The 54,976-nt window shown below is 69.5% G+C and carries 54 protein-coding genes, 1 tRNA gene and 1 pseudogene (2 of these 56 running past the window's edge); 28 read left to right on the top strand and 28 right to left on the bottom strand.

All coding sequences use genetic code 11. The features are described from left to right. The 3 genes from BM286_RS07650 to BM286_RS07640 all read left to right on the top strand — a co-directional run. On the top strand, positions 1 to 819 hold the 3' portion of the coding sequence (locus BM286_RS07650) for a phosphatase PAP2 family protein (protein ID WP_092920972.1). Its footprint begins 18 nt before the window's first position; the window shows 819 of its 837 coding nt (coding positions 19–837); the start codon falls outside the window, past its left edge; the stop codon is at positions 817 to 819. 96 nt (positions 820 to 915) lie between these two features. After that, a complete protein-coding gene (locus BM286_RS07645) occupies positions 916 to 1,401 on the top strand; it encodes a FlaD/FlaE family flagellar protein (protein WP_092920971.1) in 486 nt (161 codons plus the stop codon). Next, the gene (locus tag BM286_RS07640; RefSeq protein WP_092920970.1) at positions 1,398 to 2,450 is read left to right on the top strand and encodes a hypothetical protein; all 1,053 of its coding nucleotides are present in this window, start codon (positions 1,398 to 1,400) and stop codon (positions 2,448 to 2,450) included. The genes BM286_RS07645 and BM286_RS07640 overlap by 4 nt, the downstream gene beginning before the upstream one ends. Positions 2,451 to 2,885: 435 nt before the next feature. Here BM286_RS07640 and BM286_RS07635 read toward each other — a convergent pair whose 3' ends face one another. After that, on the bottom strand, positions 2,886 to 3,389 hold the full coding sequence (locus tag BM286_RS07635) for a hypothetical protein (RefSeq protein WP_092920969.1): 504 nt from the start codon (positions 3,387 to 3,389) through the stop codon (positions 2,886 to 2,888). Positions 3,390 to 3,489: 100 nt separating this feature from the next. Between BM286_RS07635 and BM286_RS07630 the strand changes: the two genes are divergently transcribed. Both BM286_RS07630 and BM286_RS07625 read left to right on the top strand, forming a co-directional pair. Then, entirely contained in the window at positions 3,490 to 4,128 is a 639-nt protein-coding gene (locus BM286_RS07630; RefSeq protein WP_092920968.1) for a hypothetical protein, read from the top strand. A gap of 90 nt (positions 4,129 to 4,218) precedes the next feature. Beyond that, positions 4,219 to 4,641: an arsenate-mycothiol transferase ArsC gene (locus BM286_RS07625; RefSeq protein WP_092920967.1), complete on the top strand. Its 423-nt coding sequence runs from the start codon at positions 4,219 to 4,221 to the stop codon at positions 4,639 to 4,641. A 150-nt stretch (positions 4,642 to 4,791) separates the two neighbouring features. Here the strand turns inward: BM286_RS07625 and BM286_RS15565 are convergent. Continuing rightward, positions 4,792 to 4,942, bottom strand: a tRNA-Gln gene (locus tag BM286_RS15565). Positions 4,943 to 5,006: 64 nt separating this feature from the next. Continuing rightward, positions 5,007 to 5,597 carry an AsnC family transcriptional regulator gene (locus BM286_RS07620; protein WP_092920966.1) on the bottom strand — a complete coding sequence of 197 codons (591 nt, stop codon included), beginning with the start codon at positions 5,595 to 5,597 and terminating at the stop codon, positions 5,007 to 5,009. A 130-nt stretch (positions 5,598 to 5,727) separates the two neighbouring features. On the opposite strand from BM286_RS07620, the gene BM286_RS07615 reads away from it, so the two are divergent. Next, entirely contained in the window at positions 5,728 to 5,922 is a 195-nt protein-coding gene (locus BM286_RS07615) for a heavy-metal-associated domain-containing protein (RefSeq protein WP_092920965.1), read from the top strand. A 70-nt stretch (positions 5,923 to 5,992) separates the two neighbouring features. Here the strand turns inward: BM286_RS07615 and BM286_RS07610 are convergent, their stop codons facing one another. The 6 genes from BM286_RS07610 to BM286_RS07590 all read right to left on the bottom strand — a co-directional run bounded on the left by BM286_RS07610 (position 5,993) and on the right by BM286_RS07590 (position 12,773). Next, the gene (locus BM286_RS07610; protein WP_092920964.1) at positions 5,993 to 7,312 is read right to left on the bottom strand and encodes a DUF5305 domain-containing protein; all 1,320 of its coding nucleotides are present in this window, start codon (positions 7,310 to 7,312) and stop codon (positions 5,993 to 5,995) included. Between the two features lie 2 nt (positions 7,313 to 7,314). Further along, complete coding sequence (locus BM286_RS07605; RefSeq protein WP_092920963.1) at positions 7,315 to 8,478, bottom strand: signal peptidase I; 1,164 nt, start codon at positions 8,476 to 8,478, stop codon at positions 7,315 to 7,317. Positions 8,479 to 8,626: 148 nt separating this feature from the next. Beyond that, complete coding sequence (locus BM286_RS07600) at positions 8,627 to 9,523, bottom strand: hypothetical protein (protein WP_092920962.1); 897 nt, start codon at positions 9,521 to 9,523, stop codon at positions 8,627 to 8,629. A 115-nt stretch (positions 9,524 to 9,638) separates the two neighbouring features. Next, a complete protein-coding gene (locus BM286_RS07595) occupies positions 9,639 to 11,174 on the bottom strand; it encodes a CARDB domain-containing protein (RefSeq protein WP_092920961.1) in 1,536 nt (511 codons plus the stop codon). Between the two features lie 176 nt (positions 11,175 to 11,350). After that, on the bottom strand, positions 11,351 to 11,953 hold the full coding sequence (locus BM286_RS15165; protein ID WP_143103859.1) for a hypothetical protein: 603 nt from the start codon (positions 11,951 to 11,953) through the stop codon (positions 11,351 to 11,353). Positions 11,954 to 12,023: 70 nt separating this feature from the next. Then, positions 12,024 to 12,773: a hypothetical protein gene (locus BM286_RS07590; RefSeq protein ID WP_143103858.1), complete on the bottom strand. Its 750-nt coding sequence runs from the start codon at positions 12,771 to 12,773 to the stop codon at positions 12,024 to 12,026. A gap of 466 nt (positions 12,774 to 13,239) precedes the next feature. Here BM286_RS07590 and BM286_RS07585 point away from each other — a divergent pair, with 466 nt between their 5' ends. Then, positions 13,240 to 13,821 carry a DUF7344 domain-containing protein gene (locus BM286_RS07585; protein WP_092920959.1) on the top strand — a complete coding sequence of 194 codons (582 nt, stop codon included), beginning with the start codon at positions 13,240 to 13,242 and terminating at the stop codon, positions 13,819 to 13,821. Positions 13,822 to 13,923: 102 nt separating this feature from the next. Further along, positions 13,924 to 14,634 carry a hypothetical protein gene (locus BM286_RS15745; protein WP_174548997.1) on the top strand — a complete coding sequence of 237 codons (711 nt, stop codon included), beginning with the start codon at positions 13,924 to 13,926 and terminating at the stop codon, positions 14,632 to 14,634. A gap of 231 nt (positions 14,635 to 14,865) precedes the next feature. Here BM286_RS15745 and BM286_RS07575 read toward each other — a convergent pair whose 3' ends face one another. Together BM286_RS07575 and BM286_RS07570 are read right to left on the bottom strand one after the other, a co-directional pair. Further along, the gene (locus BM286_RS07575; RefSeq protein WP_092921353.1) at positions 14,866 to 15,144 is read right to left on the bottom strand and encodes a hypothetical protein; all 279 of its coding nucleotides are present in this window, start codon (positions 15,142 to 15,144) and stop codon (positions 14,866 to 14,868) included. 83 nt (positions 15,145 to 15,227) lie between these two features. After that, a complete protein-coding gene (locus BM286_RS07570; protein WP_092920958.1) occupies positions 15,228 to 16,940 on the bottom strand; it encodes an L-lactate permease in 1,713 nt (570 codons plus the stop codon). Between the two features lie 253 nt (positions 16,941 to 17,193). Here BM286_RS07570 and BM286_RS15560 point away from each other — a divergent pair, with 253 nt between their 5' ends. Then, positions 17,194 to 17,343, top strand: a complete 150-nt coding sequence (locus BM286_RS15560) for a DUF7550 family protein (protein ID WP_167603354.1) — start codon at positions 17,194 to 17,196, stop codon at positions 17,341 to 17,343. 52 nt (positions 17,344 to 17,395) lie between these two features. Here BM286_RS15560 and BM286_RS07565 read toward each other — a convergent pair whose 3' ends face one another. The 3 genes from BM286_RS07565 to BM286_RS07555 form a co-directional block, all read right to left on the bottom strand. Further along, entirely contained in the window at positions 17,396 to 18,583 is a 1,188-nt protein-coding gene (locus tag BM286_RS07565; protein WP_092920957.1) for an ABC transporter ATP-binding protein, read from the bottom strand. Positions 18,584 to 18,741: 158 nt separating this feature from the next. Then, positions 18,742 to 21,012: a phosphoribosylformylglycinamidine synthase subunit PurL gene (gene purL / locus BM286_RS07560; RefSeq protein WP_092920956.1), complete on the bottom strand. Its 2,271-nt coding sequence runs from the start codon at positions 21,010 to 21,012 to the stop codon at positions 18,742 to 18,744. A gap of 510 nt (positions 21,013 to 21,522) precedes the next feature. Further along, complete coding sequence (locus BM286_RS07555; protein ID WP_092920955.1) at positions 21,523 to 21,900, bottom strand: hypothetical protein; 378 nt, start codon at positions 21,898 to 21,900, stop codon at positions 21,523 to 21,525. A 120-nt stretch (positions 21,901 to 22,020) separates the two neighbouring features. On the opposite strand from BM286_RS07555, the gene BM286_RS07550 reads away from it, so the two are divergent. The 8 genes from BM286_RS07550 (at position 22,021) to BM286_RS07515 (ending at position 29,393) form a co-directional block, all read left to right on the top strand. Then, positions 22,021 to 23,139: a PAS domain-containing sensor histidine kinase gene (locus BM286_RS07550; protein ID WP_092920954.1), complete on the top strand. Its 1,119-nt coding sequence runs from the start codon at positions 22,021 to 22,023 to the stop codon at positions 23,137 to 23,139. 81 nt (positions 23,140 to 23,220) lie between these two features. Next, positions 23,221 to 24,270 carry an MBL fold metallo-hydrolase gene (locus tag BM286_RS07545; RefSeq protein ID WP_092920953.1) on the top strand — a complete coding sequence of 350 codons (1,050 nt, stop codon included), beginning with the start codon at positions 23,221 to 23,223 and terminating at the stop codon, positions 24,268 to 24,270. Positions 24,271 to 24,346: 76 nt separating this feature from the next. Continuing rightward, positions 24,347 to 25,297 carry a DUF4129 domain-containing protein gene (locus BM286_RS07540; protein WP_092920952.1) on the top strand — a complete coding sequence of 317 codons (951 nt, stop codon included), beginning with the start codon at positions 24,347 to 24,349 and terminating at the stop codon, positions 25,295 to 25,297. A 52-nt stretch (positions 25,298 to 25,349) separates the two neighbouring features. Then, a complete protein-coding gene (locus tag BM286_RS07535; RefSeq protein ID WP_092920951.1) occupies positions 25,350 to 25,904 on the top strand; it encodes a DUF7269 family protein in 555 nt (184 codons plus the stop codon). Continuing rightward, positions 25,901 to 27,361 carry a DUF58 domain-containing protein gene (locus BM286_RS07530; RefSeq protein WP_092920950.1) on the top strand — a complete coding sequence of 487 codons (1,461 nt, stop codon included), beginning with the start codon at positions 25,901 to 25,903 and terminating at the stop codon, positions 27,359 to 27,361. Before BM286_RS07535 ends, BM286_RS07530 begins: the two co-directional genes overlap by 4 nt. After that, positions 27,301 to 27,921 carry a DUF7519 family protein gene (locus BM286_RS07525; protein WP_092920949.1) on the top strand — a complete coding sequence of 207 codons (621 nt, stop codon included), beginning with the start codon at positions 27,301 to 27,303 and terminating at the stop codon, positions 27,919 to 27,921. The genes BM286_RS07530 and BM286_RS07525 overlap by 61 nt, the downstream gene beginning before the upstream one ends. 86 nt (positions 27,922 to 28,007) lie before the next feature. Next, a complete protein-coding gene (locus BM286_RS07520; protein WP_092920948.1) occupies positions 28,008 to 28,703 on the top strand; it encodes a phosphoribosyltransferase in 696 nt (231 codons plus the stop codon). A gap of 12 nt (positions 28,704 to 28,715) precedes the next feature. Continuing rightward, positions 28,716 to 29,393, top strand: coding sequence for an HD domain-containing protein (locus BM286_RS07515; protein ID WP_092920947.1), 678 nt, complete (start codon positions 28,716 to 28,718; stop codon positions 29,391 to 29,393). Positions 29,394 to 29,395: 2 nt separating this feature from the next. Here BM286_RS07515 and BM286_RS07510 read toward each other — a convergent pair whose 3' ends face one another. Next, on the bottom strand, positions 29,396 to 30,205 hold the full coding sequence (locus tag BM286_RS07510; RefSeq protein ID WP_092920946.1) for a nucleoside phosphorylase: 810 nt from the start codon (positions 30,203 to 30,205) through the stop codon (positions 29,396 to 29,398). A gap of 113 nt (positions 30,206 to 30,318) precedes the next feature. Continuing rightward, complete coding sequence (locus BM286_RS07505) at positions 30,319 to 31,053, bottom strand: helix-turn-helix domain-containing protein (protein WP_092920945.1); 735 nt, start codon at positions 31,051 to 31,053, stop codon at positions 30,319 to 30,321. 87 nt (positions 31,054 to 31,140) lie between these two features. Here BM286_RS07505 and BM286_RS07500 point away from each other — a divergent pair, with 87 nt between their 5' ends. The 3 genes from BM286_RS07500 to BM286_RS07490 all read left to right on the top strand — a co-directional run bounded on the left by BM286_RS07500 (position 31,141) and on the right by BM286_RS07490 (position 35,091). Then, on the top strand, positions 31,141 to 32,253 hold the full coding sequence (locus BM286_RS07500) for an MBL fold metallo-hydrolase (RefSeq protein WP_092920944.1): 1,113 nt from the start codon (positions 31,141 to 31,143) through the stop codon (positions 32,251 to 32,253). 2 nt (positions 32,254 to 32,255) lie between these two features. Then, positions 32,256 to 33,545 (top strand): MFS transporter, encoded by a 1,290-nt coding sequence (locus BM286_RS07495; protein ID WP_092920943.1) that lies wholly within the window; start codon positions 32,256 to 32,258, stop codon positions 33,543 to 33,545. A gap of 151 nt (positions 33,546 to 33,696) precedes the next feature. Then, positions 33,697 to 35,091: an FAD-dependent oxidoreductase gene (locus BM286_RS07490; protein WP_092920942.1), complete on the top strand. Its 1,395-nt coding sequence runs from the start codon at positions 33,697 to 33,699 to the stop codon at positions 35,089 to 35,091. A 57-nt stretch (positions 35,092 to 35,148) separates the two neighbouring features. On the opposite strand, the gene BM286_RS07485 is transcribed toward BM286_RS07490, so the two are convergent. Continuing rightward, positions 35,149 to 36,573 (bottom strand): HD domain-containing protein, encoded by a 1,425-nt coding sequence (locus BM286_RS07485; protein ID WP_092920941.1) that lies wholly within the window; start codon positions 36,571 to 36,573, stop codon positions 35,149 to 35,151. A gap of 124 nt (positions 36,574 to 36,697) precedes the next feature. Between BM286_RS07485 and BM286_RS15555 the strand changes: the two genes are divergently transcribed. The 3 genes from BM286_RS15555 to mtnP all read left to right on the top strand — a co-directional run bounded on the left by BM286_RS15555 (position 36,698) and on the right by mtnP (position 38,800). Further along, entirely contained in the window at positions 36,698 to 36,859 is a 162-nt protein-coding gene (locus tag BM286_RS15555; protein ID WP_167603352.1) for a hypothetical protein, read from the top strand. Beyond that, positions 36,856 to 37,854: a YeiH family protein gene (locus tag BM286_RS07480; protein ID WP_092920940.1), complete on the top strand. Its 999-nt coding sequence runs from the start codon at positions 36,856 to 36,858 to the stop codon at positions 37,852 to 37,854. The genes BM286_RS15555 and BM286_RS07480 overlap by 4 nt, the downstream gene beginning before the upstream one ends. Before the next feature lie 64 nt (positions 37,855 to 37,918). Further along, positions 37,919 to 38,800, top strand: coding sequence for an S-methyl-5'-thioadenosine phosphorylase (gene mtnP / locus BM286_RS07475; RefSeq protein ID WP_092920939.1), 882 nt, complete (start codon positions 37,919 to 37,921; stop codon positions 38,798 to 38,800). A 402-nt stretch (positions 38,801 to 39,202) separates the two neighbouring features. On the opposite strand, the gene BM286_RS07470 is transcribed toward mtnP, so the two are convergent. Genes BM286_RS07470 through BM286_RS07460 form a run of 3 tightly spaced genes read right to left on the bottom strand, consistent with a single transcriptional unit; the run spans position 39,203 to position 44,310 of the window. Further along, a complete protein-coding gene (locus tag BM286_RS07470; protein WP_092920938.1) occupies positions 39,203 to 40,225 on the bottom strand; it encodes a segregation and condensation protein A in 1,023 nt (340 codons plus the stop codon). Then, entirely contained in the window at positions 40,218 to 43,802 is a 3,585-nt protein-coding gene (smc, locus tag BM286_RS07465) for a chromosome segregation protein SMC (RefSeq protein ID WP_092920937.1), read from the bottom strand. Before smc ends, BM286_RS07470 begins: the two co-directional genes overlap by 8 nt. A gap of 16 nt (positions 43,803 to 43,818) precedes the next feature. After that, positions 43,819 to 44,310 (bottom strand): DUF7518 family protein, encoded by a 492-nt coding sequence (locus BM286_RS07460; RefSeq protein ID WP_092920936.1) that lies wholly within the window; start codon positions 44,308 to 44,310, stop codon positions 43,819 to 43,821. A gap of 158 nt (positions 44,311 to 44,468) precedes the next feature. Here BM286_RS07460 and BM286_RS07455 point away from each other — a divergent pair, with 158 nt between their 5' ends. From BM286_RS07455 to ftsZ, 3 genes are all read left to right on the top strand, one after another. Continuing rightward, positions 44,469 to 45,101, top strand: coding sequence for a double zinc ribbon domain-containing protein (locus tag BM286_RS07455; RefSeq protein WP_092920935.1), 633 nt, complete (start codon positions 44,469 to 44,471; stop codon positions 45,099 to 45,101). 215 nt (positions 45,102 to 45,316) lie between these two features. Further along, entirely contained in the window at positions 45,317 to 45,496 is a 180-nt protein-coding gene (locus BM286_RS07450; RefSeq protein WP_004595187.1) for a ribbon-helix-helix domain-containing protein, read from the top strand. 4 nt (positions 45,497 to 45,500) lie between these two features. Then, complete coding sequence (gene ftsZ / locus BM286_RS07445; protein ID WP_092920934.1) at positions 45,501 to 46,748, top strand: cell division protein FtsZ; 1,248 nt, start codon at positions 45,501 to 45,503, stop codon at positions 46,746 to 46,748. Between the two features lie 64 nt (positions 46,749 to 46,812). Here ftsZ and ncsA read toward each other — a convergent pair whose 3' ends face one another. Then, entirely contained in the window at positions 46,813 to 47,823 is a 1,011-nt protein-coding gene (gene ncsA / locus BM286_RS07440; RefSeq protein ID WP_092920933.1) for a tRNA 2-thiolation protein NcsA, read from the bottom strand. A 624-nt stretch (positions 47,824 to 48,447) separates the two neighbouring features. Between ncsA and BM286_RS07435 the strand changes: the two genes are divergently transcribed. Beyond that, positions 48,448 to 48,966: a DUF4442 domain-containing protein gene (locus tag BM286_RS07435; protein ID WP_092920932.1), complete on the top strand. Its 519-nt coding sequence runs from the start codon at positions 48,448 to 48,450 to the stop codon at positions 48,964 to 48,966. A gap of 27 nt (positions 48,967 to 48,993) precedes the next feature. On the opposite strand, the gene BM286_RS07430 is transcribed toward BM286_RS07435, so the two are convergent. From BM286_RS07430 to BM286_RS07420, 3 genes are all read right to left on the bottom strand, one after another. Beyond that, a complete protein-coding gene (locus BM286_RS07430) occupies positions 48,994 to 49,947 on the bottom strand; it encodes an alpha/beta fold hydrolase (protein ID WP_092920931.1) in 954 nt (317 codons plus the stop codon). A 148-nt stretch (positions 49,948 to 50,095) separates the two neighbouring features. Continuing rightward, complete coding sequence (gene meaB, locus BM286_RS07425; RefSeq protein WP_092920930.1) at positions 50,096 to 51,274, bottom strand: methylmalonyl Co-A mutase-associated GTPase MeaB; 1,179 nt, start codon at positions 51,272 to 51,274, stop codon at positions 50,096 to 50,098. Further along, the gene (locus BM286_RS07420; protein WP_004595202.1) at positions 51,275 to 51,694 is read right to left on the bottom strand and encodes a cobalamin B12-binding domain-containing protein; all 420 of its coding nucleotides are present in this window, start codon (positions 51,692 to 51,694) and stop codon (positions 51,275 to 51,277) included. It lies immediately after the preceding gene. A 130-nt stretch (positions 51,695 to 51,824) separates the two neighbouring features. On the opposite strand from BM286_RS07420, the gene BM286_RS07415 reads away from it, so the two are divergent. Beyond that, a complete protein-coding gene (locus tag BM286_RS07415) occupies positions 51,825 to 52,748 on the top strand; it encodes a VOC family protein (protein WP_092920929.1) in 924 nt (307 codons plus the stop codon). A 68-nt stretch (positions 52,749 to 52,816) separates the two neighbouring features. On the opposite strand, the pseudogene BM286_RS07410 reads toward BM286_RS07415, so the two are convergent. The 4 genes and pseudogenes from BM286_RS07410 to pstA form a co-directional block, all read right to left on the bottom strand. Then, positions 52,817 to 53,101: pseudogene (locus BM286_RS07410) on the bottom strand (sodium:calcium antiporter); the annotation flags it as partial. 130 nt (positions 53,102 to 53,231) lie between these two features. Further along, positions 53,232 to 53,933: a phosphate signaling complex protein PhoU gene (phoU, locus tag BM286_RS07405; RefSeq protein ID WP_092920928.1), complete on the bottom strand. Its 702-nt coding sequence runs from the start codon at positions 53,931 to 53,933 to the stop codon at positions 53,232 to 53,234. After that, the gene (pstB, locus tag BM286_RS07400; protein ID WP_092920927.1) at positions 53,934 to 54,770 is read right to left on the bottom strand and encodes a phosphate ABC transporter ATP-binding protein PstB; all 837 of its coding nucleotides are present in this window, start codon (positions 54,768 to 54,770) and stop codon (positions 53,934 to 53,936) included. Positions 54,771 to 54,773: 3 nt separating this feature from the next. After that, a protein-coding gene (gene pstA / locus BM286_RS07395) for a phosphate ABC transporter permease PstA (RefSeq protein WP_092920926.1) crosses the window boundary here: on the bottom strand, positions 54,774 to 54,976 show its end. Its footprint extends 1,420 nt past the window's final position; only the last 203 of its 1,623 coding nucleotides appear in the window; the start codon falls outside the window, past its right edge — the gene reads right to left on this strand; its stop codon occupies positions 54,774 to 54,776.

The raw sequence follows: 54,976 nt of genomic DNA, 5'->3' as shown, positions 1-54,976 counted from the left end.
ACCGGGTTCCTCGGCCTCTTCGGCGTCGTCGCCGGCGCCACGCTCGTCGCGTTCGCGATCCTCCTGCCCGTCTGCGTCGGGCGAGAACGCGTTCGGGGCGTCCTCGCGGACCGAGACCTGGTCCGCGAGCGCGCGGTCGGGATCGCGCCGTACGTCGGCGCGCTCGCGCTCGTCCTCGCGGTGAACAAGGGGTTTATCAGGCGCATCGAGGCGTTCTCGTTCGAGTACGGGATCCGAGCGACGACCGCGATATACGCGGTCGAGGGCGACCTCGTGGCCGCGATACAGGACGGGATCCCCCGGTGGACCGTGTACTACTTCGGGCCGGTGTACGTCGTCGGCTACGTCGTGCTGCTCGCGTTCCCGATCGCGGCGTACGCGTTCGCCGAGCGCCTGCGGCCGCTGAAACGACTCGTCGCGGCGTACGCGGTGAACTACGCGGTCGCGATCGGTTGTTACGCCGGGATCGTCGCGTACGGCCCGCGAAACTACCCGACCGTGCCGGGAGCGAACCCGAACGCGGCACCCGTCGAACCGCTGCTCCTCGACTGGTTCGGGGGCGTGACGCAGCTCACCTCGCAGGTGAACGCCGCGACGAACGTCTTCCCTTCGCTCCATACCGCCCTGTCGGTAACGGTGTTCCTCGCGGCGGTCTCGACCCACGAGGAGTTCCCGCGGTGGACCTACGTCGCGGGAGCGTTGACCGGCAGCATCGTCGTCGCGACCGTCTTCCTCGGTATTCACTGGGTGACCGACGTCGTCGCCGGCGGCGTCCTCGCGGCGGGAAGCGTCGCGGTCGCGAACCGGATCGTCGGTTGATCGGGGGCGTAGTTTCTCATCGCTGATAACTGCGAGCCAACTATCATATAACCCCGTCGCGACGGTTCGGGCACGGACGCGAACGACGGACGGAACATGAGTCTGAATCCACGACGATACGACGTACGGGAGCTGCGCCGGATCGCGGACGCGCCGCGAGACGGTGCGGACGGAGCGCCTCGGGAGCGGGCGCTCCGGCGGCCGAACCGGAACCGGGCCGAGCAGGCGGCGCGCTCGGCCGCGTTCACGGAGCTGCTCCAGCGTCAGCGTGGGAAGCGGTTGAACGGCGGCGAGAGCGCGGATCGGCCGTACCTGACGGCGATCCCGGCGTCGCCCGCGGCGGAACGCGAGGTCGGCGAGTGGCTCGGCTACCTCGTCGACGTCGGCGGCCACCTGCGGAGCCGGGACGCGCTGTCCTACTACGGCGAGCTCGACTGGGTCGGCGACGACGCGGTCGCGGCGCTGACGCGCCGACTCGAGGGGTTCGACGCCCCGACGCGCGACCGGCCGTTCACGCCCGCGGACCACCGGATCAGCCTCGTCTCCATCGTCCGGATCGCTTCGTGTGCGAGTGACCAATGAGCGACGACGAATCCACGGACATCAACGAAACGGACGAATCGGCGGCGGTCGGCGTGAAATTAGGCAGCACCCGAACGGTGCTCGACGTCCCCGACGGACGGGGCGGGCGCGAGCGCCACTCGGTGCTGACCTGTCTGGCGACCTACGAGGACGCCATCACCGGCGAGGAGAAGGTGCTGTTCGGCGAGGAGGCCGCGGTCGAGTACCCCGACCGCGTGCGCTTCATGCTGCGCTCGGGACTCCCCGAGGACGACGACAGCGTCGCGGACGCGGAGCGCTTCTTCGAGGCGGTCGTGGACGCCCACGACGTGCCCGAGGACAGCGCGGTCGTCTACGCGGTGCCGACCATCGACAACGAGGCGGGCGTCGAGAACCTCAAGTCGGTGATCGAGGGCTCCTCCATCGGCCAGGTCGAGACGCGGAGCTACCCCGAGTCGCTGTGCGGGGCGATCCCCGCGTACGGCGACGAGCTCGACGCGATCGACGAGGTGTTCGTCTCGATCAACCTCGGCTCGACGACGATGGAGGCGTGCGCCTACCGGCGCGGCGAGCAGCTCTCGCCGTTCTCGACCGGCTCGGTGACGGGCAACGAGGTCGACCGCCGGATCGTCGCCGCCGTCGAGGAGGAGAGCCAGGGCCGCGTCCACATCGACCGGACGACCGCCCGGGAGTACAAGGAGGAACACGCCGACGTGTACGACTTCGAGCCGTTCACCGACGTGATCCAGCAGCCCGGGGGCGGGAGCCACGAGTTCACCGTCGACCGCGGCGTGCGCGAGCCGGTCGACCGGTACATCGACGAGGTCGTCGACGTCGTCGCCAACGAGTTCCTCCCCGAACTCGCCAACGACCACATGAAACCCTACCAGCTCGCCCTGGGCCGCCCCGTCGCCGCCACCGGCGGCATGGCGTGTATCCCCGGACTCACCGAGGAGTTCGAGAAGCGGCTCACCGAGGCGCTCGACCGCGACGTCGAGGTCGTCTCGCCCGACGAGCCCGCCACCGCGGCCGCGGAGGGCGCGGCACGCATCGCGGAACGGCTGGTCTGAGCGGCGCGCGAGCGGCCAGTTCGGCTCTATTATTTTCGAACCCCACAGCGACCGGTCCGCGCTATGCGTATCGAGACTACTGCGGTGGCGCGTGCCTGCGAGCGGCCGGAGCGAAGCGGAGGCCGCGAGGAGCACGCGCGAGGGACGCGGTGAGTGAGGGGCGACCGTAGGGAGTCCCGAACGAACCGCGAGGCTGGGGAGGCGTGAGGTGCGGTCGCTGTACGGGGCGGGGCTCAAAGGGACAGCCGGGAGGCGGGCGCAGGCGAAGCAAGGACCGCAAGGAGCGAGCGGAGCGAGCGACGGAGGACCGCAGCGAGCGTGCGCCCGCCTCCCGGCTGGGGCTTTGGAGGTGTTCTCCGTCGAGCTTCAGTCAGTTATGTATGAGCAGTCATCCGACACGTCAGCGACGGGTCTCTCCGATCCGAACACCACTGCTTATACGTCGTAAAGCCGCTCGGCGTCGTCCGCCTGCCGGCGGTAGATGCCCCGCCCCTTCAGCCGCGGCACCTCGTGGCGGTGGAGCCGCTCCGCCCGGGTGTCGTACACGAGCGGGAAGACGTTCGTCCGCCGCTTCGCGACCGTGAACCCGGACATCGCGTCGAGCAGCGACGCGTCCGGATCCGGGACCGCGAACGTCACGTAGCCGATCGGCGTCGGGGCCTCGCCGCCGTCCGCGCGCCCCGGTCGGGGGTCGATCCGGTCGGCGAGCACCTCGCGGAACGACGCCGCGACGTCGACGAGCGTCTCCGCGTCGACCCCGTCCGTCTCGCTCTCGTCCGCCCCCACGAGCGTCGCCAACACCGCCACGTCGCCGAGCGTGTCGTCCGTCTCGCGGGCCGCCCACAGCCGCTCGAACGCGTCCGTCCCCGCCTCGACCGCCTCGAAGCCGTGTGCGCGTCGGTTCGCCGCGACCGCGTCCCGGTAATCGCTGATGTCCATACGACCCCAACGACCCACATGGTAAAAAATGACACACACGATCCGCGGGGGAGCGCCCCGACAGTAAGGCTATACGTGCGCCGGTGCTCTCGGGCCTATTATGACGCGGACGCGACGGCGGTACATCCGGGCGGTCGGGGGCGCGGGCGGGCTGGCCGCTCTCGCCGGCTGCGCGTCGACCGGCGGCGACGGGAACGACTCCGACGGGCCGCCGGGGTCGGACGGGAACGGCGGCGACGCCGGCGGCACGCGTCCGGAGGGGACCGGCGGCCCGGGCGTCTCGATCGTCGCCACCGACGGCGACGTGGACGTTGGAGTCCAGCCGAGCGTGGAAGTCTCCTACGAGGCCGCGACGGAGGACCGCCCGCCGCAGCTCCGGACGACGCTGACGAACGCGGGCGACGAGCGGGTGCGCGTCGGCGACGGGCGGGCCGTCCACTTCGAGTACGTCTACGACGAAGACGACGCGCTCGTGCTCCTTCCCGGCGGCGAGGAGTACCCCGCCGAACCCGACTGCTGGCGGCTCACCGACCAGATCGCGGTCACGGAGGAGTACCGGACGTTCGGGATCGCCGCCGGCGAGTCGAGCGAGCGGCTCGTCGACCTGTACGCGACGCCCGGTGAGGACGCCTGCCTCCCGGTCGGCGAGTACCGCTTCGAGACGACGATTTCGACCGTTACCGCCGACGCCGAACCGGAGTCGTCGACGACGTGGGGGTTCTCGGTCGTGCTGGAGTGAGCGGCGGCCATCGGACCGCGTCACGCGGACTACGTACCGCTCTATACTCCTCATAGCAACCGTTATCCGGACCCGTCGGAACGGTCCCGTATGAGCGACGACGTCGTCACGTTCGGGTTCGTCTGCGTCCAGAACGCCGGTCGCAGCCAGATGTCGGCCGCGTTCGCGGAGCGGGAGCGCCGCGAGCGCGGCCTCGACGACCGCGTCGAGATCGTGACCGGCGGGACGCGCCCGGCCGACGAGGTCCACCCCGAGGTCGTGGAGGCGATGGAGGAGGTCGACGTGGACCTCTCCGACCGCGTCCCCCGCGAGGTCTCGACCGCCGAACTCGACGCGTGCGACGTGGTCGCCACGATGGGCTGTTCGACGCTGACGCTCGCCGACGGCGTGGAGGGGCGCGACTGGGCCCTCGACGACCCGCACGGGCAGGACATCGAGCGCGTCCGCGAGATCCGCGACGAGATCGAGGGGCGCGTCCGAGACCTCTTCGACGAGTTCTTCGACGGGGCGTAGGCGGCTCCAGACCGAGGATACCTTCGGCTCGCGTCGTTGCTCGCGGCGGAAGTAGTCCCGGGCGGATTCGAACCTCAGTCACTCCGCTTCGCTCCGTTCCCTGCTTCGAACCCGTGGTCGGGACTATTCGTCCTCACTTCGTTCGGAGAATAGTCCCGGGCGGATTCGAACCGCCGTCAATGGCTGACTTCGGGCACCCGACGAGCGTCCTTGCCGGAACGCCCAACGACCGCGTTTGCGTCACGAACGCGGACGGATTCCCTCCAAAGGCCATTATGATTGGCCACTACACCACGGGACTGCGACTCCGGCTAACCGGCGGGCACTCAAGTACGTTACTCTCCTCGGCGCCGGAGACCCCCCGACTACGCCCCTTCCTCGATCCGGTCGAACCGCTCCTCGAAGTTCTCCCGACAGGAGCCGCAACAGAAGTGGTACAGCGTCCCGTCGATCCGGGCCGACTCCCCCTCGGCGGTGACGGTGTTGCCGCACTCGACGCAGTCGACCGCGAGGTCCGCGTCGCCGACCGCGGGCGACCACTCGTGGGCGTCGAGCGGCCGCACCGACAGCTCGGTCACGGTCTCTAACCCGACCGCGTCGTCGACGAGGTCGCGGGCGGTCCCCTCCTCGACGCGCGCGACGACCGTCACCTCGCCGTCGGCGGTGAGGAACGCGTGTTCGACGCGCTCGTGGCCCGCGACCGCCTCGTGGACGCGGTCGGCGTGCGCGGGCGCGACGGAAAGCGTCGCGAGGGCTCGCAGCCCGTCGGAGAGCGCGTCGCCGTCGATCCGGAGCGTGAACCCCTCGATCACCCCTATCTCGCGGAGCCGGTCGACGCGGTCCGACACCGCGGGCGCCGACAGGTCCACGCGCTCGGCGATGTCGCTGTACGGGCGCCTGGCGTCGGCCAGCAGCAGCCGGATGATCTCTCGGTCCGTCTCGTCGAGCGTGCGCATGGCCGGGCGTTCGACCGGCGCGGGCAAAAGGCGTCCGGGCGTCGGCCGTCCGGGCGTCGGGCGTCCGGGAAACCGGTCGGCCTCGGGGGCGACGGAAAGGCAATTGTGCCCGCGGCGCCAACGGCCGCGTATGACGACGATAGACGTCGACGGTATGTCGTGTACGGGCTGCGAGGACAACGTGACCGACGCGCTCGGTGAGCTGCCGGAAGTCGAGTCCGCGAGCGCCGACCACGAGGCGGGCACCGCGACCGTCGAGGGCGACGCCGACCTCGACGCGGTCGTGGCCGCGATCGAGGACGCCGGCTACGAGGCGTCGACGTAGGCGGCCAGCGCGAACCGAGAGCGGAGGCGACTGAACGGCGGTCGGAGGAACCGGTCGCGGCCGGGACGGATCAGGCCCGGTCGTCGCTCTGACCGTCCATCCCGTCCGCGTCGTCGTCGGTCGAGCGGGCGTCAGTCCCCCAGACGTCCGCTTCCTCCGGCACGTCGACGCCGGCGTCGTCGGTCCCGCCGTCCGGCGAGTCGCCGTCCTCGGACGGGGGCGAGGCGGTCGCGGCCGAGCCCGTGCCCTCCGGCGCGGTCGCCCCCGAATCTGCGCCGCCGCCGACCTCCGCACCGTCGGCAGTCTCCTCGTCGGCGGCGCTGCCCGGCGCGGGCGGGCGGTAGGTGTAGATGAACTCCCCGGAAACGGCGTGGAAGGCCCCCGTCTCGGGGTCCTTCACGACGCCGGTGTCGTTGTCTATCGCGAAGTCGACGAGGTCCCGGAGCGAACCCGCCTCGGCGGTGGGGCGCTCGTGAACGGATCCCGGGAGCCGGAACGTCGTGATCCACTCGTCGAACTCCGAGCGGTCGTCGCGGTACGAGAGGTACTCGCGCTCCGCGGGCGTGAGCGCGAGGTCGTACTCCCGGGTCGCGTAGCCGATCCCGCCGGCGCCGACGAGGCCGACGAACAGGAGGAGCGGGCCGCCGAACGACCGGAGCACGCCGTACTCCCGCTCGACGGTCTCCGACACGGTCCGCTCCGTTGTGGCGGACTGGACGCCGGGATCGGAGACGGAGTAGGTGGCGCCGTCGTGGGATATCGTCATGTCGAGCGTCTGCGTCGACGTCGTGGGGACGCCACCGATCGACCCGTCGACGGCGACCTCGGTCCTGACGAACGTCTCTGTCTGTCCGGGCGAGGCGCCGAGCCCCTCTTCGATCGCCGCCACTCGCCCGTCGATCGCGGTGCTGTTGAGCGTGAACGAGGCGTTCACGGGCTCGCCGGGGGCGACGTTCGAGACGGTCTCCGACGCGAGCGGCTCCGTCTCGCGCCAGTAGACGGTCCCCTGCTCACCGACGTTGCGAATCACGAGGGCGGAAGCCAGTTCGACGGTCACGTTCTCGGCGGTCGACGCCGCGTAGCTCGTCGCCACGCTCACGTCGAGTTCGGGAGCGATCCGCGTGAAGTACGTGCTTCGCTCGTCGAGCACCGCGCCGGTCTCGAAGACGGCGTTCGGCTCCGTCACGGTCGCGCTGTGCCGGTACTCGCTTTCGACGGTGAGCGAGGAGACCGTCCGCGTCTGCGTCTCCGTGCCGGGATCGACGTGCGTCGTGTACGCGAGCCCCGCGCCGACCGCGACCAGGAGGAGGCAGACGACGAGTATCGCCGTGGACTGTGCGTTCAAAACGGCGCGGAGTCGGAGACGGGTTTCGTTTGGGTCTGAAGCCATGGTCACCTGTAGAACTCGCGGAGGAGTCGCCTGTGGAGGGGGGGCCGCTCGCGGGAGTCGCGCGACCGGATCCGGGCGGGCTCGCCGCGCAACAGCACCAACCCGATTCCGACGATACCGCCGCCGAGAAGCCCGTTTATCGCGACGAGCGGCGCCCAGGGGTGGACCCCGTACAGCTCGTCGACGATACCGGGCGGCAACACGGCGAGGTAGCGGTGTTCGACGACGAAGAGCCGGTAGTACCCGGTCTCGTCGGGCGCGGACAGCGTCACCGTCGTCGACGCCTCGCCGCGACTGCCGACCGAGAGCCGCTGCGGGTCGACGTCGACGCCCGGGCTGGCCGGCGTGACATACGCGTACACGGGGACGAGCCCCGAGTTGGGGACGACGTACTCGATCTCCTGGCTCGTGCCGCGCTCGATGACGGTCGGGTTCTCCGACTCGAACTCGGCGCTCACGACGCCGTACTCTTGTGTCCCGGCGGGGACGACCATCGCGGCCGTCGCCGTCGCCATCAGCACCAGCGCCAACACGCCGAGGATCGCCAGCACGGAGGTGCCGTCGTCGCGGGAGCGGTCGCGCGAGCCGCGGTCGCGCGTGCCGGCGTGGAGGTACCAGTCGACCGCGTACGCGACCATCGACAGCCCGAAGACGATGTACGCGAGCCCCTGCGTTCCCAGGAACGCTCGGGCACCGAACGTGACCGCCAACCGCGTCTGGACGGCGCCGAGCGCGGACTGGAAGCCCATGGCGGCGGTACCCAGATGAGGGATCACGACGACGCCACCGCCGATCTGGAGCGCCTTCGCGACGATCTGCGCGTCCTGAACGACCGGCTCACCCCCGTCCTGATCGGTGAAGGGGTTGTTGTCCCCGCGGGTGATGTACCCGCGTTCGGTCTCCTCGACGACTCGGTGGGTCGTGAGGCCGCCGCCCTGGATCTCTTGAGCCTCGAAGGTCACGACATCTCCCGGCCTGATATCGCCCGCGATCTGGGCCGGGATCGCCACGAACCCGTCGCCCGGGTCGAGCGTCGGCTGCATGCTCCCCGTCTCGACGTAGCTGAGGAGGATCGGTTGGCCGAGGAACTGCCCGACGACGAGCGAGAGGACGACCAGCACCGCGGCCACCTGGAGGGCCACGGACAGCGTTCGTTTGATGGACATTGTGTCGGACTCGAGCGGGACGGGCTCGCGGACGACCGTCGGAATCGGGTTCCTGTCGCGCGAGCGTCAGGTAGCCGTCGATCGCTGAAGGGCGGCGTGTCCTAATAAGTTCGTGGGTGGAGGCGAGTCCGGACGGTTGCGGACGGCCCTAGCCGTCGAAGGCGCCGCCCGCGAGCAGCGCGAACGGGGCGATGAAGCCGAGACAGAACCCGAGGAAGTGGACGTAGAGGTTCACGACGCTCCCCCCGCCGGCGGGGTTCGACGGGAAGCCGACCACGGGGTACCCGACCGCCACCACCGCGCCGACGGCAAGCAGGTCGCCGTAGCCGGGGCGCGACGCGACCGATTTCGCGTGTGTCCGGATCGGGCGCGGGAACCGCACCCCGCTGCCGGCCGCGTACAGCACCGCGAGGAGCGCGCCCGCGAGGCCGATCGCCGGCCCCGCGAGCCCGATTCCCTCCGTCGAGACGGGGAGCGCGAGGAGCGCGATCCATCCGACGAGCGCGAAGAAGACCGCCGGCAGCGCGGCGACGGAGGCCGCGGGCGCGAACTGCTCGCGGGCGTAACAGTACCACAGGATCGGGAGCAGTCCCGCGAGCGCCATGTTGACGCCGGAGAAGCCGAACCCGATCGCGTCCCGCGGGACGGCGAGGTTCAGCGCGGACAGCGCGAACGGAAACGCGCCGAGGTAGGTGACGAACGCCGTGAAAAAGAGGCGGCGGCGCCCGCTCAGGACCGCGAGCGCGTAGCCGACGCCGGCGAGGAGCCCGTACCCGACGAGGTTCCCGAGGAGGTGGTCGGCGCCGAGGTGGACGTAGTGCGCCGTGAACGCCGACGGCAGCGTCGGGTCGGTGTACGCGAACGCGAGCGAGCGCCGGGTCGCTTCCGGCAGCGTGAACACCGCGAGCAGGACCGCCGGCACCGCGAGCAGCGCGAGCAGGTCGACCGCGCGGACGCTCGCGAACAGCTCCCGGCGGAACGCGCGGTCCGCGCGCCGGTCGGCGGCGTTGGCAGCGCGGTCCCCCCCGTCGGTCGCGGACGTCATCACGGGTCCGAGGTCGGCGACCAGCGGTTAAGAACTGTCGGCGCGCGACTCACCGCCGCAAAATCGATGCCCGAGAGGGCGGTCCGGACGAGAGCCACCCCCGCCGACCGACCAGTCATCGCGGCATCCGCCGGACGAGCGCGAGGGTGGCAAGAGAGATTATCATGAGCGCGAGCGGACCGGCGAGGTCGGCCGGATCGATCCCGAACGGCTCTTCCGAGGGCCCGGTAACAGTGGCGGACTCGTCAGTGCCGACATTCGACTCGTCGCCCGATCCCCCCGCGTCGTCGCTCGCTGGGTCGCCAACGAGCAGGGTGCCGACCGGGGTCCCGTCGACCGCCAGCCCGTATGCGCCGGCGGTCTCGAAGGTCCCGCGAAGCGCGACCGTCGCCGTCTCGTTCGGCGCGAGCGCGACCGTCGCGTTCGCGACCGGGGTGCCGTTCGCCGTCAGCGTCACCGTGCGCTCGCCGGGCGCGCCGCCCCCGTTCCGCAGGGTCGCCCGGACCGTGACGTTCTCGCCGGGGTCGACCGCCTCGGGCGCGACCGTCGCCTCGGTCACGTCGTATCGGGGCTCCCGCGTCGCGACCGCGAACGTCGAGAACGGTTCGGTCGTCGCGCGGAAGTGGACGCGGTCCTCGGGGAGCCCGAGGATATCGACGACCGCCTCGTCGACGACCGCCACGGGCTTCGCCTCCCAGTCGCCCGCGTCCGTCCGCCGGTAGAGCGTCACGTCCTCGGGGTCGGTCCCGGTCGCGTTGAGGTACGCCGGGTCCGCGCTGAACCGGATCGTCATCGCGTCGACCGCGTCGGGCGCGAAGTCGTAGTCGAGCGAGAGGTACCCGACCGGGCGGGGACGCGTCGGCGCGGTCAGCGCGCTCCCGTTCGCGAAGGGGTCCGAGCTCCCCGCAGCGTCCAGTTCGACGCGCTCGGTCCGGACGCCCATCAGGTCGATCCCCTCGAGGGTGACGTTCTCGCCGTCGATTTCCATGCCGTCGGCCAGGAACCGGACCTCCTCGCCGGACTCGATACCGCTCGCGACGAACCCGCGGCGGTCCGCGCTCGGGGAGACGACCGTCGTAGTCGGGCCGCCGTCGCCGATTTGCTGGGTCGACGCGCCCATCGCTTGGGTCGTCACCTCGTCCGGCTCCGCGATCTTCGCCTCGATCGAGAACTCGTCGGCGCCCAACTGCGTCCCGGCAGTCTTCCCGCGCGTGTCGAACGCGAGCCCGACCGCGACCGTCTCGTTCGGCGCGAGCGTGACGTTGTTCGCCTCGCCCTCGATCGAGTCGCCGTCGGCGACGAAGGTGACGTTCTCGCTCGCGTACTCGATCCAAACGTGCGCGTACTCGTCGGCCGTGTACGTGATCGTAAACACATCGTCGATCCTGCCGGTCGAATCGACGTTCACGCCCTCGAAGGAGGGATCTCGGATGTTCGGGTTCGACGCCGACACGTCGATCGCGATCTCGTCGTCGTCGTTCAGGTAGGCGTACCGTCCGTTCGGGCCGTCGGCCGGTTGGATCGCGAGGTCGCCGTTGGCGACGGTGTCAGCGGGGCCGTCGACCACCGCCGCGCCCGTGGCGAAGGCGAGTGCGGTGGCTGCGGAAGCGGCTAGCAGGACCAGTATTAGAATCCGTCGGGCAGTCGGCATCAGTTAGTTGAATACATATTGTTCTCAGAGTGTTTTCGTATTGTGGTCCTTGATTCACTGAAGGGTCTGATTACTCACCGGATCTGGTGCGTTCAATCCTCAGCGACCTTATTACAAATAAATAACAGTATCTGAGACCGAATATGGATTGGCGCCAACAGGATTATTAGCGGTAGTTACGTCCGGGGACCGCCTCTGTCAGAGTTCTGTACTGCGTGCCCGGGTTCGTCGGGTACGTCTTCCTCGTCAGCCTTAGCAATGATCGTCGATTGGCCGTCTCGGTCAGACGGTCTCCCGACAGTGTTGATTGTCAGACCAACGTTGAATCCGTCTCCGACCTCAACATACTGGATCACCTCTCTGTCGTTGAACACGTTGTTGCCGTCAAGGCTGATTCCCTCGTCAATGTCGGAATTATAGTAATTTACACCAGGAATATTCGACTTCATCCAGATCCAGACCGGTTGTGAGCCTTGGTTGGTAATCGAAAACAGGTCATCAAAAAACGTTTCAGCCTGTTCATTCACACCTTTCCCGCCGATTTTGTTCTCACCTATCGAAATTGAAAGAGTATCCGAACGACCCCCAGACCCGTCAACGAATTCGTTTGAGTTCGGCGTACTCAGCGGCTTCAATTGTAGGTACGCATTTGAATCGGGAGACACTGACACAGAGACGTTCCGACTCACACTTAGACTCGTGAACGCACCAGTTCCTATTGCTGCCGCACTACCAGTGGCCAAGGCTCCTAGACCGGCGATGAACTTACGTCGTTTCATAATTTATCCCGAGGCCCACCGGCGGAATTGAACCGCCGTACACCAATATGGGGAAGTAGTTATTGAGTGCTCAGCTCTGGATATCGACGGCGAAATCGTGGCTGAAGCCGTTGAGTACCACGTTTCCGGATGCGTTCGTCAGGTCGCTGGGATCGATATCGATATTGGCCTGATCTTTTGTATTGATCTGGAAGTTGATAGTCAGAGAGTCGCCGGACTCCAGAACAGCAGGATGCTGTCCAGCGCGGTTGAAAATACTATCATTAATATCCGTGTCAATATTCGTCGGGGCTAAGACGCTGTAGTCGTCGAGACCCGTTTCAAAGTTGTTTCCAAGACCGTCAGTCCCGAAAGGATCGTAGCTAGGCGGTTGATCGTCGCGAGCGAACGACCAGAAGAACACGTATTCGGGGATACTTCCGCCAGTTGAGTTAGACTGGACGTTGCTTAGGAAGTTGGCGTCCGCACCGTTACCGATATCCGGTGCCCCCGAGCCGCCCTGATCGAGCCAGACAGTAATTTTTTCGGAGCTATTATTTCGGATAGTGAACAGGTCGTTGAACTTGATAAATGCGTTCGTGTTCACACCAGCACCACTGACCTGACTCCCATCAAAGGCAAGCTTCAGCTCACCGTTTTCCGTATACGCGTGGTCACTGTCTCCCGCTTCAAGCCCGAGGTACGCGCTCTGGTCGCCTGCGACATTCACCGAAACTTCACGGCCAGCGGCCGTACTCGTAAACGCACCCGTACCAACCGCAGCTGCGCTACCTGAAGCCAATGCGCCCAGTCCGGCGAGGAACTTGCGTCGGTTTGCCATAGTTGTGTAACCTCGTTGTGTCCGCACACGACCCGCGAGCAGCCGACGCGGGACATCTCGCGTCACCCGGGGTCGCTCTACCACACCCATGGGGCCTATCCCATATCGTAATGAAGTTCCAGAAACACTTCCGGGCGGGACTGAACCCCCGGCCGGCCGGTTCCGACCCCGCCTGAATCCCGACCGAATCGATTCAGGTCCGGCCTGAGCACCTATTCGGGACCGTTCAGCCCCGTCCTGAAGCGGCAATCGTTGCTGGTGAGATGCTACGGAATATGATGGAATCCGATAAATAGCGCAATGCGCCTGTGAAAGTAAGTTGCCAAAATACGATTAATACGGTTTTGAAGGCCTAAAGACGCCGTATATCGCACCTGTGCGAGCGGTTGTTTGAACGGAGAGAAAGTTTAGCAGATTATCATAACCACGGGATTTATGTTGGCGTGTTCATATGTGTCAGACAGAAATGGCGTCGGTACAGCAGATTGACGGGGAGGGGGCAGAACCGGCGACGGAGGTGTCCGAGGACGAGCTGTTCGACGTACTGGCGAACCAGCGGCGGCGGTTCGCGGTTCACCTGCTGAAGCGGGAGGAGAAGGAGCGGTTCGAGATCGGCGACATGGCCGAACAGATCGCGGCGTGGGAGAACGGGATCGACACGGCCGAGATCACCGGCAACGAGCGCAAGCGCGTGTACACCGCGCTCCAGCAGTCCCACCTGCCGAAGATGGACGACGCGGGCGTCGTCGAGTTCAACAAGGACCGGGGCATCGTCGAGCCCACGGAAGCGATCCAGAACGTCGACCTCTACATGGACGTCGTCGAGGGGAAGGAGATCCCGTGGAGCACCTACTACCTGGGGCTCTCGGGCGTCGCCACCGCGCTCACCGGCGCGGTGGCGCTGGACGCGTGGCCGTTCGTCCTCCTTCCCGACATGGCGTGGACGGTCGCCATCGTCGTGGCGTTCGCGTTCTCCGCGATCACGCACAAGTACTACACCGCGGAGATGAAGGTCGGCGAACCCGACGAACCCCCGGAACTGACGTAAGGCGAGCGGTTTCAAGCGGCGCTTTCTGCGGTTCCGGCGCCGCATAACCTTACGGTCGGGACGCGTTGGATCGAGCGAACGGACTGTGCGAACTCATCGCAAATGAAACGACGGAACTTCGTCCTGCTGCTCGGCGGTGCGAGCTCCGGCGCGATGAGCGTCGGCACCGGCGCGTTCAGCAGCGTCTCGGCCGAGCGGGAGGTGTCGGTGAACGTCGTGGAAGACGAGAACGCGTATCTGGGGTTGGACCAGATCGCTCACACGGTCTCCGGTGACGACGGAACCCGCGTGATACAGGTCACGAACCAGTTCGGTGGAACACTCGACCTAACGATAACGGTCGATCAGAAAGGCAGCGCAATTGACGAGATCGAGGGGGAAGAGATCGAAATTGAAGACGACAGAGGGAGTGACGACGGAGATGAAGAGGACGACAGTGGAGAGAAGGCCGACGAGAACGACAGGTGTGAAGATGACGACGGAGTCCTCTGTATCGGTGAGGAAGCGTTCATCACCGTTGAATGCGAGGGATCCGGACGTGCGGAACTCACGCTCAGGTTTGAGGGGACGGTCATCGAAACCGGAACGACCGTAGACAAGACGCGGACGTTCGAGGTTTATTGCGGCGACGAAGAAGGCGACGACGAAGGCGACGACGAAGAAGGCGACGACGAAGGCGACGACGAAGAAGGCGACGAAGAAGGCGACGACGAAGAAGGCGACGAAGAAGGCGACGACGAAGAAGGCGACGACGAAGGCGACGACGAAGAAGGCGACGACGAAGGCGACGACGAAGAAGGCGACGACGACTGAGATACAATCGCTTGATATTGCCGTTTCCCAACGTAGAAACCACTACGTTACACGGACGCGTCGAGAACTCTAGTACTCCAGCGGGGAATAAGGTCGCGACCGGCAGATAGGTCCATGATCGTCAGTTGGAATTTTCACAGATATACGTATATAACAAACCCTCCGCCTACCATCTTTGCCCGTATGCTCGGTTGTCCCGAAGCCAACCTCGACGACCTGTGACCAGAGGGGTTATTTTCCGTCCGCGTCGCCATCCTCACCGCGTTCCGCCTCCAACACGTCGTCCGCGAACTCCCGGATTCGCTTCTTCTCCTCGGCGCTCACGTCGACCGCCTGCGCGCTCTCGATCTGGCCGTTTACAACCGCGTTCTGCTGTGGGCCCCACACCTCCGGCGGCTGCGTTTTGATGTATTCGGCCCACCGGATTACCTGTTCGTAGCGGGGCGATCGCTCGGGACCGCCGTCGTCACTTCCGGCCGAGCCCTCCTCAGGCGTTCGTGAGTCGCTCATAGCGGTCTTCGACATCAAGTCGTTCGACCCATGTTTCAAGTCGGCTGCGGGAAAGCGTTTCTCCGAAAACGCTCCGTCCCGGGTCAGAACAGCCCGGGGACGAGGACGTAGCTCAGGAGCATTCCGAACAGTCCGGCGAACAGCGCGAACAGGGCCATCGGGACGATCGCCTTGCGGAGCAGGTCGCCCTCGCGGCCGGTGATGCCGACGACGCCGCAGATGGCGGCGACGTTCAGCACCGAGACCATGTTGCCGAGGCCGCCGCCGACGTTCTGGAGGCTGACGACGATCGTCCGGGAGAGGCCGACCGTCTCGGCGGCGTTGTACTGGAGCACGCTGAAGAGGATGTTCGAGGAGGTGTTGCTCCCGGTCATGAAGGAACCGATGGCGCCGATCCACGGCGATATCATCGGGAGCAGCCCGCCCGCGCCGATCGCGAGCGCCCGGCTGAGCGCCTCCATCATGCCGAGGAGGTCCGCGGTGTTCGTCTGCGACTGGATCATCACCTGCGTCATCGACACCGCGATGATCAGCGTGAGCGCGGCGGGCGCGACCTGCTCGACCGAGCGCCGCCACGCGGCCCCCATCTCGTCGGTGTCCATCCTGTGGATGAGCCCCGTGAGGACGGCGATGGGGATGAACGGCATCGTCCCCGGGAGGTAGAGGTACTGGAGCGTGTAGCCGAGCTCCGTGCCGAGGATCGAGTCGACGCTGACCGAGAAGCTCTGGATCCACGCGAGCACCTCGGTGCCGGCGACGGTGAGGTTCGGCCACCGCGTGACGAGCAGCGCGACCGCGACGAGCAGGTACGGCGTCCACGCCAGCAGCACCGACATCTCCTTTTGCGGCCGGTCGCGGGAGATCTCGTCGAGGTCGAGCCCGCCGAGCCAGGTGTCGCTCCACGTCGAGTCGCTCGGGAAGTCCCACTCGCGGTCGGGGACGAGGACGTCGTTGTTCGCGAGCAGGAGCCCGACGCCGAGGACGACGAAGCCGGCCGCGATGTCGGGGAGCGCGGGGCCGACGAACCACGCGATCGCCAGCTGCGTCCCGCCGGTGACGGCGCCGAGCAGGAGCGCGAACGGGGCGATGGGGAGCGTGTCGCGGACGGCGCCGCCGACGCTCCGGCCGCCGTCGGCGTCGCCGAACCAGTACGTCAGGAAGAACACGCCGAGGAGGCCCCAGAACACGTACGTCACCCCCGTGACGACCCCGGACCACGCGGAGACCATCGAGAGGAACTCGGCGACGCTCACCGAGCCCGACAGCGCCGGTTCGATGACGGCGCCGGTCCCGCCGATGACCGGCGTCCCGGCCGCGCCGAACGGCGGGTTCGGCGCGTTGAAGAACAGGCCGAACACCGCGGCGGCCAGCGGCGGGAAGCCGAGCCCGATGAACAGCGGCGCGGCGAGCGCGCCGGGCGTCCCGAACCCGGCCGCGCCCTCGATGATCGTCATGAAGCCGAGCCCGATAAGCAGCACCTGGATGCGCCTGTCCTCCTCGATCTGCCCGAAGTACCACCGGATGGTGGCGATGGCGCCGCTTCCCTCGAGGTAGTTCATCAGGAGGATGGCGCCGAAGACGATGAGGATGATGTCGACCGCCTGAAACGCGCCGTAGACGGCCGACGCGACCAGCCAGTCGAGCTCCATGCCCCAGTACGTGATCCCGATCCCGGTCGCGAGCAGCCACCCGACCCCCATCGCCCGGGCGGCCGACCACCTGAGTCCGGCGAGCAGGACGAACGCGACCGCGATCGGGATGACACCGACGAACGCTAGCGTGAGGACGTTTGTCATGGTTGTGTCAATTGACCGTATATTGGCGTCCCGCAACGAAGCATATGTAACTTTCTTTTTTGACGATATTACCCGCGCGGATCGATGACGCGATAGCGCGATCCGTCGCTGACGTCGCGGGCCGCGCGGCGGCCCGCCCGTTCAGCGCGGTCTCTCGGCGCGTGGCGGGAGGACCGGTGGCGCTCCGGCGCCGAGGGAGCCGCCGCCATCGGCTTCAGGTGGGCTTATATGCCTCCCGGCCGGAGCCGCGGCCATGGACGACCACTCGCACGAGCCCGATCCGGACAAGCGCGTGACCGCCCCGATGCAGGAGTTCGGCAGTCGCGAGGTCGGTATCGGCGCGGCCGTCACGCTCGTCGGCCTGCTGATCGCGTACGCGATCCCGTTCCTCGCGACCTTCTGAGCGCAGCGTTCGCTGCGTGTGAAATAGTTCCCGACGCGGTGTAGCGGTGCGACTACCGCGGGTACCAGGCGAGCGGGTGGTCCGCGGTGAGCTCCAGGGAGACGGGCTCGTCGAGGTCGAACTCCTCGACGTGGTTGTGGAGGCAGTGGACCGCCTCGCCGGAGTCGAGCTCGACCCGGTAGACGAACGAGGGGCCGACGTACTGCCGCGAGGTGACGACGCCGTCTGCGAGGTCGGGGCTCGCCGGCGTCGCGCGGAGGTCGTCGGGGCGCACGAGGACGTCGACGGGCGCGCCGTCGTAGACGGTGTCGTACCCCTCCAGCGTCACCGCGTCGAAGCGGCCGATCCCGGTGTCGACCTTCCCGTCGCGGAGCTCGCCCTCCAGGAACGACGCCCGCCCGAGGAAGGAGGCGACGAACTTCGACTCGGGGCGCTCGAAGACTGACTCGGGGCGGCCGACCTGCTCGATCGTCCCGTCGTTCATCACGGCGACGCGGTCGGAGATGGAGAGCGCCTCCTCCTGGTCGTGGGTGACCGAGACTGCGGTGACGCCCGCCTCCTTCAGGATACGGCGCACCTCCTCGCGCATCTCCACGCGGAGCCGCACGTCGAGGTTCGAGAACGGCTCGTCTAAGAGGAGCACCTCGGGCTCGGGCGCGAGCGAGCGGGCGAGCGCGACGCGCTGCTTCTGGCCGCCGGAGAGCTGGTCGGGCGTCTTCCCGCCGTGGTCGACCATCTCGACCAGTTCGAGCAGTTCGTCGACGCGCGCCTCGCTCTCGGCGGCGTCGGCGTCGGTCAGGCCGAACGCGATGTTCTCGCGGACGGTGAGGTGGGGGAACAGCGCGAAGTTCTGGAAGACGATGCCCACGTCGCGCTGCTCGGGCGGGACGAACGCCCCGTCGCCGGCGACCACCTCGTCACCGAGGGCGATCCGACCCTCGGTCGGCTCCTCGAGGCCCGCGATGGTTCGGAGCGTCGTCGTCTTGCCGCACCCGGAGGGGCCGAGGAACGTCAGCAGTTCGCCGGACCGGACGTCGAGCGAGACGTCGTCGACGGCGGTCTCGGGGCCGAACGCCTTCGTAACGGCAGACAGCGACAACACCGGGTCTCCGGGCGACGAGCCCGCGTCGTCGGAAGCGGTGTCCGTTCGATGACCGCCCGTCGCGTCGTCCGATCCCTCGGCCGTCGCGTCGTCCGACTCGACCGAGCGCGTCGTGCCGACTGGTTCCGTGGATGCCATCGATGAGGGGCGGGCGCCGGGCGACCGGCGTCCCGCGGTTGCCGTCACATACTTTAGGAGCACCTAAAAGCGTATCGCTCGCTCTCGCGCCGCCGAAGTCGGGAGAACGCGAGAGCCGATCACGGCCAGGCGGGGCCCGTCCGTCGCTTCGCGACGGTTCAGGACAATTCCCGATCGATAACGTCGCGGTGGTCACGGACCGCGTCGGCCGGGAGCGCGACCGACTCGTCACCGACCGCGAGCGAGAGCGTCCCGTCGGTCGTCACCTCGCCGACCCGGAAGACGGGGAGGTCGCCCGCCGCGGCCGCGACCGCCTCGGGGTCGGTCGTCTGGACGAGGAGGCGTCCGGGCGTCTCGTCGAAGGCCGCGACGCGGTCGGGAAGCGTCGCGTCGACGCCGGCGTCGCCGGTCACCAGCTCCGCGAGCGCGACCGCGAGCCCGCCCTCGCTCACGTCGTGAGCGGCGAGCGTCGACTCGTGGCGGGCGGCCGCCGCCAGCGACGCGACGAGGCCGCCGAGGTCGTCCGCGGCGCCGGACTCGTCCGGCAGCGTCGGGAACCGGTCGCTCCCGCCGGCGTTCGCGAGGTACTCGGAACCGCCGAGCGCGTCGCCGCCGGCGCCGACGAGCAGCAGTTCGGAGTCGGCCGCGCGCTCGCCGTCGAGCGCGGCCGGCGGCGCGTCGTAGCCCCGCGTCGTCCCCAGCACCGCGAGCGTCGGCGTCGGGGGGATCGGGCCCTCGACGCTGTCGTTATACAGCGAGACGTTACCGCCGACGACGGGCGCGTCGAGCGCGGCGCAGGCGTCCGCGAGCCCGTCGACGATCCCCTCGAACGCGCCGTACACGTCCGGCTTCTCGGGGTTGCCGCCGTTGAGGCAGTCGACCGCGGCGAGCGGGACCGCGCCGGTCGCGGCGAGGTTCGTCGCGTTCTCCAGCGCGACCGCGCGGGCGCCCTCGTACGGCGCGACCGCGGTCCACTTCGGGTTCGCGCCGGCGGCGAGCGCGAGGCCGACGCCGTCGCCGGGGTCGTCGCCCGCCTCGTCGGCTCCGGTCTCCGTTTCCGTCTCTCGGACCGCCAGCAGCGCGGCGTCGTCGCCCGGCTTCAGGGCCGTGCGCGTCCCGACCTCGTGGTCGTACTGCCGGTACACCCAGCGCTTGCTCGCGGTCGAGGGCGCTCCGAGGACGGCCGCGACCGCCTCGTCGAGCGGGGGCTCGTCGTCGGGGAGGTCGCGCTCGGGCGGGCTCGGGGGCTCGCTCTCGAGGTCGTTCATCGGGGCGCCGTCCGCGAGGAACTCGGCGGGCGCGTCGACGACGACCTCGCGGTCGCCCGCGCCGCCGTCGTCCTCGGCGTCGCGCGCGAACTCGCAGACGTAGTTCCCGTCGGTCACCTCGCCGATGACCGAGCAGCCGAGGTCGAACCGCTCCGCGAGCGCGGCGACGCGGTCGACGTCGTCGGGCGCGACCTCGTAGCACATCCGCTCTTGGCTCTCGGCGAGCAGGATCTCGGTGGGGTTCATGTTCGGCTCGCGCTGGTGGACGCGGTCGAGGTGGATCCGCGCGCCGAGCCCGCCCTTCGCGACGAGCTCCGAGGAGGCGCCGCCGAGCCCGGCCGCGCCGAGGTCGCGGGCCGAGCGGATCAGGTCCTCGTCCACGAGGGCCTCGTTACACTCGATCAGTCGCTTCTCGGCGTAGGGGTCGCCCACCTGTACCGCGGGGCGGTCCTCGGTCTCGGCGTCCTCCGCGAGGTCTTCCGAGGCGAAGGACGCGCCGCCGAGCCCGTCGCGGCCGGTGCCGTTGCCGACGAGGACCAGTTTGTTGCCCGGCTCGTTCGCGGTGGCCGTGACGAGCCGGTCCTCGTCCGTGACGCCGACGCAGGCGACGTTGACGAGGGGATTCCCCTCGTAGCCGGCGTGGAAGGCGACGCTGCCGCCGACCGTTGGGACGCCGATACAGTTGCCGTAGTGGGAGATGCCCTCGACGACGCCCTCGAAGAGGTACCGGGAGCGCTCGCGGTCGAAGCCGCCGAAGTACAGCGAGTCGAGGAGTCCGATCGGGTACGCGCCCATGCTCATCGTGTCGCGGACGATGCCGCCGACGCCGGTGGCCGCGCCGTCGAACGGGTCGACGAACGAGGGGTGGTTGTGGCTCTCGACGCCGAACGTGACGTAGGTGTCGCCGTAGTCGTCGGCGTCGCGCTCGGCCGCGGGACGGTCCGCCGCGTCGGGCTCCGGCAGCGCGAGGACCGCGGCGTCGTCGCCGGGACCGACCACGACCTGATCGCCCTCGCTGTCGAACGCCGACAGCAAGGGCCGCGAGGAGCGGTACGCGCAGTGCTCGCTCCAGAGGTTCTCGAACAGCGCGGCCTCGGCCGCCGTCGGTTCCCGACCGAGCTCCGCGGTCACGAGCTCGCGGTCCGCATCGGACAGACTCATTCACTTACGTGGTTACCGAGCCGGTTCTAATGCTTTTCTATACGCACGTTCGTGTTGATACCTCGTCCGTGACCACACACGGATCGCGGTGACCACACACGGATCGCGGTGCTGTGCGGTGGCGCGTGCCTGCGAGCGGCCGCCCTCGGCGGCCGCGAGGAGCACGCGCGAGGGAGTCGCGAGCGGTGCGGGCGACCGGAGGGAGCCCCAAGCGAGCGACGAGGCTGGGGAGGTGTGAGGCGCTGTGCGGTGCGGTCGGGTGGGACTCGAAGGGGCAGCCGTGAGGCGGGCGCAGACGACGCAAGCACCGCAGGGAGCGAACGAAGTGAGCGACCGAGGAGCACAGCGAGTGTGCGCCCGCCTCACGGCTGGGGCTTCGATGTTGTTCGTGTCGATCAGTTATTTATTACAACCACTGTCGTATCTTTTCCCGACTGAGGCTTTGGCGGTGTTCGCCGCCGATCCGCAACCGACAATTTATAACAGATCGACTCGCGCTCCCGCGACCAGTTATAGGAAAATCGTCACCGCGGCGAAGACGACCACCGTCCCCGCAACGCCGACTCCCACCGCCTTCGCGTTGAGCCGGACCGCCTTCTTGCGGTCCGCGGCGAGCGCCTCCTCGTTTTGGATCTCGTTCGCCCCGTCGCCCACGTCGAAGACGCCCATGCCGGCGAAGCCGATACAGAAGCGCTCGCGGTACTGTAACGCCCCCATCGCGGCGCCGTACAGCGGGAGCACGGAGGCGATCAGCGCCCACCGCGGCCACGCGAGCGCGACGACCGCCGCGACGTAGGCCGCGGCCGCCACCAGCGACCCGACGCCGAGGAGGAGCCGCCGTCGCTGTTGGGTCGGTCCGATGTTACACACGCCCGGTTGATACTCCATACCACCGGAACGGGCGGGAGAAGCAAAGCCTCAACGGATCGGGGTCGAGGCGGACGGGAAGCGGGGACGGCCGCAACGATGGTTTATTACCGGCCGGCCTGAAGTCCGAGGCGAACACAGATGGGGGACCGCGACGAGGGTCGGCAGGCGCGGGACCTGCGCCGGTACGAGACGATCCTGGAGTCGCTCGACGACGCCGTCTACGCGATTCGATCCGACGGGACGATCGTCTACGTCAACGAGCGGTACGCGGAGATGAAAGGCGTCGACCGCGAGGAACTCCTCGGAACGGACATCTACGACTGGGTGAGCGAGGAGACCGCGGAGCGGGCGCGCCGGGAGCGCGCGGCGATGCGCGAGGAGGGCCGCGACGCCGGCGTGATCGAGTACGAGTTCGAGACCGAACACGGCGACTCGTTCCCCGCGGAGATGCGGTTCGGCCGGACCGACCGAACCGGCCAAACCGACCGAACCGGCCAAACCGACCGCACCGGCCGGACCGACCGCACCGGCCAAACCGACCGCACCGGCCGGGCCGACCTCGACGATCGAGATGAGCTCGGCCGGGTGGGCGTCATCCGGGACATCACCGAGCGGAAGCGCCGAGAGCGGGAGTTGGAGCGGCAGAACGAGCGGCTCGACGAGTTCGCGAGCATCGTCTCGCACGACCTCCGGAACCCGCTGGACGTGGCGCGGGGGCACCTCGACCTCGCCCGCGAGGAGGGCGACGCCGAACACCTCGACGCGGTCGCGCGGGCCCACGACCGCATGGCGACGCTCATCGACGACCTCCTGACGCTGGCGCGCGAGGGCGTCGACGTCGAGTCGCTCGAACCGGTCGACCTCGGCGCGGTCACCGAGGAGTGCTGGACGGGCGTCGACACCGCGGACGCGGCCCTGCGCGCGGAGGCGACGACGGCGGTCCGCGCCGACCGGAGCCGGCTCAAACAGCTGCTCGAGAACCTCCTGCGGAACGCCGTCTCGCACGGGGGCTCGGCGGTCACCGTCACCGTCGGTGACCTCGAGGACGGGTTCTACGTCGCGGACGACGGCCCGGGGATTCCCGAGGACGAACGCGAGGAGGTCCTCGAAGCCGGCCACACGACGGACCCGGACGGGACGGGATTCGGCCTCGCCATCGTCGAACGCGTCGCCGAGGCGCACGGGTGGGACGTGAGCGTCACCGCGGGATCCGACGGCGGGGCGCGCTTCGAGTTCACCGGCGTCCACGTCGAGTGATCGGCGGCGAGGCGGCGGCCACCGATGCGACTCGCGCGCCGCGGTGGAAACCGTGAAATGGCCGGCGGGCGAGGGGTCCGTGTGAAACGGATCCAGCTCGGCAACACCGTCTTCGAGGGCGCGAACGACGTCTACCTCCTCGACGGCGAGGCGACCGCGCTCGTCGACACCGGCGTCGCGCTCCCGGCGGTACGCGAGGAGTTGGTCGACGGTCTCGCGGAGCACGGGCTCTCGTTCCGCGATGTCGACGCGATCGCGCTCACCCACTGGCACCCGGACCACGCGGGGCTCGCCGGCGAGATTCAGGCCGCGGGCGGCGCCGAGGTGTACGTCCACGAGGCCGACGCGGCACTCGTCGACGGGACCGAGACGCCGCTGTTCGCCGACCGCGACCTCCAGCGCGAGACGTTCGAGCGGTGGGGGATGCCCGACGCCGACCGGGAGCGCCTGAGCGGCTTCTTCGACGCGGTCAGCGCGGACCTCTCGGGGCGACCGGCGGACGTGACGACGGTTTCCGACGGCGACGCGATCAGGGCCGGCGGCGTCGGGCTCGAGGTCCTCCACCTCCCCGGCCACACCGCGGGGCTCTCCGGGTTCGCGTTCGACCCGCGAACGGTGCCGGGCCACGACCCCGTGGCGGGGGACGACGCGACGGAGGAGGCCTTCACCGGCGACGCGCTCCTCCCGAAGTACACCCCGAACGTCGGCGGCGCGGACGTGCGCGTCGAGGGGGCGCTCGCCGCCTACGCCGAGAGCCTCGCGCGGATCGTCGCCCGCGACTTCGACGCCGCCCACCCCGGCCACCGCCGACGGATCGACGACCCGAGCCGACGCGCGGCGGCGATCCTCGACCACCACCGCCACCGGACCCGCCGGGTGATCGAGGTCCTCGACGGGTCGGGGCCCGCGACCGCGTGGGAGGTCTCCGCCGCGCTGTTCGGCTCGCTGGAGGAGATCCACGTCCTCCACGGCCCCGGGGAGGCGTTCTCGCACCTCGACCACCTCGCGGCCGCCGGCGTCGTCGAGCGCGACGGGACCGCGTACCGCCTCGTCGACCCCGACCCCGACGTCGGCGCGCTGTTCCCGACCACGCCGCTCGACGACCTCGTGGACGGAAGCGAGGGCGCGTAGCGGGCGCCCCGACCGAGCGCGCGGGCAGCCCGCCGCTCGCCGAAAGCTATTCGTGGCGGCCGGCGTATTCGGGGACGTGAAGCGGGACGCCCTCGTCGCGGTCGTCGTCGCCCTCCTCGCCCTCGTCGCGCTCGGCGTCGCGGCAGCGACGCTGAACACCGCCGTCGACACCGGTAGCGGCGGGTTCGGCGGAGGCGCCGGGGACGCCCCGAGCGTCGGAGAGGGGAGCGGGACCCCCGGGATCCTCACCTCGTCGGGCGAGGCGGGTACGGTGTCGGTCTCGGGGATCTGCCTCCCGTTCCTCAGGGAGCCACCGGCCGTCGCGGCGCTCGTCTTCGGGGTGCTACTGATCGCCGCCGTGACGTACCGCGACACCGCGTCGCCGTTCGTGAGCGTTACCGTTGCCGGCGTGATGGGCACGCCGGTCGCCTTCCTCTTTTGGGTGCTGTCGACGTGCGGTTCGGGCGCGGGAGCCGTCTCGGCCGCGCTCGGCCTCGGCGGGAACGGAACCGGGCTGTTGCCGGCCGGCGCCGTCGGCGGTAGCGGACTCGGCAGCGGGGAGGGCGCGGCGTCGGCACCGCAGATCCTGTTCGCGGTCGTCATCGCCGTCGCGGTCGTCGCGAGCGTCGCCGCCCTCCTCCTCGCCGGCGGCGACGACGAAGGGACCGGGGGCGACGGGAGCGGCCGGCCCGATCCACCGGCCGAGGAGCCGCCGGACCTCGACGCGATCGGGCGGACGGCCGGCGAGGCCGCGGACCGGATCGAGTCGTCTGAGGCGGACAACGAGGTGTACCGCGCGTGGCGCGACATGACCGACGCGCTCGACGTCGACCGCCCGGCCTCGTCGACGCCGGCTGAGTTCGCGACCGCCGCGGTCGACGCCGGGGTCGATGAGGCGCCGGTGACCGCGCTCACCGAGGTGTTCGAGCGCGTGCGGTACGGCGGCGAGGACGCGACGGACGACCGCGAGCGCCGCGCCGTCGAGGCGCTGCGCGAGATCGAAGAACGGCACGGGGGGGAGTCGTGAGCCGCAGTCGGGTCGCCGCCGCGGGCGCCGCGTCCGACGGGGGTGACCGGTAGTGCGCCCCCTCGCCGTCGCGGGGGTGCTGGCGGTCGCCGTCGGCCTGCTCGCGGCGCTCGACCGCGGCGTGGCGTCGGCGATCTCCCCCACGTCGACCGTCGTCACGCTGATCGGCGTCCTCGGCGTGGTTCAGGGCATTCGGTACGCGAACGCGCGCCGAGAGCGACGGCGGGTCCCGGCGGATCCCGGAGACCCGGAGCGCCGCGCGCCGGCCGCGGTGCCCGGCGCGGCCCTCGACGAGCGAATCGCTCGGGCCGCCAGCCCGGCGCCCGGCGGCTATCGGGACCGCCGGGACCTCCGCGACCGGATCCGAGAGGTCTCGATCACCGCCGTCGCCCGCGACCGCAACTGCTCTCGGGAGGCGGCGGCGGCGGCCGTCGACGACGGGACGTGGACCGACGACGGCGCCGCCGCCGCCTTCTTCGACACGCGGACCGCGTACCCGCTGCGCGTCCGCCTGTCCGCCGGGGTCCGGGGGCGGTCGAACTACTGGTACGGGCTCCGGGCCGTGATCGACGAGATCGAACGGATCGAGTCGCGGGGTGACGCGTGAGCGATCCGCGGGGAGCGGCCGTCGCGTCCGATTCGGACGCGTCGGATCGAAACGGGGAGAGCGACCCGAGCGCGGACGACGCGACCGGACGGGAGAGCGACGCGACCGGACGGGAGAGCGACGCGGACGCGACGGAGTCCGTTGACGCGGCCGCGGCGGAGTCCGCCGGCGCCCCGACCGATCGGGAGTCTCGACGGGAGATCGAGACGGATCGCTGGCTGGGGATCGCGGGCGCGGCGCTGGCGCTCGTCGGCCTCGGCGTGCTCGTTCGGCAGTCGTCGCTGGTGCTCGCGGGCGCCGTCGGCGTCGGCTACGCCGTCTACGCCCGGGCCGGCGACGCGCCGACGCCGACGCTGGCGGTGACGCGGTCGGTGAGCGACGAGACGCCGGCGCCGGGCGACGAGGTGCGCGTCACCGTCCGCGCGGAGAACGTCGGAGAGGGTGCGCTCCCGGACCTCCGGCTCGTCGACGGCGTCCCGCCGGGGCTGGCGGTCGTCGACGGGCCGGCCCGAGTCGGGACCGCGTTGCGGCCGGGAACGGCGGTGACGTTCGAATACATCGTGCGCGCCGCCCGCGGCGATCACGAGTGGGAAGCGATGACCGCGATCACGCGCGACGCGGCCGGTGCGCGCGAGCGCACGACGGCCTTCGACGCGCCGACGGCGATCGCCTGTACCCCGGAGCTGTCCGCCGGCGGGGACCTCCCGCTTCGCGGGCTGACGACCGTCCACCACGGGAGGGTGCCGACCGACGTGGGCGGGGCCGGCGTCGAGTTCCACGCGACCCGGGAGTACCGCCGGGGCGACCCGCTCAAGCGGATCGACTGGAACCGGCGGGCGCGGACGGGGGAGCTGTCGACCGTCGAACTGCGCGAGGAGCGCGCCGCCACCGTCGTGCTGCTCGTCGACGCCCGCGAGTCCGCGTACGCCGCCGCCGATCCCGACGCCGAGACGGCGGTAGAGGCGAGCGTCTCGGCCGCCGGACAGGCGTTCTCCGCGCTGCTCGACGGCGGCGACCGAGTCGGGATCGCGGCGCTGTCGCCGCTGGACTGCTGGCTCCCGCCGGGGAGCGGAACCGTCCACGCGGCCCGCGGGCGCGAGACGCTGGCCACCGACCCGGCGCTGGCCCCGACCCCGAGCGACGAGCGGTTCTACCGGTCGCTGTGGCTCCGGCGGTTCCGGCGGCGGATCCCCGCCGACGCGCAGGTGCTGTTCTTCACCCCGCTCGTCGACGACACCGCGGCGTCGCTCGCCCGTCGGATCGACGCGCACGGTCACCTCGTGACGGTGCTCTCGCCGGATCCGACGACGACCGAGACCGCCGGCCAGCGGCTGACGACCTTCGAGCGCCGCCAGCGGTTACGGGCGCTTCGGTCGGCGGGGATCCGCGCGCTGGAGTGGGGCGACGACTCCTTCCCGGTGGCGGTCGCGGCCGCGACGAGGCGGTGGTCGCGATGAGCGACGCGGTTCGAGACGGGGAACGCGGAGCGAGCGGAGAGAGCCGCGACGACGCCGGCGCCGACTCCCACGAGATCGACGCGCGGCCGCCGACGGTCGCGATCGCCGCGAGCCTCGCGGCGGCGGGGGTCGCGGCGACCGCAGCGTCGGTCGCGAGCCCGACCGGCGGCGCGCTGCTCGGCGTCGCCGCGCTCGGGTTCCTCGGGGGCTCGCTCCGGGGATCGGCCCGAGTCCTGACGTGGGGCGCGGCCGTCGGCGTGGTCGGACTCGCGCTCGCGGGGTACCGGGGCGCTCCCCCCGAGGCGCTGCTCGTCGCCGCCGTCGGCCTCGCGGTCGCGTGGGACATCGCCGACCACGGCGTCGGCCTCGGAGAGCAGGTCGGTCGGGGCGCCCGAGCGCGGCGGAACGTCGCGGTCCACGCGGGGTCGGGCCTGCTCGTCGGCGCGCTCGCGGCCGGCCTCGTCTACGGGGTGACGCTCGCGGTCGGCGGCGGCCAGCCGGTGGCCGCGCTCGCGCTGCTCCTGGCGGGCGGCATCGCGCTGATCTCGGCGCTGCGGTGACGGCGGGCGAACTCGCGGGGCGCTCGCGGCCGCGCGCGCCGGCGGAGCTAAACCCTTATCAGCGCGCGGCCGGCAGGTACGCTCGTATGAGCGACCTCCCGGACGACTTCGACTGTACGCTCACCAACTGGGAGTACATCTACGGGCTCTGCCGCAACGTCTCCGACGCGGTGAAGCGGGCCGACTTCGAGCCGGACGTGGTCGTCGCCCTGGCCCGCGGCGGCTGGTTCGCGGGGCGGTGCGTCTGCGACTTCCTCGGGCTCAACGACCTCACCAGCCTCAAGATGGAACACTACGTGGGGACCGCCGAGAAGAGCGGCGAGCCACAGATCCGCTACCCGATGCCCGAGGGGAGCGTGGAGGGGAAGGACGTACTCATCATCGACGACATCGCCGACACCGGCGGCTCGATCCGCCGCGCCGAGGAGTACGTCGAGGAGCGGGACGCCGCAGAGATCCGCACCGCGACGCTCCAGCTGCTCGGCACTTCGGAGTTCCAGCCCGACTTCGTGGGCGAGCGCCTCGAACAGTGGACGTGGGTCGTCTACCCGTGGAACTTCCTCGAAGACATGGTCGACCTCACCGAGGGCGCGATGGAGCGCGCCGACGAGTCGGCGTTTTCGCGGGAGGACCTGCGGCACTACTTAGAGGAGTTCCACGGCATCGGGCGGATCGAGATGGAGGTCGCCCAGCCCGACCGCCTCGACGAGGTCATCGACGAGATGGTTCGCCGGGACGTGGCCGAGCCCGTCGGCGACGAGAGCTGGGCGCTCGCCGAGTAGCGGACCGGAGCGATGGCCGGAGAATCGGACGACGACGCCGGTAACGACGACCGCGACGCGGACGCCGACGACGGCCACGACGACGCCCTCGACGCCGTGCTCGCCGCGTACGATCTGAAGGACGAGCGGCGCACGGGCTGGCAGCTCCGCGGGGTCGACTCCCCCGAGTCCGTCGCCGCCCACTCGTGGGGGGTCGCGTACCTCGTGTTGGCGCTCGGCGACCGGTTCCGCGGTGACCTCCCGAACGTCGACCTCGACCGCACCCTGCGGCTCGCGGTCGTCCACGACGCCGCGGAGGCCGAGACCGGCGACGTGGCGACTCGGGCCGATTCGACCGCCGACGCGGTCGATCGCGAGGCGAAGGAAGCCACGGAGCGCGAGGCGATGGCGGACCTCGCCGGCCCGCTCCCGGAGCGCGTGCGGGACGCGTGGGAGGCGTACGAGGCCCGCGAGTCGCCGGAGGCGGTCCTCGTCAAGGAGTGCGACCTGCTCGACACCTGCCTCCAGACAGTTATCTACGAACGAGGCGACCGGTACGACCTGGAGAGGGGCGAGCCCGACGCGTTCCGCGAGTACGACGACCTCGACGAGTTCTTCGCGACGACCGAGCCGCGGCTCCGGACCGAGGCCGGGAGGGAACTGTTCGCGACGGTTCGCGAGCGGTACCGGGCCGCGCGGGACGGGGAGTGAGTTCAATTCGACGCGCGCCACGCCGCCGCGGCCGCCTCGATCGCTTCCAACGCGTCGCGGGTGCCGTCCGCGTCCCCCTTCTCGAAGTCCTCCTCGGTCTGCCCCATCTGGTTGGTCACGTGCGCGAAGCAGACGACCGGCCGGTCCCGGACGTCCGCGAACGCGTACAGCGCCGCCGCCTCCATCTCGACCGCGAGGATCCCCTCGGACCGGGCGCGTTCGATCGCGGTCTCCGTCTCGCGGAAGGGCGCGTCGGTCGTCCACGTCGCACCCGTGTACACCGGGCGCGACACCGACTCGCACGCGTCTTCGACCGAGGCGCGGAGGTCGTCGTCGAGGCGGGCGTAGCGACCCGCCGAACGGTAGTGGTGGCTCGTCCCCTCGTCGCGGAGCGCGCGCTCGATGAGCACGAAGTAGGGCGGGTCGTCTTTCGGCACGATCCGTCCCGAGGAGGTCACGCTGACGAGGAACTCGCAGCCGGCGGCGAACAGCTGCTCCGCGACGAGGACGGCGAACGACGCCCCGACGGCGCAGCCCACGATCCCGAAGCCCTCGCCGTCTCGTTCGAACCGGTAGAGCTCGGTGTGGTAGCCGGGCCACGTCTCGTCTTTCCGCGCCGCGCCCGTGGCCGCCAACTGGCGGACGATGTCCCCGTCCGGGTCGAGGACGCAGACGTCCGGGACCGAGCGCTCCGGGAGGTCCTTCTGCCGTCGGGCGTTCTTCAGGAGGGCATCCGGATCGAAGACGGACGGCTCGTCGAACGCCTTCGCCTCGAAGAGCGGCGACGCGTCCGAGTCGGACGGGTCGGTCATATGAGTCGTGTTCGCCGAACCGACGAAAGGGGGTTACGGTCGCTCGACGACTCCGTGCCCTCGAACGGAAGCGGTTCCGTCGGCGCCCGAGGGTCCCGCTTCCCGTCGCCGAACTAATCCGCGGCCCGTTCGGCCCGACGGGTCTCTTCGACCTCCAGCGGGTCGCCCGTCGACGTCGCGGTGACCAGTCGCAGGTACTGTCCCGCGCTCGTGAGCAGCTTGTTCTCCGCCTTCCGGAGGTGTTCCTCGTACGTCGAGCGGGCGACCGCCGTCTGGTCGGCGAGCTCGCGCAGCGAGGTCTGGCGCGGCTGGGTGTAGTAGCCGCGCTCTAAGGCCAACTGGAGCGCCGCCAGCTGTCGGTCGGTGAGGTCCTCGAACAGCTGGTTCGCCGGCGCCAGCATGCTGTGCGGGATCTGGGTCTCCGAGATCTCGGTCTTCGAGAGCAGCTCGATCTCCCTGTCGGCGCGCAGGTCGCCGAGCAGCGCTCGGATGTCGGCGCCGTCGAACGCGACGACCGTGTAATGCTCCCAGCCCTGCCGGTAGATGGTCGGCGACTGATACAGGCAGTTGTGCTTCTCGAAGCGATCGATAACGGACTCCTCGAGCGAGCAGAGACAGGACTGCGTGACGACGTGGTACCCGTCGTCGTCCGCGGACTCGTGGAGGACGGTTCCGATCTGATCTATCTCGTCGAGCAGCGCGTCCGTCGGCGTCGTCTCCGCGGTGATCTCGAGCACCTGACAGTCGCTCAGCGGCCACTCGCGGATGGTGAGATCCGGATGTCGCTCGGAGATCTCCCGGTACGGACACTCGTGTTTCACTCGGATCGAGGCCTCGTACAGGCTCATACGGAATTTTGGAACTAACACGCATTAACGGTGCCGGTCATGTCCGGCAGTGACCGTATCCCCTTCTCCCCGCTATACCGGTGTACGATGCAGGAGCTATCGCCGGACGCGCTCAGCGAACAGCTGCGAAACGACGACGAGGGGCCGCTCGTCCTCGACGTCCGTCACGAGGCGGAGTTCGAGGAGTGGCACATCCCGGGCAGCGTCAACGTCGACGTGTACGACGAACTGACCGAGGACCCCGACAGCGCCAAGCCGGCCCTCTCCGATCTCCCCGATGACGCGGAGATCGTGACCGTCTGCGCCGCGGGCGTCGTCTCACAGACGGCGACGGAGGTCCTCCGCGAGCTGGGCTACGACGCCGTGACGCTCGCGGACGGAATGAACGGCTGGAGCCGCGTCCACCGGCACGCGGAGGTCCCGGTCGACCTCGACGGGACGCTCGTCCAGGTCGCGCGTCCGGGGAAGGGATGCCTCTCGCACGTCCTCGTCTCGGCGGGTGAGGCCGCCGTCTTCGACCCGTCGCACTACCTCGACGAGTACGAGGCGATCCTCGACGAGCACGACGCCGATCTGGTCGGCGTCTTCGACACGCACGCCCACGCCGACCACGTCTCCGGCGCGGCGGAACTCGCCGACCGCTACGGCGTCTCCTACTACCTCCATCCGAAGGACGCGCTCGCCCTCGACGCGGCGCCGATCGAGGACGGGCAGACCGTGGCTGTCGGCAGGCTCGACGTCGAGGTCGTTCACACGCCCGGACACAGCGAGGGGAGCGTCTCGTTCGACGTCGGCGGCGCGGCGCTGCTCACCGGCGACACCCTCTTCCACGAGAGCGTCGGTCGCGTCGAACTCGGCGTCGAGGCCGGGATCGAGGACGCCGACGTCGAGGGGAACGCCGCGACGCTGTACGAGAGCCTCCGGCGGCTGCTGGACCGGCCGGACGACGCGGTCGTGCTCCCGGCGCACGACCCCGGCTCGCCCGAGCCGCCGGTGACCGCGACGCTCGGTGAGGTCGAGCGCCGGAACGCGGACCTCCGCCGCGACCGCGAGGCGTTCGTCGAGGAGCTCGCGTCGGACGTCCCGGACCACCCCCCGAACTTCGAGCGCGTCAAGCGCACGAACGTGGGACAGGAGTCGGTTCCGGCGGACGAGCTGGCCGAGCTGGAGCTGGGGCCGAACAACTGCGCGGCCGAGTGACGATGAGCACGGCAACCGACATCAAACAGGGGATCCGCGAACACCGCTGGCAGTTCTCGCTCCACGTCCTGCTGGTGTTCGCCACCGGCCTGACCATCGGGTCCGAGCGCACCGTCGTCCCCGCGCTGGGGGAGGACGTACTCGGCGTCGAGTCGTTCCTCGTGATCGGCTCGTTCGTCGTCTCCTTCGGGATCGTGAAGTCGATCCTCAACCTCTACGCCGGGAAGTGGGGAGAGGAGTACGGCCGCAGACCAGTGCTCATCGCCGGGTGGGTCACGGCGCTCCCGCTGCCGGTCATCCTCATCTTCGCCCCGAGCTGGGGCTGGATCACCGTCGGGAACGTCCTGCTGGGGATCAACCAGGCGCTGACGTGGAGCATGGCGATCAACGCCAAGATCGACCTCGCGAGCCCCGACCAGCGCGGCCTCGCGGTCGGCATCGACGAGTCGTTCGGCTACACCGGCGTGGCTGTCGGCGCCTGGGTGACGGGCGTCATCGCCAGCCGGTGGGGCCTCCGGCCGGAGCCGTTCTACTTCCTCGCTGTCGTCGTGGTCCTGGCGTTCCTCGTCTCGGTGTTCCTGATCAGAGAGACCGTCCAGTACGCGCAGGTCGAGGGGGGTGACGACGACCGCGACGCGAACCTCCCGTTCAACGAGGTCCTGAAGCGGGCGACCTACGGCGACCGGACGCTGTTCGCGGCGGCGCAGGCGGGCCACGTCGAGAACTTCGTCGACACGCTGTTCTGGATCGCCGTCCCGCTGTACCTGCTGAACCAGGGGCTCGACATCGCGGCGGTCGGGGCCGTGGTCGGCGTCCACAGCGCGATGTACTTCCTCCAGATCGGCACCGGCGGCCTCGCGGACCGGATCGGCCGGCGACCGCCGGTCATCGCCGGGATGTTCCTGGCCGGCGCGGGCGTCCTCGGAATTGTCCTCGTCGAGGGATACCTCGCGTGGGCCGCGCTGGCCGGCGTCTCCGGGTTCGGGATGGCGCTTTTATACCCGAACCTGATGACCGTCCCGAGCGACGCGGCCCACCCGACCTGGCGGTCGGCCGGAATGGGGGTCTACCGAATGTGGCGCGACTCGGGCTACGCCGTCGGCGCGATCCTGATCGGGCTCGCGATGGAGTTCGTCAACGCCGAGGCGGCGTTCTACCTGACCGCCGTCCTGATGTTCCTCTCCGGCGCGATCGTGGTCGTCTGGATGGAGGAGACCCACCCCGAGTTCGGGACCCACGAGCCGCCCGCTCCAGCGCCGGAGCCGCCGACCGAACCGGCCGCAGGGGACTAGCCGGCGGTGGACGGTGGCGTGACCGAGAGTGGGTTCGACGATCGTCGTTCCCACAATCGACGTTCGTAGGCCCTCTACCCCTCGATTTCGCGCGAGGATGGTAAAAGGGTTAACGGGGGAGGTCCTCTCACGAGGTGAGCTTTCACCACGCATGTCTGACACCGATCTCGTAATCATCGGCGGGGGGATAAGCGGGGCGTCGCTTCTGTACACGGTCGCGAAGTTCACCGATGTCGACGACGTCACGCTGATCGAGAAGGAACGGGAGATCGCCGCGATCAACTCACACCGGACGAACAACTCCCAGACGCTCCACTTCGGGGACATCGAGACGAACTACACCCTGGAGAAGGCGGAGGAGGTCAAGGAGGGCGCCGAGCTGCTCGCGGGCTACCTCGAGGGGTCGGACCCCGACCGCGAGATGCACAGCAAGCGGAGCAAGATGGTCCTCGGCGTCGGCGACGAGGAGGTCGCCAAGTTAGAGGAGCGCTACCGCGAGAACGGGTTCGGCGACCTGTTCCCGAAGCTGCGCGAGATCGGCCGCGAGGAGATCGCCGAGCTGGAGCCGAAGGTCGTCGAGGGGCGCGACCCCGACACGGATCTGAAGGCGCTCCAGACGCCCGACGGCTACGTGGTCGACTACGGCGCGGTCGCCCAGTCTTTCGTCGACGCCGCCCGCGCCGAGGAGGGCGTCTCCGTCCACCTCGGGACGACGGTGACGAACGTCGACGACCGGGGCGACGGGTTCGTCGTCGAGACCGACGACGGCGAGTTCGACGCCGAGGCGGTCGTCGTCGCGGCCGGGTCGCACAGCCTCCAGTTCGCCAAGGAGATGGGGTACGGCGAGGGGATGTCGCTGTTGCCGGTGGCGGGGAGCTTCTTCCTCGCGGACGACCTGCTGAACGGGAAGGTGTACACGCTCCAGATGAAGAAGCTCCCGTTCGCGGCGGTCCACGGCGACGCCGACGTCCACGACGGGAGCGTCACCCGGTTCGGGCCGACCGCGAAGCTCGTGCCCGCGCTCGAACGCGGCCACCTCTCGACGGTGAGCGACTTCGTCGACGTGTTCGGGTTCAACCCGGACTCCGTGCTGAGCTACGTCAACATCCTCTCTGACCGCATCCTCTTCCCGTACGTCGTGCGCAACCTCGTGTACGACCTCCCGGTGGTCGGCAAGCGCGCCTTCCTGCCGGACGTCCAGAAGGTCGTGCCGAGCGTCGACGTCGACGACATCGACCGCGCGAAGGGGTACGGCGGCGTGCGGCCCCAGATCGTCGACACCGAGAACAAGGAGCTGGACATGGGCGAGGCGAAGATCGTCGAGGACGGAATCCTGTTCAACATCACGCCCTCGCCCGGCGCGTCGACCGCACTGAAGAACGCGATGCGGGACGTCGACACCGTCCTCGGCTTCTTCGAGGACGAGTACGAGTTCGACGAGGCCGCCTTCCGCGACGCGACTATCGAGAACTTCCCGCGGCCCGACGGGGAGGGTGACGCCACCGCCGACGCGGACGACCGCGTCCCCGCCGAGACCGACGACTGATCCGTCCGGGGACCGGCCGGTCCTTCGCCGCCATCCGTCCGAGTAACGAACACGGCTCTAGGCGCGCGCTTCCTCCGTGACCTCTCGCACGAACGCCTCCCTGAGCACGCGGATCGCCCGCCGCTTCGTCCCGTCGGGAACGAACACGAAGGGGATCGGCACGTCGAACGCGCGGTCGCCGTACAGCCCCCAGTCGGCGACCGACCGCGTCGTCCCGCCGTACGCGATGGGGATGTCCTCCAGCTCGTCGGGGTCGTAGGCAGGGACGTACGAGCGGTCGATCCACACCTCGTGGACCGGCACGTCGAGGGCGTCGGCGAGGAGTCGCTCCAGGCGGTCGTCGCCGGCGGTGAGCCAGTCGGTGAACGCGTCGAGCGGGTCGCCGTCCACCGGGAGGTCGTCGTCGAGGTCGCCGCCGACTCGGTCGGCGAGCGCGATCCGGTGTTTCCAGCAGGTGGCGGGGAAGCGCCGCCCGCGGAAGCGGTCGTACATCGACGCGAGCGTCGAGTCGGGGTTCTCGCGGGCGGCGACCCGGAGCCGTTCGAGCACCGCGTTGTCGTCGAGCTCGCGGTCTAGGATGCCGTCGACCGTGACGGGACTCTCCCCGGTCTCGGCGGCGTACTCCCCCAGCAGCGCCTGGAGGAGCCGGTTCGCGTACACCGACTTGTGGTGCTGGGTGACCCACATGTATAACGCGATCCGCCCTTCGAGGTAGTTGCCGATGGTCGACAGCGCCTTCTCCGAGAGCGCGAGACCCTCCTCGGGGTGGGCGGTGTACGCGTCGACCATGCGCTCGACGTCGAAGCTCAACACGCCCGCGCCCGTCATCTCGTTGTCGCGGGTGATGTAGTCGAGTCGGTCCACGTCGATGGGGGAGTGGAGCAGCTGCGCGCCGACGCCGTACTGCCACGGCTCGCCGCGCTCGTACGCGAGGCTGTAGCCGAGCACGTACGCGCACACCTCGAAGGGGTCGACGTCGAACGCGCGGAGGGCGTCGCCGTACTCCTCGACGATGATCACGCAGCCGAGCAGCTCGTGCGGGTTCGCCGAGCGGAGCGGGGCGCCGCCGACGCCGGCCGCGTCGAAAGCGTCGACCAGGCCGGTCTCCGCGACGCGCTCCCGAAGGGCCCCCTCGTCGAGGAACCCCTCGGAGAGGTGCGAGAAGGGCGGGTGGCCCACGTCGTGGAGCAGGCAGGCGCACTCCAGCGTGCGCTGTATCTCCTCGAGTTCGTCGACCGCGGCGTCCCGGGTGAAGTACGACTGTCGGCGGAGGTTCTCGAAGACGGTCCGCCCGAGGTGGTAGACGCCGAGCGAGTGCTCGAACCGGGTGTGGTTGGCGCCCGGGTAGACGAGGTGGGTCGCAGAGAGCTGTCGGACGTACCGCAGCCGCTGGAACGGCCGCGTGTCGACGACGCCCTCGACGAGCGCGTCCGGCAGCTGGATGTAGCCGTGGACGGAGTCTTTGATCTGGGTCGTGGGCATCGATTGTGGGCACCACAGCCTCCCGCGTCCTGCCTCTTTCGGTCGTCGCTCGGCGCCGTGATCCCTCGGCCCCGGGAACGCCGCGATTCCCACCGCATAAATGCGAGCGCACCGAGCCACGCGTATGGAATCGGACGCCGCCGACGGAACGGACGCGCGGTCGGGCGCCACCGACGGAGCCGACCCCTCGCTCGTCGATCGCTGGACCGCGCTCGATCGCGGCTGGCAGGCGCTCGCGTTGGGGCTCGGGATCGTCGCCGCGCACCTCGTCGGACAGGCGCTGTGACGGGAATCGCGGCGGCGATCCGGGCGTACCTGCCCGGCCTCGCGCTGCTCGCGGGCGGCGCCGTCGCGGCGACGGTCGTCGCGGGCGCCGTTCCCGGGATCCAACCGCTCGTCGTCGCCGTCGCGATCGGCGTCGGCGTCGGGAACTCGGTCGGAATCCCCGAGGTCGCGGAGCCGGGCGTCGGCGCCGACAAGCTGTTCTTGGAGACCGGGATCGTGCTGCTCGGCGCGGCGGTCGCGGTCGAGGAGTTCCTGGCCGCCGGCCCGACCGTCCTCGGTCTCGTGGTGGCGTTCGTCGCGGGCGGACTCCTGTTCGCGGAGGTCGTCGCGCGCGTCCTCTTCCGGATCGAATCGCCCACCTCCTCGCTGCTCGCGGCCGGGGCGAGCATCTGCGGCGTCTCCGCGGTCGTCGCGATCGGGAGGGTGCTGGACGCCCGCGGGGCCTCGATCACCTTCGCGGCCGCGACGATCCTCCTGTTCGACGCGGTGACCCTCGTCGCGTTCCCGCTGGCGGGCGAGTGGCTCGGCCTCACCGGCCGGCAGTTCGGCGTCTGGGCGGGCGTGAGCATGTTCTCGACCGGCCCCGTCGCGGCCGCGGGGTTCGCCTACTCCCCCGAGGCGGGCCAGTGGGCGACCGTGACGAAGCTGGCGCGCAACTCGCTGCTCGGCGGCGTCGCGGTCGCGTACTCGGTCGCGTACACGGCTCGCTCCGCGGCGGATCCGGGCGTGCGACGGCTGTGGGCGGAGTTCCCGAAGTTCCTCCTCGGCTTCCTCGCCGTCGCGGCGGTCGCCAACAGCGGACTGCTCTCGCCGGCCGCGCTGGCGTCGATCGGGCGGGTGTCGGACGCGCTGTTCGCGCTCGCGTTCGTCGGCCTCGGGCTCTCGATCCGGATCGACGACATGCGCGCGGTGGGCCCCGCGCCCGTCGGCGCGGTGTTGGTTCACTTGCTCGTCGTGAGCGCGGTCGCGCTCGCGGCCGTGCGCTGGCTGCTGTGAGCGGACCGAGGCCCCGAGCGACGGGGTTCGGTCCGTATAAGTGGCGAGCGGGCGCACTCCCGGTATGGGAACTATCGGCTTCATCGGCGGCAGCGGCATCTACGACGCGCTCCCCCTGAACGACGTGCGCGAGGTCGAGTACGACACGCCCTACGGCGCGCCGAGCGACGCGGTGACGATCGGTGAGTTCGCAGACACGGGCCGCGAGGTGGCGTTCCTCCCGCGCCACGGCTCGGACCACGGCGCCTCGCCGACGGACCTCCCGTACCGCGCCAACATGTACGCCCTCAAGAAGGCCGGCGTCACCCACGTGTTCGCGTCGAACGCGGTGGGAAGCCTGAAGGAGGAGCTCGAGCCGGGGACGCTCGTCGTCCCGGACCAGATCTACGACCGGACGAAGGGCCGCGAGCTCTCCTTCTACGGCGACGGGGTCGTCGTCCACCAGCCGTTCGCGGACCCCTATAGTCCAGAACTCGTCGACCACCTCACCGAGGCCGCGGAGTCCGCGGTGGGCGCCGACGGGGACGCCGCCGACACGAAGGTCGTGAAGGGCGGTACCTACGTCTGTATCGAGGGGCCGCAGTACTCGACGCGCGCGGAGTCGGAGTTCTACAAGCGCCAGGGCTGGGACCTCGTCGGCATGACCGCGATCCCGGAGGCGAAGCTGGCCCGCGAGGCCGAGATCGCGTACGCGACGATCGCCGGCGTCACCGACTACGACGTCTGGAAGGCGGACAGCGAGGTGACGCTCGAAGAGGTCCTCGAAAACGCCGAGAAGAACCAGACGGCGATCAAAGCCGCCGTCGAGGAGGCCGTACGGTCGCTCCCCGAGGATCTGGAGTGCGACGCGCACACGTCACTGGAGGGCACCGTCAACACGCCGACCGAGGCGATTCCGGAAGAAACCAAAGAACGCGTCGAGCCGCTGCTGGGCGATTATTTATAAATAGACGAGGCGGTGGCGCGCGCCTGCGAGCGGCCGCCCTCGGCGGCCGCGAGACAGCACGCGCGAGGGAGTCGCTGGCGCCGTATACGGCGCCAGCGACGAGGCTGGGGAGGTGTGAGGTGCGGTGCTGTGTGGTTGGGTGGGACTCAAAGGGGCAGCCGCGCTCGACGAACCCCAGCGACGCAAGGACCACAGGGAGGGAACGAAGTGACTGACCGAGGACCGCAGCGAGCTGTGGGAGTCGAGCGCGGCTGGGGCTTTGGAGATGTTCTCCGGCGATCATCTATCAGCCATTTATAAGCGAGCGGCTGGGGCTTCAGAAGAGTTCACAGAACGTCCGGTGTTATCTACGGATAGGAGAACGGCGAGGGTTCTGGAGACAGCTATCCTCTTAAACGCGTATCAGTCCGCGATCGCTTCCGACTCGCCGGCCATCGCCGCCGGGTCCTTCACCCACAGGTCGCCGAAGAAGTCGTCCTGCTGGAGCCGGACCGAGCCGCGGTGGGCCATGAACAGCAGCGCGAGGTACGTCATGAACGGGCGCCCGCCGGCGGATTCTATCTCCGCGAACAGCACCTCGGTGCGCCCGCGGTCGAAGCGGGTCCGGAGGGCGTTGTCGATCTCCACGATGACCTCCTCGATGTCCTCGTCGTGGGTGCGGTCGGTCGCCTCGCCCGCGGTCGGCTCCCCGTCCTCCCGGAACTCGTCGCCGTCGCGGTAGTCGAGCGTCTGCGTGCCGCGGGCGTGGCCGTGCGGCGACTCCGAGGTGTCGTACTCCCGGGAGTCCTTCCACCACGAGCCGCGCTCGGCCTCGCGCAGCTCGCGGACCAGCTCGTCGAGCGTCTCCGGCGACCCGCGAGTGTTCTTGCGGTCGAGCCGGCGGTCCATCTCCGCTTCGAGTTTGTCGACGGGATCGAAGCCGTCGGCGGCCGGGTCGGGCTCGCCGCCCTCCATCGCGACCTCCCACGGCTCCGGCTCGGGCTCCTCGTCCTCGTCGTCGTCGGCTAACATTCCGTCGCTCTTCATCCGGAGCAGGACGCTGGCGTAGAACAGCGCCCGCCCGGTCGTCCGGAGGTCCGTCTCGTCGAGCTTCTCCAAGAACGCGTCCGTCACCTGGACGATGTCGATGTCCCACGGCTCGATCTCGCCCTCCTCGGCGAGCTGGACGAGGAGTTCGACGGGCTCGACCTCGTCGTCGTCGGTCCCGTCCGGGGGAGACGCGTCCACGTCGGGGGCGGATCCGTCGGTCCCGTCCGGGGAGGATTCGGCTGCCGACTCGGAGCCGTCCGCCGAATCGGGACCGTCCGCGTCGGGCCCGTCGTCAGCGAACGGATCCGCGCCGTCGCGCTCGCTCGTCAGGTCGAGGTCCGGGACGCCGCCGTCGGCGTCCGAGCCCGGCGCGCCGTCGCTTCCCTCCTCAGTCATCCGCGCTCACCCCCTCCTCGTCGGCGTCGTCGCCGAACTGCATCCCGGTCACCGCCGAGAGGTTGTCGCCCTGCATCGTGACGCCGATGGCGCGGTCCGAGCGCTCCAACAGCGCCGAGCGGTGGCCGACGACGACGAACTGGGCCTCCTCGGCCAGCTCCTCGATCATCTCGCCGACGCGCTCGGCGTTGACCGCGTCGAGGAACGCGTCGATCTCGTCGAGCGCGTAGAACGGCGCCGGGTTGTGGCGCTGGACGGCGAAGATGAACGAGAGGGCGGTGAGCGACTTCTCGCCGCCGCTCATCGCGTCGAGGCGCTGGACCGGCTTGTCCGCGGGCTGGGCCTTCATCGTCAGCCCCTCCTCGAAGGGCTCTTCGGGGTTCTCCAAGACGAGTTCGCCGCTGCCGGCCGAGAGTCGCGCGAAAATGTCCTCGAAGTGATCGTTGATCGACTCGAACGTCTCCATGAACGTCTCCTTCTTCGCGGCCTCGTACCCCTCGATGCGCTCCTCGATGGCGTCGCGCTCCTCGACGAGCACGTCCCGGCGCTCCTGGATCTCGGACAGCGCCTCCTGTACCTCCTCGTACTCGTCGATCGCGAGCATGTTCACGGGCTCTAGCGCCTCCATCTCGGCCTCCAGCTCCTCGATCCGCGACTCCACCTCGTCGAGGTCGGGGATCTCGTCGGCGTCGTAGGCGCCGACCTGCGACTCCAGCTCGTCGATCTCCCACTCCAGGCGGTCGCGGCGGTCGGTGAGGTCCGACAGGTCCGACTCCACCTCGGCGACGAGCGACCGCTGCTCGTCGCGCTGTTGGGTCGCCTCGCGGATCTCCTCGCGGAGCTCCTCGCGGTCGCTTTTCAGCTCGGTGAGTTCCGCCTCTAGGTCGGCGATCGCCTCCTGCTTCTCGTCGAGTTCCGCCTCCTTCTCCTCGATCGCGGCCTCGTGCTCGGCGATCGCCGCCTCCGCCTCCGCCTTCGCGTTCTGCGCCTCCTCGACGTCGTCGTGGAGGTCGTCCAGGGCGTCCTCGGCGTACCCCTTCTCCAACTCCAGCTCGTTGATCCGGCTGTCGAACGAGTCCATCCGGTCCTCCAGATCGTCGATCTCGGCGCGGACCTCGTCGGCGCGCTCGGAGAGCTCCGGGATCTTCGAGTCCGCGAGCTCGGCCTCGATGTCGTCGATCTCCCCGGCGAGCTCGTCGATCTCGGCGTCGGTCGCCGCGAGCTCCTCGTCCAACGCCGTCATCTGCTCGTCGACCGACTCGCGTTCCGCCTCCAGCTCCTCCAGCTCCGCCTCCAGCTCCTCGATCCGGGCTTCCGCGTCCGCGAGGTCGTCCTCTGCGCGCTCGACGTCCGCCTCCAGCGACCGGACGCGCTCGGCCGCGTCGGCCTTCCGGTCGCGCGCGTCCTCGATGTCGTCGTCGAGCGCGTCGATCTCCGCCTGAACCGACTGCCGCTCGTCTTCGAGGTCCGATATCTCCGTCGCGAGCCGCTCGAGCTTGCCGCCGCCGGACTTCGTGAACGAGTAGCGGGAACCGCCGCCCGAGCCGCCGGTCATCGCGCCCGACTTCTCGACGAGGTCGCCGTCGAGCGTCACCATCCGGAAGTCACCCATCAGCTCGCGGGCGGTCGACATGTCCTCGACGACGAGCGTCGAGCCGAGCACGTACGAGAAGATCGACTCGTACTCCGCGTCGTAGTCGACGAGGTTGCGCGCGAAGTCGACGACGCCGGGGAGCGAGGGCTTCCGCGGCAGGCTCCGGTCGTCCATCTTCGAGATGGGGAGGAACGTCGCCCGGCCCGCGTTGCGCCGCTTGAGGTAGTCGATACAGGTCGAGCCGACGCCGTCGTCGTCGACGACGACGTTCGCCAGGCGGCCCCCCGCGGCGGTCTCGCAGGCCTCGGCGTACTCGGCCGCGACCGACCCCAGCTCTCCGACCGCGCCGTGGACGCCGTCGATGCCGCCGTTCTTCACCTCGGTGACCGCCCGGGGCCAGGAGGCGTCGCCGCGCTCGTCGGCGGCCGCCTCCAACTTGGCGTACTCGTTCTGCTTCTCGCGGAGCGTCTCCTCGATCTCCTCGAGGCGTTCCTCCGTCTCGGCCTTCTCCGAGAAGAGGTCGGCGACCGCGTCCTCGATCGTCTCCCGGTTCTTTTCGGCCTTGTCGAGCTCGCCTTTCAGCTCGGAGATCCGCGCCTTGTGCTCCGGGATCGACTCCCGGGCGTCCTCCAGCTCCTCGCGGGCCTCGGTCACCGCGTTCGAGCGCCGGCGGGCCTCGTCGAGCAGCCGGTCCTTCTCGCGTTGCGTCTCGTTTTTCTCCTCGCGGAGCGACTCGACCGCCTCCTTCTTCTCCGACAGCTCGGCTTTCAGCTCGTCGAACTCGGTGTCGGCGCCCTCGATCTCGGCCTCGACGTCGGCCAGCTCGGAGCGCTTCGTCGCGAGCTCCGATTTCACCGACGCCTTCTCCACTTTCGTCTCGCGGATCTCGCCGTCCAACTCCTCGATTTTCTCCTCCTTCCGGTCGATCTGGACGAACGCCTGCCGGCGGTCGTTCTCGGCCGACTCGGCGCGCGACTCGGCCGACTCGATCTTGTCCTCCAGCCGCGAGACCTCGCCTTTGATCTCCTCTATCTCCGAGCGGATCGCGATCTGTTCGTCTTCTCCCTTCGTCTCGATCTCGTGGTTGAGGTCCGCTAAGTCCTCCTCTAAGCGCGTGAGCCTTCCCTGTCTGGCGTCGAGCTCTTCGCGGCGGTCAGCGAGGTCCGCCTCCGCCTCGTCGACGTCGTCCTCGACGCCCGCGAGCGCGTCGCGCTTCTCCTCGAGCTCGGAGGCCTTCCGGAACCCCCGGTACTCCTCGAGCTCGTCGCGGAGCTCCCGGTACTGGAGGGCGGTCTCGCGCTCGTCCGCGAGCTGATCGAGCCGGTCCTCCTTCTCGCCGATGCGGAGGTCGGCCTCGCCGATCCGGTCTTCGACGGTATCGAGCTCCTCGTAGGCGGCCGCCTTCTTCTCGTCGAACTCCGCGACGCCGGCGATCTCGTCGACGATCCCCCGGCGCTGGTAGGGAGTCATGTTGATGATCTCGGTGACGTCGCCCTGCATCACCACGTTGTACCCCTCCGGGGTGACGCCCGCCGCCGCGAGCAGATCCTGGACGTCCGAGAGGTTCACCGAGCGCCCGTTGAGGTAGTAGTACGAGTAGTAGTTGTCCTCGGTCTCCTTCACGCGGCGCTTGATCGTGATCTCGGAGACGTCGCCGACGTTCTCCGTGCCGGCGGCGGAGACCACCTGCGACCGGTCAAGAGTCCCGTCCTCGTTGGAGAGCACGACCGTGACGGAGGCCTCGTTCGGCCCGTCCGCGGCCTCGCCGTCGTCGTGGCCGGGGTTGTAGATGAGGTCGGTGAGCTTCTTGGCGCGGATCCCGCGGGTGCGGGCGAGTCCGAGCGCGAACAACACCCCGTCGATGATGTTTGACTTCCCGGAGCCGTTCGGTCCCGTGACGACGGTGAAGTCCTCGTAGAAGGGGATCCTCGTCGTCCGCCCGAAGCTCTTGAACCCGTCCAGAACGACTTCAGTGATGTGCATTAGGTCGGACGACCGCTCACGCGACGATGATGTCGCTGTCGCTCGACTCGCCGTCGTCGTCGTCGGTCTCGTCGGTCGACGCGTCCGCGTCGGGCGTCGTCGCGGACTGCTCGGGCACGACGACATCGTCTCCCTCACCCGCGTCGTCCGCGGTCGTCTCGTCCTCGCCGGCCGCGTCGGCCGATCCCTCGACGGATTCGAAGACGTCGACGTGGTCGTCGGAGTGGGTCGTCCGCTCGCCGCCGGACACCGCTTGCGTCGCGGCGTCGCCAGCCGCAGGCTCCTCGGTCGCGGGCTCCTCCGTCTCCGACGCCGCTGCGCCCGCCTCGGAACCCGCAGCCTGCTCGGCCGCGTTCGGCTCGGCCGCGTCCGCCTCGACCGCGACCGACCGCTCGTCTTCCAGCTGTCGGACGCGCTCTTTCATTTCGACGAGCTCCTCGGTGAGCCCGTTGACAGCCGCCTGTAGCTCCGCGACCTGCCGTTCGAGGTCCTCGACGCGGTTGCTCATATACACACGTCTGCTCGCGCGACGCGTATAAATCTGCGTCAGACACACGTGTGACCAAATAGCATGGATCGGCGCCGATCGGCGGAACGTTTCGGTGCCGTGAAACGTGTCAGACAACGGGGGAAGATACTTGTACTGACCGGAGGAATCACTCGGGTATGAGCAAGATCACCTTCCGGGCGGACGACGACCTCGTCGACCGGCTGGAAGCGTGTGACGCCTCCAAGAGCGAGGTGATGCGGGAGGCGCTCCGGACGCACCTCGACGAGGTCGACGGGGCGGAGGACGCGTCCGACGCGTCGACGGCGAGCGTCGACGACGCACTCGCGGACCGCGTCGACGAACTGATCGCGGACCGGCTCGATGCCGCGCTCGACGAGCGGCTCGGCCCGGCGGGCGGTGCGACGGCGCCGACACGTGCGCCCGGAAACGCCGGCGACATCAACGTAAACGTCACGCTCGACGCTCCGACGGGCGAATCCGTCGAATCGGACGAGGACGTTCGTGTGACGCGTGAGACGACCGGGGAGACGGAACCGGACGGGCGTAAGACGAAGGGGGGGCGGAGCGGACAGACGAGCGAAACCGATCCGGGCGCGCGAAGGCGCGAAAACGCCTGTGACGGATGCGGAGAGATCGTACCCGGAGATCACGTTTACTGCCCGAATTGTGGAGAAAAGCAGTCGCACAGAGCGTTCTGCGAGTGCGGTGACGAGCTCCGAACCGACTGGGCGTTCTGCCCCGGCTGCGGGCGTCGGACCCCGGCGGCGGACGTTTTGAAAGACAGATAGGGTCCGTGACCGCACGTATACGCTCAAAATCGGGTTTTTTAGCAGTATGTCTTACAATCAGCGGTAGTTTTATATTATTGGGCTCGATGAGTTCAGTTGCGTAAGACGGTCGTCTTACAGCGGGCGTCCGATGTGGGGTGCCGCCCCGCATCCGGGCGGTTCCGGGCTGTAAGACACACGCGTCGCGTGTTCGCCGTCTTACCGGGGGAATACCAATGGAGCGTGTGACACTACGAATCCCGAAACAGCAGATCGACGAGGTCGAACAGATGGTGGAAACGGGCGAGTTCCCGAACCGGAGCGAGGCGATCCGGTCGGCCGTCCGCGACATGTTGAACGAGCAGGACGGCGAGCGCGACGAGCGCGGCCGCAACCGCAACTGGGCGAAGGTGTAAACTGATGCAAGATCTCGTTCAGGACGCACTCGACAACGCGGAAGCGGAGCAGCGCGACATGGACGACGTCGACATGGGAGACGACGAGTTCGGGGACCCCCGGATCGTCATCGTCGGTGCCGGCGGCGCCGGGAACAACACCGTCAACCGACTGTACAACATCGGCGTCGACGGCGCCGACACCGTCGCCATCAACACGGACAAACAGCACCTCAAGATGATCGAGGCCGACACCAAGATCCTCGTGGGCAAGTCGCTCACGCAGGGGCTCGGTGCCGGCGGCGACCCCAAGATGGGCGAACGCGCCACCGAGATGGCCCAGGGGACGATCAAGGAGGTGCTCGGCGACGCGGACCTCGTCTTCGTCACCGCCGGGATGGGCGGCGGCACGGGAACCGGCGCGGCGCCGGTCATCTCGAAGATCGCCAAAGAGCAGGGCGCCATCGTCGTCGGGATGGTGTCGACGCCGTTCAACGTCGAGCGCGCTCGCACCGTGAAGGCCGAGGAGGGGCTAGAGACGCTCCGCAACGAGGCCGACTCGATCATCGTCCTCGACAACAACCGACTGCTCGATTACGTCCCGAACCTGCCGATCGGGAAGGCGTTCTCCGTGATGGACCAGATCATCGCGGAGACGGTGAAGGGGATCTCGGAGACGATCACGCAGCCGAGCCTCATCAACCTCGACTACGCCGACATGTCGACGATCATGAATCAGGGCGGCGTCGCGGTCATGCTCGTCGGCGAGACCCAGGACAAGAACAAGACCCAAGAGGTGGTGAACGACGCGATGAACCACCCGCTGCTCGACGTGGACTACCGCGGCGCCTCGGGCGGGCTCGTCCACATCACGGGCGGCCCAGACCTCACGCTGAAGGAGGCCGAGGGGATCGCGAACAACATCACCGAGCGGCTGGAGGCGAGCGCCAACGTGATCTGGGGCGCCCGCATTCAGGAGGAGTACAAGGGGAAGGTGCGCGTCATGGCGATCATGACGGGCGTCCAGAGCGCGCAGGTGCTCGGCCCCTCCACTCAAAAGCAGGCTGACAAGTCCCGGGCCGCGGTCGACGCCGACGACCTCGGCGACTCGCGCTCCCGGGCGGCCGAGACGAACGGGACCTCGGGGACCGCGGGCGCCGCGGACAACAGGGGCGAGCCGGCGGTCTCGGGCGGTACCGAACGCGACGCGTGGGAGTCCGACGGCGGCAGCGACCCGATCGAGAAGAACAACGGGCTCGACGTCATCCGCTGAGTCGAACCCCGGAACGGCCGACCGCCATTTTTCGAGACGGGTTGCGAACGAGGGTGCCGTCCCGTCAGACCGCTTCGATCGATTCCAGCAGGCGGCACTTCCGACAGACGTCTCGGCTCGTCTGCGAGCCGCAGCGCTCGCACTCGCGGAGCGCGGAGCTTCCCCCGTCGTTTTCGCCCGTTTCGTCGCCCGGGCCGCCCGCTCCGGCGTCGCCGCGGTAGGCGTCGGCCGCGAGCGCGGACAGCTCCTCGTAGCCGGCCATGATCGAGTGGCGCGCGCCCGGATGGTTCTCCTCTAACTCGTGGATCGTCGACTGGATCTCGCCGCGGTACGCCTCCTCGGCGTGGGGGCACTCCGCCATGTGCGTGGGGAGGTCGCGGACGTGACAGTACAGCGCGATCTCCTTTTCCGGCACGTCGCGGAGCGGCTTGGCGCGCGGGACGAACGCGTCGGTGGCCTCGCGCTCGTCGAGGGGACCGAGCGAGGCGTCGAAGTGTTTCGCCACCTGTCGGACGTCGCCCTCGAGGAAGTTCATCATCGCGGTCTGCGCCTCGTCGTCGAGGTTGTGGCCGGTGAGCAGCTTGTCGGCGTCGAACTCGGCGGCGTAGTTCTCGAGCAGATCGCGGCGGAAGACACCGCAGTACGCGCAGGCGGCCATGTCCTCGGGGTCGTCCTCGACGACATCGTCCATCCGCACGTCGAACTCCTCCTCGTAGGAGACCAGTTCGTGACGCAGCGAGAGGTCGTCGGCCAGCTCGATCGTGGCGTCGACGCTCGCGTCGCGGTACCCCTCGATCCCCTCGTGGATCGTCAGGGCGAGCATCTCGACGCGGGGGTCCTTCCCGAACACGTCGTCGAGGATCTGCGTCAGGGCGACGCTGTCTTTCCCGCCGGAGAGCCCGATCACCCAGCGGTCGGGGTCGTCGGGGGTCGCGTCCGGATCGAGGAGACCGTCCTCGCGGATCCGACGCTTCACGCGCTTCTCGACCGACTTCCGGAGGTGATCGCCACAGAGGTGCGCCCCGGAGTAGGCGGCGTGGTGAATCGCGTCGGCTCCGCACTTGTCGCACTCCATCGGTGTCGGGTTGCGGTCGCGCGGGGATACCCGTTTCGGGCCGACTACGTGAGGGGAGTATCGGCGGCGGATGGGAGCGACCTCGATTCGAACGCTCCCGAGGTGACGGCTATCGGTGAATAAACGGTTGCTGGCGGATCGACGGCGAACGCGGTCGAAGACCGGCCGCTCGTTTATAGATATCACCCGGCAGATCGGCTGTGAACGCCTCCAAAGCTCCAGCCGCTCGGCGATACGTGACCAACTTTGGATCGACGGCGAACAGCTCCAAAGCCCCAGCCGTGAGGACTCGCGCGGCTTGTTGCGCGCCTCGCTCAGTCGCTCGCGTTGCTCGCTCCTTCGCTGCGGTGCTTACTGCGCCGTGCTTCGTCCTCACGGCTACCCCTTTGAGTCCCGCCCGACCGCGACCGCACCGCAGCCTCACGCCTCCCCAGCCTCGTTAGTCGCCCTCGCTCCGCTTCGGGCGACTAACTCCCTCGCGCGTGCCGTCTCGCGGTCGCCGGGGGCGACCACTCGCGGGCACGCGCCACGGTGTCCGTGTAACCGAGCGTTAGACGTCGACAACTCCGGGCGGGTTGTCGCCGGTTCCGACACCGGTTTGTCGGCGGGCCGTCCCGGATCGCCGTGAGCGATTCCCCGACCGGGGTCGACCGCGACCCCGAGCCGCGACCCCTGCGCGAGGACCCGCCGGCGGAGAGCGGGCGGACCCGCCTCTGGCGGCTCGGATTCAACCTTCTGCCCGCGTACCGGGGTACCGGGGCGCGCGTCGACCACATCGCGGCCGACTGGCGCTACGTCAGGATCCGGGTGCCGTTCAACTGGCGTACCCGAAACGCGGTCGGGACGATCTTCGGCGGCAGCATCTACGGCGCGATCGACCCGGTGTACATGACGATGCTCCGCCGGATCCTCGGGGACGGCTTCACGGTCTGGGACAAGTCGGCCGCGCTGGAGTTCATCGAGCCCGGCCGCGAGGCGCTGTACGCGGAGTTCGACCTGCCGACCGCGGAGACGGAGGCGATCCGCGACGCGCTCGGGCCGAGAGAGTCGACCGACCGCGAGTACCTCGTCTCGCTCGTCGACGAGGAAGGGGCGGTCCACGCGGCCTGCGAGAAGACGCTGTACGTGCGCCGCGACGCGTGAGCGGGGCGGCCGCTGAGCGGAAGGCCCCTACGCCGCTTTGCCCGCGACGAGCGCCTCCTCGACCGTCTCGACGAAGCGGTCGGGGTGTTCGACGTGCGGGAGCAGCCGCGCACGGTCGAAGACGACGAGGCGGGCGTCGGCCGCGTCGGCGAGGTCGCGCCCGTCGGTGAGCGGGCTCACGGTCGCCTCCCGGCCCCAGACGATTGTCGGGGGGACGTCGAGGTCCGCGAGCGCGGTCGCCAGGTCGACCTCGCTGTTGAGGCTCCCCGAGACGAACGAGGCGGGCGCGAACCGCGCGTTCTCGGCGTGAGTGGTGCGCCACTCGTAGTCGGTCCACTCCGCGCTCGGATTCCCGGGGTCGTCGTAGCCGTGGTCGGCGTTGAAGTACCGGATCGACGGCTTCGACGAGATGACGTTGAACAGCGCCTGCCCGACGAGGGGCGCGCGGAGCAGCTCGCGGAGCCATCCCTTGGCCGGGCTCGGTCCCGCGGTCGCGGTCGGACAGACGGCGACGAACCCGCGCAGCTCGACGCCGCCGTCCGCGTCGCCGTCGTCGACCGCCGCGACCGCGTACGCCGCCGACAGCGAGGAGGCGACGACGGCCGGCTCGTCGAACTCGGTGAGGAAGTCGTGGACGAAGTCCTCGTACAGGGCGGCGGAGTACCGGAGCGGCGGCCGGTCCGAACGGCCGTACCCCGGGAAGTCGGGCGCGATCACGTGGTAGTCGGCCGCCAGGTCGTCGAACACCGCGCGCCACTCCCCGGAGGAGGCGGCGGCGTTGATCCCGTGGAGCAACACGAGGTCCGGGTCGTCCGGGTCGCCCGCCTCGGTGTACGCGACGTCCATCCCGCGCCAACGGAAGACGCCGTCGTCGCCGTCGAGCGGGGGCTCCAGTTCGCCCTCGTACCGGAGACCGGTGTTGAGCGCCGCGAGCGCGCCGACGCCGAGGACGGCGCTGCCGAGGAGGTTCCTGAGCTTCATGGAAAACTGTTGGTTCGCTGGCGACTTATACTCGTGGGACGCGGCGGCGCGGTCGAGTCCGGCGGCGCGGTCGAACCCGTGGGTGCGGTCGAACCCGTGGGTGCGGTCGAACCCGGCGGCGCCGCGACCCCGGGCGGTGACCGACGCGTCAGTCGTCGGGCTCGCCGTCCGCGACCTCGTCGACGCAGTCGGCGATCGGTCCCACGATCGCCTCTGCGACCGCGTACGGGTCTGTCTCGCGGTCGCGGACGCGCTCCGCGAGCCGGTCGATCCCGCCGCGACGCTCGATTTCGGCGGTCGCGAGCGCGCCCACGTCGGCCCGCACGAGCGTTCGGATCTCCTCGGCGTACCGACGGCGGTGGGTCGCTTCGATCTCGCCGGACTCGCGGAGGTACGTCGCGTGCGCGTCGAACGCCTCGATCAGTGCCTCGACGCCCTCGCCGGTGTTCGCGACGGTCTCTAACACGTCCGGCGTCCACGACGCGTCTGCGTCCGAGCCGTCGTCGGCGGACCCGGCGGCCGCGGAACCATCCGCGTCGCGACCGCCGTCCCGGTGGTCCGCCGCGGATCCGCCGGCACCGGCCGAGGCCGTCGAGGTCGGTCCGTGGTGACCGGCCCCGCGGCCCGTCGTCCCGCCGTCCCGCCGGTGAACCATCTCCTTCAGTTCGGCGACCGTCCGCTGTGCGCCGTCCATGTCGGCCTTGTTCACGACGAAGACATCGCCGATCTCCAGGATGCCGGCCTTCAGCGTCTGTACGTCGTCGCCGGAGCCGGGCTGGACCAGCACCGCGACCGTGTCGGCGGTGCGGACCACGTCGACCTCGTTCTGTCCGGCGCCGACGGTCTCCAGGACGACGACGTCCTTCCCGAAGGCGTCGAGCGCCTTCGCGGCGTCCGCGGTCGCGGTCGAGAGGCCGCCGAGCTGGCCGCGCGCGCTCATCGACCGGAAGAACACGTCCATGTCACCGACGTTCGACCCCATCCGGATCCGGTCGCCGAGGACCGCACCGCCGGTGTACGGCGAGGAGGGGTCGACCGCGATCACCCCGACCGTGTCGCCGCGGTCGCGGTAGGCGGCGGCGAGCTTGTCGACCAGCGTCGACTTCCCGGCGCCCGGCGAGCCCGTGATACCGATCACGTCCGCGCCGCCGGTGTGCTCGTGAAGGGCGGAGACGACCGCGCGGTACCCCGGCGTTCGGTTCTCGATCTTGGTGATGACGCGGGCGAGCGCGCGGTGGCTCCCCGAGAGGAGGTCCTCGACGAGCGCGGCGTCCGCGTCGGAGAGCGACGGCGCGTCCGCGAACGCGGGTGCGTCCGGCCCGGCCATCTACGCGCGCTCCGGGACGTTGTTCCGGATGAACTCGATCGTCTCCTCCATCGGCGTCCCGGGGCCGAACACCTCGGCGACGCCCAGCTCCTTCAGCTCGTCCTCGTCCTCGTCCGGGATGATCCCGCCGACGAGGACGAGGGTGTCGTCGAACGCGTCGTACTCCTTGAGCCCCTCGATCACCTTCGGGACGAGCGTGTTGTGCGCGCCCGAGAGGATCGAGATGCCGAGGACGTCGACGTCCTCCTGGACCGCCGCCTGGACGATGTCCTCCGGCGCCCGGTGGAGCCCGGAGTAGACGACCTCGAAGCCGGCGTCGCGGAACGCCCGCGCGATCACGTGTGCGCCCCGATCGTGGCCGTCGAGCCCGACCTTCGCGACCAGACACCGGACGGCCCGTTCCTGCTGTTCGGCGCTCATACCTCATGCTGGGTCGCGTGCGGGTTTGATTCTAACGGACGATGGGGAAGGTTCGGGCGAGGGGGGCAGAGTCGTCCGAGCCGGATCCGCGACCGACGCGTTGAACGCGCGGGCGACCGTACCCCGCCCAATGACCGATAACGCCGAGGGCGACTCCGCCACGGCCGCGAGCGACCGCGACGACCGACTCCCGGCCGAGGCGCGGATCGGCCGCGCCGCGCTCCGGGTCGCCGACCTCGACGAGACGACCGCGTTCTACCGAGACGTGGTCGGCCTCGCAGTCCTCGACCGCGACGCCGAGCGCGCGACGCTCGGGGCGGGCGAGACGCCGCTGTTACTCCTGGAGCGCGACGCCGACCGCCCCGCCCGGAGCCGGACCGACGCCGGGCTCTTTCACACCGCGTTCCGGGTTCCCTCGCGGGCCGCGCTCGGCGAGGCGCTGGGGCGCGTGCGGGAGCGGTGGCGGCTCGACGGCGCCTCCGACCACCTCGTCAGCGAGGCGCTGTACCTCGACGACCCGGAGGGGAACGGCGTGGAGATATACCGCGACCGGCCCCGCGAGGAGTGGCCCGTCGACGACGGCGGAACGGTACGAATGGCGACCGACCCGCTCGACGTCGAGGGGGTCGCCGCCGCCGCGGCGACCGGGAACGGCGCTGACTCCGCCGCCCTCGTCGACCGCGCCCCGACCGGCACCGACGTGGGGCACGTCCACCTGGAAGTGACCTCGCTGTCGGCGTTCGAGGCCGTCTACGTCGACGGCCTCGGTTTCGAGGTGGGGATGAGCGGCCCGGACGTGCGGTTCGTCGCGGCCGGCGGCTACCACCACCACCTCGGCGCGAACACGTGGCGGGGGCGGACGACCCCCGCCGCCGGGCGCGGGCTCGCGTGGTTCGAGGTGGTCGTGCCCGACGCGGCCGCGCTGGACGCGGTCCGGGACCGACTCGACGCGGTCGCGGAGGAGGGGCGCGTCGAGCTCGCCGTCGAGGAGCGCGAGGGCGGGATCGCCGTCACCGACGCCGACGGCATCGAGGTCCGCGTTCGGAGGGAGTAGCCGAGCGGCTCGTACGCGATCGCGGGCCGAACCGCCTCACCGCCCGCTTACCCGACGATCGTTCGGAGCGTCGACTCGGTCAGGAACGTGGTGATGGAGACGGCGGCCGGGATGACGAGTATGTTGAACACCGCCGTCCCGATGAGCGCTCCCGCGCCGACGCCGAAGTCGCCGAGGACGACCACCGAGATAATGATGATCGCGAGCTCTGGGAACGACGTCGCGGCCGCGACGATGAGCCCGCCCTGAACCGCCTGCGAGACGCCGAAGCGGTCGCTGATCTTCGAGGTCGTCGACTCGATGACGTTCGCGCCCTTCCAGGTCAGCAGGAACCCAATCGCGCCCAAGGCGATCCAGACGGCGAGCGACTGGGCTCCGACGAGCTCCTACAGTACGGTCACTGGGGCCGGAGTCGATTAGCGCTCCCGAAGGCGTCGAGACGAAAGCCGGTCCGCCCGCGCCGGGGCGAACCGCGAGCCGCGCTCAGTAGATCAGCTCGTCGTCGTTCTCGATCATGTACAGCGTCCGCGCCGCGACGTTGACCGCGTGGTCCGCGATCCGTTCGAGGTCGCGCACCGCGAGCAGCGCCTGCGACACGTCGTCGAGGGAGGCTTCGAGCGCCTCGCCGTCCGTCGGCGCCGCGCCGTCTCGGGCCGCGTTGCGGGCGCGGTCGGCCTCCAGCAGCTCGCGGACGACCGCCTCGCTCGCCTCCCGACAGCGCTCGTCGAACGCGTCGTCGCTCGCCGCGATCTCGCGACAGGCGTCCGGGTCGCGGGCCGCGTAGGCGGCGACCGCGTCGGCAACCATCTCCCGGGCGCCATCGCCGAGGTCGCGTACGTCGACCGCGGGGTGAACGCCGCCCTCCGGGCCGCCGTACGCCGCGAGGTTCGTCGCGAGGTCGGCGACGCGTTCGAGGTCGGTGATGATTTTGAAGGAGGCGGCGACGAGCCGGAGGTCGCCGGCCACCGGCTGCTGGAGCGCGAGCAGCTCCGTACACTCGTCTTCGAGGGCGAGGTACGTCTCGTTGACCTCGTGGTCGCTCTCGATCACCGAGCGGGCGAGCTCGTCGTCGCCCGAGACCGCCGCCTCGACCGCGTCGTCGAGCCGGCCGCAGACGGTCTCGCCCATCGCGACCACGCCGTCCCGGAGCTCGTCGAGCCGCTCCTGGTAGTTCTCGCGGGGCATCTACCCGAACTTCCCCGTGATGTAGTCCTCGACGCGCTGCTCTTCGGGATCCTCGAATATCTTGGTGGTGTCGTCGTACTCGACGAGCCGGCCACCGGTGAGGAACACCGCGGTCCGGTCGGAGATACGGGCCGCCTGCTGCATGTTGTGCGTGACGATGATGACGGTGTACTCCTCGGCCAGGTCGTCAATGAGGTCCTCGATCTTCGAGGCCGCGACGGGGTCGAGCGCCGAGGTCGGCTCGTCCATCAGGATGACTTCCGGATCGGGCGCGATGGCGCGGGCGATACAGAGCCGCTGTTGTTGCCCGCCGGAGAGGTCGAGTCCCGAGGAGTCGAGCTGGTCTTTCACCTCGTCCCAGAGGGCGGCCGCCTTCAGCGACTCCTCGACGCGTTCGTCGACGTCGCCCTCGTAGCCCTGGATCTTCAGGCCGTACGCGACGTTGTCGCGGATCGACTTCGGAAACGGGTTCGGCTTCTGGAACACGATCCCGATCTTCCGTCGGAGCGCGACCGGGTCCACGTCGTCGTCGTACACGTTCTTACCGCCGAACTCGACGTCGCCCTCGACTCGGCACACCTCGATCATGTCGTTCATCCGGTTGATACACCGGAGGAACGTCGACTTCCCGCAGCCCGAGGGGCCGATCAGTGCGGTCACGTCGTGTTCAAATATCTCCATCGAGACGCCGTCTAACGCCTGTTCGTCGCCGTAGTAGACGTTCAGGTCACGCGTCTCGATGACCGTGTCACGTGCGTCGAGCGGGGCGTCCCGCGACGCTTCGTCGCCGGTCTCGATGGTCGTCTGGATCTTCGGGGAACTGTCTGATTCGCTCATTGGTTAGGTCTCACGTCCGTACTTGTTTCGGATAACGATTGCCGTCGCGTTCATCAGCAGCATCAGGGTGAGCAACACGACGGCCGCCGCCGGGACGACCCCGTGTCGGAACTCCGGCTTCGCGTTGGCCGACGCGGCGAAGATCTGTAGCGGGAGCGCCGTCGCGCTGGAGAACAGCCCGCTCGGCGGACTGTAGGTCGTCGTGG

This window comes from Halorubrum sodomense (assembly GCF_900111935.1).
GTDB classification, from domain to species: Archaea; Halobacteriota; Halobacteria; order Halobacteriales; family Haloferacaceae; genus Halorubrum; species Halorubrum sodomense.
This window is presented reverse-complemented; position numbering and strand designations above follow the sequence as displayed.

Coding starts and splice junctions, on each gene's coding strand:
- meaB (WP_092920930.1), bottom strand. CDS start 51,274: ATGGCCGGGCCGGACGCACCCGCGTTCGCGGACGCGCCGTCGCTCTCC.
- BM286_RS07520 (WP_092920948.1), top strand. CDS start 28,008: ATGAGCGACCTCCCGGACGACTTCGACTGTACGCTCACCAACTGGGAG.
- mtnP (WP_092920939.1), top strand. CDS start 37,919: ATGGGAACTATCGGCTTCATCGGCGGCAGCGGCATCTACGACGCGCTC.
- phoU (WP_092920928.1), bottom strand. CDS start 53,933: ATGCCCCGCGAGAACTACCAGGAGCGGCTCGACGAGCTCCGGGACGGC.
- BM286_RS07515 (WP_092920947.1), top strand. CDS start 28,716: ATGGCCGGAGAATCGGACGACGACGCCGGTAACGACGACCGCGACGCG.
- BM286_RS15165 (WP_143103859.1), bottom strand. CDS start 11,953: ATGAAACGACGTAAGTTCATCGCCGGTCTAGGAGCCTTGGCCACTGGT.
- BM286_RS07610 (WP_092920964.1), bottom strand. CDS start 7,312: ATGGCTTCAGACCCAAACGAAACCCGTCTCCGACTCCGCGCCGTTTTG.
- BM286_RS07595 (WP_092920961.1), bottom strand. CDS start 11,174: ATGCCGACTGCCCGACGGATTCTAATACTGGTCCTGCTAGCCGCTTCC.
- BM286_RS07555 (WP_092920955.1), bottom strand. CDS start 21,900: ATGGAGTATCAACCGGGCGTGTGTAACATCGGACCGACCCAACAGCGA.
- BM286_RS15555 (WP_167603352.1), top strand. CDS start 36,698: ATGGAATCGGACGCCGCCGACGGAACGGACGCGCGGTCGGGCGCCACC.
- BM286_RS07620 (WP_092920966.1), bottom strand. CDS start 5,597: ATGCGCACGCTCGACGAGACGGACCGAGAGATCATCCGGCTGCTGCTG.
- BM286_RS07460 (WP_092920936.1), bottom strand. CDS start 44,310: ATGAGCAACCGCGTCGAGGACCTCGAACGGCAGGTCGCGGAGCTACAG.
- BM286_RS07415 (WP_092920929.1), top strand. CDS start 51,825: ATGACCGATAACGCCGAGGGCGACTCCGCCACGGCCGCGAGCGACCGC.
- purL (WP_092920956.1), bottom strand. CDS start 21,012: ATGAGTCTGTCCGATGCGGACCGCGAGCTCGTGACCGCGGAGCTCGGT.
- ftsZ (WP_092920934.1), top strand. CDS start 45,501: ATGCAAGATCTCGTTCAGGACGCACTCGACAACGCGGAAGCGGAGCAG.
- BM286_RS07495 (WP_092920943.1), top strand. CDS start 32,256: ATGAGCACGGCAACCGACATCAAACAGGGGATCCGCGAACACCGCTGG.
- BM286_RS07505 (WP_092920945.1), bottom strand. CDS start 31,053: ATGAGCCTGTACGAGGCCTCGATCCGAGTGAAACACGAGTGTCCGTAC.
- pstB (WP_092920927.1), bottom strand. CDS start 54,770: ATGAGCGAATCAGACAGTTCCCCGAAGATCCAGACGACCATCGAGACC.
- BM286_RS07470 (WP_092920938.1), bottom strand. CDS start 40,225: ATGACTGAGGAGGGAAGCGACGGCGCGCCGGGCTCGGACGCCGACGGC.
- BM286_RS07430 (WP_092920931.1), bottom strand. CDS start 49,947: ATGAAGCTCAGGAACCTCCTCGGCAGCGCCGTCCTCGGCGTCGGCGCG.
- BM286_RS07635 (WP_092920969.1), bottom strand. CDS start 3,389: ATGGACATCAGCGATTACCGGGACGCGGTCGCGGCGAACCGACGCGCA.
- BM286_RS07640 (WP_092920970.1), top strand. CDS start 1,398: ATGAGCGACGACGAATCCACGGACATCAACGAAACGGACGAATCGGCG.
- BM286_RS07510 (WP_092920946.1), bottom strand. CDS start 30,205: ATGACCGACCCGTCCGACTCGGACGCGTCGCCGCTCTTCGAGGCGAAG.
- BM286_RS07600 (WP_092920962.1), bottom strand. CDS start 9,523: ATGACGTCCGCGACCGACGGGGGGGACCGCGCTGCCAACGCCGCCGAC.
- BM286_RS15745 (WP_174548997.1), top strand. CDS start 13,924: ATGAAACGACGGAACTTCGTCCTGCTGCTCGGCGGTGCGAGCTCCGGC.
- BM286_RS07485 (WP_092920941.1), bottom strand. CDS start 36,573: ATGCCCACGACCCAGATCAAAGACTCCGTCCACGGCTACATCCAGCTG.
- BM286_RS07645 (WP_092920971.1), top strand. CDS start 916: ATGAGTCTGAATCCACGACGATACGACGTACGGGAGCTGCGCCGGATC.
- BM286_RS07615 (WP_092920965.1), top strand. CDS start 5,728: ATGACGACGATAGACGTCGACGGTATGTCGTGTACGGGCTGCGAGGAC.
- BM286_RS07490 (WP_092920942.1), top strand. CDS start 33,697: ATGTCTGACACCGATCTCGTAATCATCGGCGGGGGGATAAGCGGGGCG.
- BM286_RS07420 (WP_004595202.1), bottom strand. CDS start 51,694: ATGAGCGCCGAACAGCAGGAACGGGCCGTCCGGTGTCTGGTCGCGAAG.
- BM286_RS07455 (WP_092920935.1), top strand. CDS start 44,469: ATGAGCAAGATCACCTTCCGGGCGGACGACGACCTCGTCGACCGGCTG.
- BM286_RS07500 (WP_092920944.1), top strand. CDS start 31,141: ATGCAGGAGCTATCGCCGGACGCGCTCAGCGAACAGCTGCGAAACGAC.
- BM286_RS07570 (WP_092920958.1), bottom strand. CDS start 16,940: ATGACAAACGTCCTCACGCTAGCGTTCGTCGGTGTCATCCCGATCGCG.
- BM286_RS07630 (WP_092920968.1), top strand. CDS start 3,490: ATGACGCGGACGCGACGGCGGTACATCCGGGCGGTCGGGGGCGCGGGC.
- BM286_RS07450 (WP_004595187.1), top strand. CDS start 45,317: ATGGAGCGTGTGACACTACGAATCCCGAAACAGCAGATCGACGAGGTC.
- BM286_RS07625 (WP_092920967.1), top strand. CDS start 4,219: ATGAGCGACGACGTCGTCACGTTCGGGTTCGTCTGCGTCCAGAACGCC.
- BM286_RS07605 (WP_092920963.1), bottom strand. CDS start 8,478: ATGTCCATCAAACGAACGCTGTCCGTGGCCCTCCAGGTGGCCGCGGTG.
- BM286_RS15560 (WP_167603354.1), top strand. CDS start 17,194: ATGGACGACCACTCGCACGAGCCCGATCCGGACAAGCGCGTGACCGCC.
- BM286_RS07565 (WP_092920957.1), bottom strand. CDS start 18,583: ATGGCATCCACGGAACCAGTCGGCACGACGCGCTCGGTCGAGTCGGAC.
- BM286_RS07590 (WP_143103858.1), bottom strand. CDS start 12,773: ATGGCAAACCGACGCAAGTTCCTCGCCGGACTGGGCGCATTGGCTTCA.
- BM286_RS07585 (WP_092920959.1), top strand. CDS start 13,240: ATGGCGTCGGTACAGCAGATTGACGGGGAGGGGGCAGAACCGGCGACG.
- BM286_RS07550 (WP_092920954.1), top strand. CDS start 22,021: ATGGGGGACCGCGACGAGGGTCGGCAGGCGCGGGACCTGCGCCGGTAC.
- smc (WP_092920937.1), bottom strand. CDS start 43,802: ATGCACATCACTGAAGTCGTTCTGGACGGGTTCAAGAGCTTCGGGCGG.
- BM286_RS07575 (WP_092921353.1), bottom strand. CDS start 15,144: ATGAGCGACTCACGAACGCCTGAGGAGGGCTCGGCCGGAAGTGACGAC.
- ncsA (WP_092920933.1), bottom strand. CDS start 47,823: ATGGAGTGCGACAAGTGCGGAGCCGACGCGATTCACCACGCCGCCTAC.